At 59.3% G+C, this 56,492-nt stretch carries 51 protein-coding genes, 1 tRNA gene and 1 riboswitch (1 of these 53 running past the window's edge); of the genes, 20 read left to right on the top strand and 32 right to left on the bottom strand.

Annotated elements, in window-relative coordinates:
* Positions 1-412: 412 nt before the first annotated feature.
* The 5 genes from ACZ5D1_RS13750 to ACZ5D1_RS13730 form a co-directional block, all read right to left on the bottom strand.
* Positions 413-862, bottom strand: coding sequence for a cyclophilin-like fold protein (locus tag ACZ5D1_RS13750; RefSeq protein ID WP_234703588.1), 450 nt, complete (start codon positions 860-862; stop codon positions 413-415).
* A gap of 37 nt (positions 863-899) precedes the next feature.
* Positions 900-1,436 carry a flavodoxin family protein gene (locus ACZ5D1_RS13745; protein WP_011368892.1) on the bottom strand — a complete coding sequence of 179 codons (537 nt, stop codon included), beginning with the start codon at positions 1,434-1,436 and terminating at the stop codon, positions 900-902.
* A gap of 117 nt (positions 1,437-1,553) precedes the next feature.
* Entirely contained in the window at positions 1,554-2,201 is a 648-nt protein-coding gene (locus ACZ5D1_RS13740; RefSeq protein ID WP_234702972.1) for a carboxymuconolactone decarboxylase family protein, read from the bottom strand.
* 111 nt (positions 2,202-2,312) lie between these two features.
* Positions 2,313-2,720 (bottom strand): cupin domain-containing protein, encoded by a 408-nt coding sequence (locus tag ACZ5D1_RS13735; RefSeq protein WP_011368890.1) that lies wholly within the window; start codon positions 2,718-2,720, stop codon positions 2,313-2,315.
* Between the two features lie 120 nt (positions 2,721-2,840).
* Positions 2,841-3,797, bottom strand: a complete 957-nt coding sequence (locus tag ACZ5D1_RS13730; RefSeq protein ID WP_464555175.1) for an alpha/beta hydrolase — start codon at positions 3,795-3,797, stop codon at positions 2,841-2,843.
* A gap of 299 nt (positions 3,798-4,096) precedes the next feature.
* On the opposite strand from ACZ5D1_RS13730, the gene ACZ5D1_RS13725 reads away from it, so the two are divergent.
* Entirely contained in the window at positions 4,097-4,981 is an 885-nt protein-coding gene (locus ACZ5D1_RS13725; RefSeq protein ID WP_464555174.1) for an AraC family transcriptional regulator, read from the top strand.
* Between the two features lie 139 nt (positions 4,982-5,120).
* On the opposite strand, the gene ACZ5D1_RS13720 is transcribed toward ACZ5D1_RS13725, so the two are convergent.
* Positions 5,121-5,198, bottom strand: a tRNA-Glu gene (locus tag ACZ5D1_RS13720).
* A 225-nt stretch (positions 5,199-5,423) separates the two neighbouring features.
* Positions 5,424-5,885 (bottom strand): DciA family protein, encoded by a 462-nt coding sequence (locus ACZ5D1_RS13715; RefSeq protein WP_011368887.1) that lies wholly within the window; start codon positions 5,883-5,885, stop codon positions 5,424-5,426.
* A 287-nt stretch (positions 5,886-6,172) separates the two neighbouring features.
* Between ACZ5D1_RS13715 and ACZ5D1_RS13710 the strand changes: the two genes are divergently transcribed.
* Both ACZ5D1_RS13710 and ahcY read left to right on the top strand, forming a co-directional pair.
* Positions 6,173-7,093, top strand: a complete 921-nt coding sequence (locus tag ACZ5D1_RS13710) for an ArsR/SmtB family transcription factor (protein ID WP_011368886.1) — start codon at positions 6,173-6,175, stop codon at positions 7,091-7,093.
* Positions 7,094-7,116: 23 nt separating this feature from the next.
* On the top strand, positions 7,117-8,556 hold the full coding sequence (gene ahcY / locus ACZ5D1_RS13705) for an adenosylhomocysteinase (RefSeq protein ID WP_464555172.1): 1,440 nt from the start codon (positions 7,117-7,119) through the stop codon (positions 8,554-8,556).
* 73 nt (positions 8,557-8,629) lie between these two features.
* Here ahcY and ACZ5D1_RS13700 read toward each other — a convergent pair whose 3' ends face one another.
* On the bottom strand, positions 8,630-9,088 hold the full coding sequence (locus ACZ5D1_RS13700; protein ID WP_464555171.1) for a rhodanese-like domain-containing protein: 459 nt from the start codon (positions 9,086-9,088) through the stop codon (positions 8,630-8,632).
* Between the two features lie 125 nt (positions 9,089-9,213).
* On the opposite strand from ACZ5D1_RS13700, the gene ACZ5D1_RS13695 reads away from it, so the two are divergent.
* The 5 genes from ACZ5D1_RS13695 (at position 9,214) to ACZ5D1_RS13675 (ending at position 12,918) form a co-directional block, all read left to right on the top strand.
* Positions 9,214-9,513 carry a hypothetical protein gene (locus tag ACZ5D1_RS13695; protein WP_011368883.1) on the top strand — a complete coding sequence of 100 codons (300 nt, stop codon included), beginning with the start codon at positions 9,214-9,216 and terminating at the stop codon, positions 9,511-9,513.
* 181 nt (positions 9,514-9,694) lie between these two features.
* Positions 9,695-10,177 carry an acetolactate synthase small subunit gene (gene ilvN / locus ACZ5D1_RS13690; RefSeq protein ID WP_011368882.1) on the top strand — a complete coding sequence of 161 codons (483 nt, stop codon included), beginning with the start codon at positions 9,695-9,697 and terminating at the stop codon, positions 10,175-10,177.
* 13 nt (positions 10,178-10,190) lie between these two features.
* A complete protein-coding gene (locus tag ACZ5D1_RS13685) occupies positions 10,191-11,114 on the top strand; it encodes a phosphate acyltransferase (protein ID WP_464555169.1) in 924 nt (307 codons plus the stop codon).
* Positions 11,111-12,229: a butyrate kinase gene (buk, locus tag ACZ5D1_RS13680; RefSeq protein ID WP_011368880.1), complete on the top strand. Its 1,119-nt coding sequence runs from the start codon at positions 11,111-11,113 to the stop codon at positions 12,227-12,229. The genes ACZ5D1_RS13685 and buk overlap by 4 nt, the downstream gene beginning before the upstream one ends.
* Before the next feature lie 125 nt (positions 12,230-12,354).
* Complete coding sequence (locus ACZ5D1_RS13675) at positions 12,355-12,918, top strand: TetR/AcrR family transcriptional regulator (RefSeq protein ID WP_464555168.1); 564 nt, start codon at positions 12,355-12,357, stop codon at positions 12,916-12,918.
* Between the two features lie 90 nt (positions 12,919-13,008).
* Here ACZ5D1_RS13675 and ACZ5D1_RS13670 read toward each other — a convergent pair whose 3' ends face one another.
* The 6 genes from ACZ5D1_RS13670 to ACZ5D1_RS13645 form a co-directional block, all read right to left on the bottom strand.
* Positions 13,009-14,178 (bottom strand): iron-containing alcohol dehydrogenase, encoded by a 1,170-nt coding sequence (locus ACZ5D1_RS13670; RefSeq protein ID WP_027182369.1) that lies wholly within the window; start codon positions 14,176-14,178, stop codon positions 13,009-13,011.
* On the bottom strand, positions 14,178-15,731 hold the full coding sequence (locus ACZ5D1_RS13665) for a DUF4139 domain-containing protein (RefSeq protein ID WP_464555167.1): 1,554 nt from the start codon (positions 15,729-15,731) through the stop codon (positions 14,178-14,180). Before ACZ5D1_RS13665 ends, ACZ5D1_RS13670 begins: the two co-directional genes overlap by 1 nt.
* Positions 15,732-15,873: 142 nt before the next feature.
* Positions 15,874-18,297, bottom strand: coding sequence for a penicillin-binding protein 1A (locus tag ACZ5D1_RS13660; RefSeq protein WP_011368876.1), 2,424 nt, complete (start codon positions 18,295-18,297; stop codon positions 15,874-15,876).
* Between the two features lie 7 nt (positions 18,298-18,304).
* Complete coding sequence (locus ACZ5D1_RS13655) at positions 18,305-18,880, bottom strand: hypothetical protein (protein WP_011368875.1); 576 nt, start codon at positions 18,878-18,880, stop codon at positions 18,305-18,307.
* Positions 18,880-20,475 carry an ArnT family glycosyltransferase gene (locus ACZ5D1_RS13650; protein ID WP_273192485.1) on the bottom strand — a complete coding sequence of 532 codons (1,596 nt, stop codon included), beginning with the start codon at positions 20,473-20,475 and terminating at the stop codon, positions 18,880-18,882. The genes ACZ5D1_RS13655 and ACZ5D1_RS13650 overlap by 1 nt, the downstream gene beginning before the upstream one ends.
* A gap of 171 nt (positions 20,476-20,646) precedes the next feature.
* A complete protein-coding gene (locus tag ACZ5D1_RS13645) occupies positions 20,647-22,029 on the bottom strand; it encodes an aldehyde dehydrogenase family protein (RefSeq protein WP_011368873.1) in 1,383 nt (460 codons plus the stop codon).
* Positions 22,030-22,332: 303 nt separating this feature from the next.
* Here ACZ5D1_RS13645 and ACZ5D1_RS13640 point away from each other — a divergent pair, with 303 nt between their 5' ends.
* Positions 22,333-23,724, top strand: a complete 1,392-nt coding sequence (locus ACZ5D1_RS13640; RefSeq protein ID WP_011368872.1) for an NAD(P)/FAD-dependent oxidoreductase — start codon at positions 22,333-22,335, stop codon at positions 23,722-23,724.
* A 174-nt stretch (positions 23,725-23,898) separates the two neighbouring features.
* Positions 23,899-24,126, top strand: coding sequence for a hypothetical protein (locus tag ACZ5D1_RS13635; RefSeq protein ID WP_011368871.1), 228 nt, complete (start codon positions 23,899-23,901; stop codon positions 24,124-24,126).
* A 109-nt stretch (positions 24,127-24,235) separates the two neighbouring features.
* Here the strand turns inward: ACZ5D1_RS13635 and ACZ5D1_RS13630 are convergent, their stop codons facing one another.
* The 7 genes from ACZ5D1_RS13630 to ACZ5D1_RS13600 form a co-directional block, all read right to left on the bottom strand.
* Positions 24,236-25,150, bottom strand: coding sequence for a hypothetical protein (locus ACZ5D1_RS13630; RefSeq protein ID WP_273192495.1), 915 nt, complete (start codon positions 25,148-25,150; stop codon positions 24,236-24,238).
* A 134-nt stretch (positions 25,151-25,284) separates the two neighbouring features.
* The gene (locus tag ACZ5D1_RS13625) at positions 25,285-25,986 is read right to left on the bottom strand and encodes a molybdenum cofactor guanylyltransferase (RefSeq protein WP_464555165.1); all 702 of its coding nucleotides are present in this window, start codon (positions 25,984-25,986) and stop codon (positions 25,285-25,287) included.
* A gap of 4 nt (positions 25,987-25,990) precedes the next feature.
* Positions 25,991-26,308 carry a carboxymuconolactone decarboxylase family protein gene (locus ACZ5D1_RS13620; protein WP_273192501.1) on the bottom strand — a complete coding sequence of 106 codons (318 nt, stop codon included), beginning with the start codon at positions 26,306-26,308 and terminating at the stop codon, positions 25,991-25,993.
* A gap of 11 nt (positions 26,309-26,319) precedes the next feature.
* Entirely contained in the window at positions 26,320-27,891 is a 1,572-nt protein-coding gene (locus ACZ5D1_RS13615; protein ID WP_464555164.1) for a DUF3369 domain-containing protein, read from the bottom strand.
* An 84-nt stretch (positions 27,892-27,975) separates the two neighbouring features.
* On the bottom strand, positions 27,976-30,864 hold the full coding sequence (locus ACZ5D1_RS13610; protein ID WP_464555162.1) for an ABC transporter substrate binding protein: 2,889 nt from the start codon (positions 30,862-30,864) through the stop codon (positions 27,976-27,978).
* A 95-nt stretch (positions 30,865-30,959) separates the two neighbouring features.
* On the bottom strand, positions 30,960-31,400 hold the full coding sequence (locus tag ACZ5D1_RS13605) for an RrF2 family transcriptional regulator (RefSeq protein ID WP_011368865.1): 441 nt from the start codon (positions 31,398-31,400) through the stop codon (positions 30,960-30,962).
* A gap of 181 nt (positions 31,401-31,581) precedes the next feature.
* Complete coding sequence (locus ACZ5D1_RS13600; protein WP_464555161.1) at positions 31,582-32,796, bottom strand: L-serine ammonia-lyase; 1,215 nt, start codon at positions 32,794-32,796, stop codon at positions 31,582-31,584.
* A 273-nt stretch (positions 32,797-33,069) separates the two neighbouring features.
* Here ACZ5D1_RS13600 and ACZ5D1_RS13595 point away from each other — a divergent pair, with 273 nt between their 5' ends.
* Together ACZ5D1_RS13595 and ACZ5D1_RS13590 are read left to right on the top strand one after the other, a co-directional pair.
* Complete coding sequence (locus ACZ5D1_RS13595) at positions 33,070-33,798, top strand: TIGR00266 family protein (protein WP_273192516.1); 729 nt, start codon at positions 33,070-33,072, stop codon at positions 33,796-33,798.
* A 27-nt stretch (positions 33,799-33,825) separates the two neighbouring features.
* A complete protein-coding gene (locus tag ACZ5D1_RS13590; RefSeq protein ID WP_464555160.1) occupies positions 33,826-34,788 on the top strand; it encodes a PhzF family isomerase in 963 nt (320 codons plus the stop codon).
* 142 nt (positions 34,789-34,930) lie between these two features.
* On the opposite strand, the gene cobI is transcribed toward ACZ5D1_RS13590, so the two are convergent.
* The 6 genes from cobI to ACZ5D1_RS13560 all read right to left on the bottom strand — a co-directional run bounded on the left by cobI (position 34,931) and on the right by ACZ5D1_RS13560 (position 40,744).
* Positions 34,931-35,650, bottom strand: coding sequence for a precorrin-2 C(20)-methyltransferase (gene cobI, locus ACZ5D1_RS13585; protein WP_011368861.1), 720 nt, complete (start codon positions 35,648-35,650; stop codon positions 34,931-34,933).
* Positions 35,650-36,588, bottom strand: coding sequence for an ABC transporter substrate-binding protein (locus ACZ5D1_RS13580; RefSeq protein WP_464555157.1), 939 nt, complete (start codon positions 36,586-36,588; stop codon positions 35,650-35,652). Before ACZ5D1_RS13580 ends, cobI begins: the two co-directional genes overlap by 1 nt.
* Positions 36,585-37,412 carry an ABC transporter ATP-binding protein gene (locus tag ACZ5D1_RS13575; protein WP_027182379.1) on the bottom strand — a complete coding sequence of 276 codons (828 nt, stop codon included), beginning with the start codon at positions 37,410-37,412 and terminating at the stop codon, positions 36,585-36,587. The genes ACZ5D1_RS13580 and ACZ5D1_RS13575 overlap by 4 nt, the downstream gene beginning before the upstream one ends.
* Positions 37,409-38,488, bottom strand: a complete 1,080-nt coding sequence (locus tag ACZ5D1_RS13570; protein ID WP_011368858.1) for a FecCD family ABC transporter permease — start codon at positions 38,486-38,488, stop codon at positions 37,409-37,411. Before ACZ5D1_RS13570 ends, ACZ5D1_RS13575 begins: the two co-directional genes overlap by 4 nt.
* A complete protein-coding gene (locus tag ACZ5D1_RS13565) occupies positions 38,488-39,378 on the bottom strand; it encodes a sirohydrochlorin cobaltochelatase (RefSeq protein WP_027182381.1) in 891 nt (296 codons plus the stop codon). The genes ACZ5D1_RS13570 and ACZ5D1_RS13565 overlap by 1 nt, the downstream gene beginning before the upstream one ends.
* A 135-nt stretch (positions 39,379-39,513) precedes the next feature.
* A riboswitch (cobalamin riboswitch) is annotated at positions 39,514-39,695 on the bottom strand.
* A gap of 41 nt (positions 39,696-39,736) precedes the next feature.
* The gene (locus ACZ5D1_RS13560; protein ID WP_011368856.1) at positions 39,737-40,744 is read right to left on the bottom strand and encodes a nucleoside recognition domain-containing protein; all 1,008 of its coding nucleotides are present in this window, start codon (positions 40,742-40,744) and stop codon (positions 39,737-39,739) included.
* A gap of 241 nt (positions 40,745-40,985) precedes the next feature.
* On the opposite strand from ACZ5D1_RS13560, the gene ACZ5D1_RS13555 reads away from it, so the two are divergent.
* Positions 40,986-43,259, top strand: a complete 2,274-nt coding sequence (locus ACZ5D1_RS13555) for a serine/threonine protein kinase (RefSeq protein WP_011368855.1) — start codon at positions 40,986-40,988, stop codon at positions 43,257-43,259.
* A 42-nt stretch (positions 43,260-43,301) separates the two neighbouring features.
* Entirely contained in the window at positions 43,302-44,240 is a 939-nt protein-coding gene (locus ACZ5D1_RS13550; protein WP_011368854.1) for a chemotaxis protein, read from the top strand.
* 91 nt (positions 44,241-44,331) lie between these two features.
* Here ACZ5D1_RS13550 and ACZ5D1_RS13545 read toward each other — a convergent pair whose 3' ends face one another.
* The 5 genes from ACZ5D1_RS13545 to ACZ5D1_RS13525 all read right to left on the bottom strand — a co-directional run bounded on the left by ACZ5D1_RS13545 (position 44,332) and on the right by ACZ5D1_RS13525 (position 50,752).
* The gene (locus ACZ5D1_RS13545; RefSeq protein WP_027182384.1) at positions 44,332-44,649 is read right to left on the bottom strand and encodes an MGMT family protein; all 318 of its coding nucleotides are present in this window, start codon (positions 44,647-44,649) and stop codon (positions 44,332-44,334) included.
* A gap of 564 nt (positions 44,650-45,213) precedes the next feature.
* Positions 45,214-46,821, bottom strand: a complete 1,608-nt coding sequence (locus tag ACZ5D1_RS13540; RefSeq protein WP_464555154.1) for a sigma-54-dependent transcriptional regulator — start codon at positions 46,819-46,821, stop codon at positions 45,214-45,216.
* Positions 46,800-48,476, bottom strand: a complete 1,677-nt coding sequence (locus tag ACZ5D1_RS13535) for a response regulator (RefSeq protein WP_464555153.1) — start codon at positions 48,474-48,476, stop codon at positions 46,800-46,802. Before ACZ5D1_RS13535 ends, ACZ5D1_RS13540 begins: the two co-directional genes overlap by 22 nt.
* A 48-nt stretch (positions 48,477-48,524) precedes the next feature.
* The gene (locus tag ACZ5D1_RS13530) at positions 48,525-49,874 is read right to left on the bottom strand and encodes a peptidase U32 family protein (RefSeq protein WP_011368850.1); all 1,350 of its coding nucleotides are present in this window, start codon (positions 49,872-49,874) and stop codon (positions 48,525-48,527) included.
* Between the two features lie 8 nt (positions 49,875-49,882).
* Positions 49,883-50,752: a PHP domain-containing protein gene (locus tag ACZ5D1_RS13525; RefSeq protein WP_011368849.1), complete on the bottom strand. Its 870-nt coding sequence runs from the start codon at positions 50,750-50,752 to the stop codon at positions 49,883-49,885.
* 244 nt (positions 50,753-50,996) lie between these two features.
* Here ACZ5D1_RS13525 and ACZ5D1_RS13520 point away from each other — a divergent pair, with 244 nt between their 5' ends.
* From ACZ5D1_RS13520 to ACZ5D1_RS13495, 6 genes are all read left to right on the top strand, one after another.
* Entirely contained in the window at positions 50,997-51,209 is a 213-nt protein-coding gene (locus ACZ5D1_RS13520) for a Trm112 family protein (protein ID WP_011368848.1), read from the top strand.
* Between the two features lie 51 nt (positions 51,210-51,260).
* On the top strand, positions 51,261-51,677 hold the full coding sequence (locus ACZ5D1_RS13515) for an Hsp20/alpha crystallin family protein (RefSeq protein WP_011368847.1): 417 nt from the start codon (positions 51,261-51,263) through the stop codon (positions 51,675-51,677).
* 24 nt (positions 51,678-51,701) lie between these two features.
* Positions 51,702-52,070: an Hsp20/alpha crystallin family protein gene (locus ACZ5D1_RS13510; protein ID WP_011368846.1), complete on the top strand. Its 369-nt coding sequence runs from the start codon at positions 51,702-51,704 to the stop codon at positions 52,068-52,070.
* Positions 52,071-52,156: 86 nt separating this feature from the next.
* A complete protein-coding gene (gene yfcE / locus ACZ5D1_RS13505) occupies positions 52,157-52,717 on the top strand; it encodes a phosphodiesterase (RefSeq protein ID WP_464555151.1) in 561 nt (186 codons plus the stop codon).
* Positions 52,718-52,744: 27 nt separating this feature from the next.
* Positions 52,745-53,875 (top strand): tRNA dihydrouridine synthase, encoded by a 1,131-nt coding sequence (locus ACZ5D1_RS13500; RefSeq protein WP_155891403.1) that lies wholly within the window; start codon positions 52,745-52,747, stop codon positions 53,873-53,875.
* A 190-nt stretch (positions 53,876-54,065) separates the two neighbouring features.
* Positions 54,066-56,492, top strand: partial view of a glycogen/starch/alpha-glucan phosphorylase gene (locus ACZ5D1_RS13495; protein ID WP_011368843.1) — the 5' portion only. The gene runs 45 nt beyond the window's last position; the window shows 2,427 of its 2,472 coding nt (coding positions 1-2,427); the start codon lies at positions 54,066-54,068; its stop codon lies beyond the right edge, outside the window.

Here is a 56,492-nt window from a genome sequence, read left to right as displayed (position 1 = left end):
GAGCATTTGTCTTATCAGGACCGGCAGAAACAGACGGCGTCGCCTCTCCGCTACTATCCGTTTTTTTATGGCTCTTTAGCACAGGAAGATGAGGCAAAAGAAAAAGCACTCATGCGCGGGCATGAGTGCTTATCTTCATTTTGGCGTCCCCAAGGGGATTTGAACCCCTGTCGCCTGCGTGAAAGGCAGGAATGCCAGCCAAGCAAAGCTGGTTGCAGCAATAAAAACAACAATGTCTTGGCTGCACTTGTCAGCCGTAGGCACGTTTGACACGGATTCTGACACGTCATGGACACGCTGCAAACAAAGCGGCGATCAGCGTCAGTACGTTGTCTTAGTCATTTTAACAGCCATTATATTATTTCATAATTGATAAACTAGTTAAGGAATTAGCTCTGAATTTTTCTTAGCCTTATTGCGAAACGTCAGCAGCAACCATAATCATGCCGGACAACTCCCGGATATATTCACCGCCCTGAACGGCGTGGCCGAGTTCATACAGGCCCGGCGCGGAATGGAAGCTGCCATAGAACATCACCACGTCACCCCAGGGTGCGTAGTAAGCCAGAGTGCCGGAGCGCACATCGCCAGCCAACGGCGTGTCGGACGTATTCAGTTTTTTCGGGGGGTAAAAAATTTTCTCATTGTTCCCATAGTTTTCAACGGCAATTTCCATGGGTAACTGAACAAGCAATGACTTGGACGCCGGGCTCTCATTCAATGCGAAGACGATATCCTGACCATTTGCGTGTACGACCATCTGCATGGGATGTTCTCCGGTTTCATTGGCAAAAGAGACTGTTACGGAAAAAAGCATAACGACACAGAGTGACACCAGAAACCATACACCATTCTTCATCATGACCTCCCATGGTAATCCACCAGACCGGGAACGATGATCAGGCCTTCGATCCAGCCGCATGTGCCTGTTGCAGCGCGCGGGTTCCCTTAACCGAATCTTCATCCCACACGCCAGTAATGGAAATCGTTCCCTTTTCCCTGATATTGCGCAGACACCCGGTAAACGTCCTAAAACTCTGCTCCGTGCTTTCCACCGGCAGGGCACCGCCAGCTGCGGAGATGATAAAATACACGTCCTTGTCACTGACGTGCGTGTAAACGGGACACACCCGATCGATGAACGTCTTCATGGGGCCGTTGAAGGACCGGAAATACACCGGCGTGGCAAAAACAATCACATCGGCAGCGATCAGCTTGCCCAGAATGTCTGCCATATCATCCTGCTGCGCACAGACGCCAGAGCCGCCGATACAGCTGCAGCACCCTGTGCAGTAGTTGATATTCTTCTCCGCAAGGCGGACCTTTTCCACCGTATGTCCGGCTTCAGTCGCTCCATGCATGAAGGCATCGCACAGAAGGTCAGAGTTGCCCTTTGCTCTGGGGCTCGACGAGATACAAAGAATTGTTTTGCTCATGAGATAGTACCGCTACAGCACGTTTTGCTGCTTTTTTCTGGTGTTGCCGCCCCTTCTCCGGTACCTGAGAGCACCGGAGAAGGAACGTACAACCTGATGCGTCATTTTCCGATTGGGCTATTTGCGTTTGGCCAGAACGCCCTCGAGCACCTCTCCGGCAATTGCGGCCTCGTCTTCACCCACCTTGGCCGCGAGTACCGTCACAAAGCTCTGCATCTGCGCCTCGGTCAGTCCCGTGTTCATGGCTGCCCCCAAATGGTAAGAGAGCTGCCCCGCCGTGCCGGTCATATTTGCAAGCGCAGCGACTGTCGCCAACTCGCGTTCCTGACGGGTCAGTACGTCGCGGGCGAAGATGTCGGCAAAAAGATGTTGCTTGAGAAAGTCATCGATAACAGGTGAAAACTCCTGCCATGCAGCAGGAGGTGGAACGTCCTTCAGACCGGACAAATCCGCCCGGACACGGGCACCATAGGCATCCTTGTCCAGGTCGGCTGGAATGGGGCTGGCGTCCCTGCCTATCTCGTCCAGAATCCCTTTGGCCTTGCGTTCGTCCACAACCTTCATGAAGGCAGCCATGCCGTTCAGGCTCCGCGGGAATCCGGTGTAGGCGTACATCTGCACGAGGATTTCCTTCACCTCATTGACCGTCAGGCCGGAATTCAGCCCTTCATGCAGCGCAGGAGTAAGGCGCCCCATGTCACCGCTAGCCGTAAAGGCGGCGATGGCCACAATGGCCTGTTGCCGCGCATCCAGTGCATTGTTCATGGCCTGTACCTCCGATGCGGCAACGGTTCCCAAAATTATGGCAGCAACCGCAATAGCCGTTAATTGTTTGATATTCATATCAGTGTCCTTGCGGTGCTACGGCGCAGCTCATTAGCTGAGCGCGTTGTATTCCTCGTCGGAAACAGGTTCCAGCCATTCGTTGGATCTCCCCTCCGCAGGCACTTCCACGGCGAGATGGGCAAACCAGCTATCTCTGGCGGCACCGTGCCAGTGCTTGGTATCCGGGGGAATATTCACAACGTCTCCGGCACGCAGCTCCTGCGCGGGTTTCCCTTCTTCCTGATACCAGCCGCGGCCGCCGGTCACGAGCAGAACCTGACCACCCTTGCGGTGGATATGCCAGAAGTTGCGGCAGCCCGGTTCAAAGGTGACGTTACCGATGACAACGCCTTCAGCAGACAGTATTTCCAGATAGCTAGTCCCGGTAAAATACTGTGCATAAGATTTGTTTTCCGGCCCCTTGGGAAAAATTCCATCTCCCTGAAATGTGGTGTTCATTTATATTTGCCTCCAAAGTTGTTTCGCTCAGGATGGTTATTGAGTCTGAGTGTTATAATCCGCGGTAGAGAATGCTATGCGTAAATGGCCTGTCAGTCTGCTATCGCGGCTCATGCCTTTTTACCCAAGGGCTTTTTTGAAAAAGTCATCCAGTTTGCCAAAAGGAATTATGTCCATGCGGTCGTACAGGTCGATATGTCTTGCTTCGGGAACGATAAAGAGCTCTTTCGGTTCTTCAGCCATTTTGTAAGCGTCTTCTGTAAAGTAACGCGAGTGTGCCTTTTCGCCGATAATGAACAGAATAGGGCGGGGCGATATTGTTTCGATGAAATCCAGCAGAGGGAAGTTTATGAAAGCCATGTTGCTTGTTACTGTAAACGGTCCGTGTGAACGGGGATGATGCCCCCGCTTCATGGCGTAGTATTCCCAGAACTCACTGCTTATGGGGTCCAGTCCCTGCGGGATCGAATCGCTTGGGGTGTCCGGAAAGCCTGCCGGCAGTAGCGGTGCTTTGCTCTCAAAATCTTTCCAGCGTTGCATTCCGAGTTCATCCAGCATTGTATTGCGTTCTTCGTCCGACAAAGAATCAAGCCAACCGTACCTGATTACCCGACTCATGTCATACATGCTGGCGGTCGCGACGGCTTTAATCCGGCGGTCAGCCTGTGCGGCTTTAAGGGCAAATGCTCCGCTTCCGCAGATTCCTATGACGCCGATTTTTTCTCTGTCCACAAAAGGTGTTGTGCCCAAAAAATCAACGCCCGCACTGAAGTCCTCCGTAAAAATTTCAGGAGAGGATATGTGTCTGGGGTTGCCGCCGCTTTCGCCGTTAAAGGATTCGTCAAACGCAATGGCTACAAAGCCGCGTTCCGCCATGGTCTGTGCGTAGATACCTGCGCCTTGTTCCTTCACTCCGCCGTAGGGTGTGCCGACAATGAGCGCCGGAAGCTGCCGGTTTGGGTCCATAGTACGCGGCATGTACATGTCGGCAGAGATGAGAATCCCGTATCTGTTGGGATAGTTGACTTTTTTATGAAGTACTTGTGCACTTGGCTTGAACGTTTTGTCCCAGGTCATTGTTTCCTCCGTATGAGCTGCGTTTGTTTGTAAAACAGTGCCGGCGGCAGCGTTGTCTTAAAGGTTCTGATTCCGGAACCATATGTTATCAGATGAACCGTGCGGAATTGCGAGATTTGCAGTTCATAAGGGTTCACTTGTCTGATTTTGTCTGCATGAAATATGTAAAGGCATTGCTCCTTGTGTGGAACGCACGTTTCTCTTTAAAACTTGCCTAATCCTCTAACTGCGGCAGGGCGGGGTTGAAATTACATAGGATATGGTGTTTACACTGCATTGCTGCGTATGGAGGAATATCTATGTCCGGTATGGTGAAACTGCTTGATGAGATTGCCGGTGTCGACGGCGGCGCTGTTGAGTCCAGGCTTCCAGGTGTCCGTTTTTTTAAGAAGACAAGGCATGTAGCACGCAGACCGATGCTGTATAATCCTGGAATATGTATAGTCGTATCAGGACATAAAGTGGCGTATGTCGGCGGTCAGACTTTCAGATACGATGTGGATAACTATCTTGTGACTTCGGTCGCCATGCCGTTTGAGTGCGAATCCTTTCCCAGTCAGGAAAACCCGTTACTGGGGATGTTTATCGACATTGACATCGGGCAGCTGAATAATCTGATAAGTATGATGGAAAGGCAGGATAATCCGTCTGTGGCAGTTTCTAACGGGCGGCAGCTTGCCATTGGCCCTTCGGCTATGGACGCGGATATGAAAGACGCTGCTGTGAAGTTGGCTAAAGCACTGCAGAGTGAACAGGAAGCCAGAATACTGGGGCCGGGGCTGGTACGCGAGGTGTATTACAGAGCATTATGCGGAAATCAGGCTCCCGTGTTGTATTCTCTTGTGCGGGGAAGCGGTTCTTTTTCGCAGGTGGCCAGAATTATACACATGATGGAAGGCAGCTACTCTGAAAAATTTGATATTCAGCAGCTTGCAGATTCCGTGCATATGAGTGTTTCTGCTTTTCATAAGGCGTTCAAGGATATTACGGCAGATTCGCCGTTGCAGTATTTAAAGAAAATACGACTTTCGCGCGCCAGAGACCTTATCGTCCAGCAGGGAATGAAAGCTTATCTGGCAGCAGATGAGGTCGGATACGAAAGTCCGTCTCAGTTCAGCCGCGAATTCAAACGTTATTTCGGGCGCAGTCCCGCAGAGCTAATGCGTGATGTCCGTTCATCGTAGGGGCTTCGGGCTTTGCTACCGCAAGCCTGCAGGGTCAGGTGGGCGCCGTGCCAGCCGGGTCCGGCGCAGGGGGAAAATGATGCTTGTTCAGGCAAAAGAAAAAGCACTCATGCGCGGGCATGAGTGCTTATCTTCATTTTGGCGTCCCCAAGGGGATTTGAACCCCTGTCGCCTGCGTGAAAGGCAGGTGTCCTAGGCCAGGCTAGACGATGGGGACGCTTGACGCGTGTGTACTGGTGCACAGCGCGGAAAAGCTTTCTGACAGAATAGCATGTGCCCGTCAAGAAAAAAGTGTGCAAAAAAGCGGGAAGGTTTTTCGACGGTGTGCCGGATGCATGGCGCGACCCCTTCATGCAGCGCACAGAAGGCCTGAGATGTGCCGCGGCGGTGCGGGGGGCTGCTGGCATGTGGCGGAGAGCAAGGGCTGCCGTGCGGGGGGCAGTTATTCTCTGCCTTTGAAAAAACGGACGTACTTTTTGTAGCAGCGGGTGACCGGTGATTCGGGATCAAGGATTTCTGTCAGGCCGCCCAGATTTTCCGGTTCAGGCGGTTGCCAGCGGCGCACTTCATAGGTGGGGGCCTTCAGTCTGGCAAGGTCCGTCTTGCCCATAAGCAGGTCCACCTGCACGCGGTTGAAGTGTTCTTCCCCCACAAATGCGTTCACGCGTTCAAGAATTTCCTGACTGTAGTAGGTAAGGTCCTGTTGCGCCATGTTGTCTTCGGCGCCGATGACAAGCGTGTTTTTACGGTGTCCCAGCGGAATGGCCAGTGCGGCTATGTCGGGGCCCAGCACTTCGTCCCACTGGCGCCACAGGGCGATAAGCCGCACGGCAAGGCCTCCCCCCCGTTCTTCGAGGAAGCGGCGCATGGAATTTCGCAGGTCGCGGGCGTAAATATCTTGCATCGGTGATTCTCCGGTGTGGCGCGCCGCAATGTGCTGGCACATGCCGCGGCAGCCTGAGTGCGGCATACGATGGCGCTGTCCTGCTGTCAATGAGATGCAAGCAAGCCTCGGGCGGCAGGTGGCGCGGCATCCTGTTTCTGTCCGGCGGGCGGGGCGAAGCGGTGTACAAAAATTGGCTCCGCAGCAGAACCGTGTTGACTGTATTCTGCTTTTTCGATAGAGCTACATCAACTTTTCTTGATTCAGATTCATCAAGTAAACTAAAAATAACAGCCGGACCAGAAACCATGTCATCCGCACTCGCACTTTTCAAGGCGTTGTCAGACGAAACCCGTCTGCGGCTCATCAATGTGCTCAACAGGTTTGAGCTCAGCGTCAATGAGCTGGTCGCCATTTTGGAAATGGGACAGTCGCGTGTTTCGCGCCATCTCAAAATAATGACCGGAGCAGGGCTGCTCAGTTCACGCCGTGACGGGTTGTGGGTTTTTTATTCCGCACCGGCGGAAGGGCCGGGGCGTGACTTTATCAATGCGGTTATGCCGTTTGTGACTAAAGATATCACGCTGCATGCAGATCTTGATATGGCCCGCAAGATAATCGAAGAACGGTCGCGCAAAACCCGGCAGTTCTTTAATTCCATTGCGGAAGACTGGGATCAGCTGAATCGCGAGGTCATAGGCGATTTTGATCTGCCTGCGGCCATTGTGTCGCATATGCCCCGCTGCAGAGTGGCGGTGGATTTCGGCTGCGGCACGGGAACCATGCTCAAGGCCATGATGCAGAAAGCGCAGGAGGTCATCGGCGTGGATGGCTCGCCCCGCATGCTTGAACTGGCGCGGCGCAGGTTCGAGGAAGATGCCGGGCGGGTTTCTCTGCGCATAGGCGACCTTGAACATCTGCCGCTGGCCGATGGTGAAGCGGATTTTGCCGTAGTAAGCATGGTGCTGCATCACCTGTCGCATCCGGGTGCCGCCCTGCGGGAGATACGGCGTGTGCTCAGCCCCGGCGGAGTGCTGGTGCTGGCCGATTTTGACAAGCACGAAGATGAACGGATGCGCACGGAATACGGCGACCGCTGGCTCGGGTTTGATCTGCCCGCGCTGACAGAAAAGTTGACCGGAGCCGGATTTGCGGTGCGCCACAGCGAGTTGCAGAACGTGGAAAGAAATCTTTCCATCCATCTGATCGTCGCACAGAACAACAGTTAACCCATATTTTTTCGGAGAACGTCATGACAGATGCCAGCAAAGCCCTTCCTCTGGACTTGAGCCTTGAAAACAAGGTCAAAGATCTTTCCCAGGCCGATTTCGGCTACAAGGAAATGCAGCTTTCCGAACGTGAAATGCCCGGCCTGATGGAACTGATAGCCAAGCACGGTGCCGAAAAGCCGCTCAAGGGGCTCAAGGTCACAGGCTCGCTGCATATGACCATTCAGACCGCCATGCTTATCAAAACTCTGTACGAGCTGGGCGCTGATATCCGCTGGGCTTCGTGCAACATATTCTCCACGCAGGACCATGCCGCAGCCGCCATTGCCGATTCGGGCATGGCAAAGGTTTTTGCATGGAAAGGTGAAACGCTGGAAGAATACTGGTGGTGCACCGAAATGGCGCTTACCTGGCCCGACGGGTCCGGTCCCGATCTTATCGTGGACGACGGCGGCGACGCCACCATGCTTATCCATAAAGGGGTGGAAGCAGAAAAGAATCCCGCCCTGCTGGAAAAGTCCTACGATAACAAAGAATTTCAGATTGTGATGAACCGCATTGCCCTGAGCATGAAAAACGATCCCGGCAAATGGACGCGTGTTGCCGCCAAAGTGCGCGGTGTTTCAGAAGAAACAACCACCGGCGTACACCGTCTGTACCATATGGAAAAAGACGGGTTGCTGCTGTTCCCGGCCATCAACGTCAACGACTCCGTTACCAAGTCCAAATTCGACAACCTGTACGGTTGCCGTGAATCGCTGGCAGACGGTATCAAACGCGCCACCGATGTGATGATTGCCGGAAAGACCGTTGTGGTGCTGGGCTACGGCGATGTGGGCAAAGGCTGCGCCCATTCCATGCGCGGATTCGGCGCACGGGTGCTTGTAACCGAAATCGACCCCATCTGCGCGCTGCAGGCCGCCATGGAAGGCTTTGAAGTGGTCACCATGGATGAAGCCGCTCCCGAAGGTGATATCTTTGTGACGGCCACCGGCAACTTCAAGGTAATTACCGGCGAGCACATGGAACGGATGAAAGATGAAGCCATTGTCTGCAACATCGGCCATTTTGATAACGAAATCGATATGGCTTACCTTGAAGACAGCACCGAATGCTCCTGCCTGAACATCAAACCGCAGGTGGACAAATGGACGCTGAAGTCCGGCCGTTCCATCATCGTTCTGGCAGAAGGCCGTCTGGTCAACCTCGGCTGCGCCACCGGGCACCCCAGCTTTGTCATGTCCAACAGCTTTACCAATCAGGTGCTGGCACAGCTTGAGCTGGCTTCCAACCCCGATCTGGAGCGCAAGGTCTACATCCTGCCCAAAAAGCTGGATGAAGAAGTGGCCCGTCTGCACCTTGCCCGTCTGGGGGCAAAGCTGACCACCCTGACCGACGAACAGGCAGAATACATCGGAGTGGACAAAACCGGTCCCTTCAAGCCCGACCACTACCGTTACTAACGGCAGGCGCTGCTGTGCAGCGCACCGTCATATGGTATCATACCGGCCGCCCCGCTTTTGCGGGGCGGCTTTTTTAGTGCGCGGTCCCATTTTTTGTCAGGGGCAGCTTGTGCTGTTCCCATTCCAGCAGACCGTGCTGCAGATGGTACACGGGACCTTTGAACCCCAGTTTTTCCAGTGTGCGCAGCGTGCGTGCGCTGCGTGCTCCGGACCGGCAGTACAGCAGGTACGCTGTGCGGGAATCCAGCCGGGCAAGTTGTCCGGCAAAGTCCGGTGCATGAAAGTCGGCATTGACCGCGCCCTTGATATGTCCGCGGGCAAATTCTGCCGGAGTGCGGACATCAAGAGGAATGACGCTTTTCTCATTCAGCAGTCCGGCAGCCTGTGTGGCGGATACCGGTACCAGCTGCATGCCTGTATCCGCGGTGTGCCCGTAGCGGTACCACTGCATAAAGGCCATGCCGGAAGCCAGCATGAGAAAAACAAGCACTCCCGCAGTCAGAGCCTTGCGGTGCGTAAAGTCCGGTATCATAACGCTCTCCTGTGATTTGTCCGCCGGGGTGTCTGTACAGCTTTTCTTTATCATTGAGGACCCGCAGCGCATAGCCCACTATGCTTATGAGGGCTTCCCCCCTCCAAGCCTGCGGGAGGCGTTTCATGTGCCAGATTATCCGGACTTTTGAGCTGGTGAGACAGGGCGATATGGTCATCGAGGACATAGTGACTGCCGTAAAGGTGAGCGGTGTGCCCCGCTGGTATCCCTTTGAAGAGCGCTGGCGGTGGATGCGGCTCATGTACATGCAGGGCAAGGCGACTCCGCAGCTGCTCCGGACATTTCTTTCGCGGCTTTCGGCGCATACGCCCTATACGCTGTGTACGCTGCAGGATCTCAACGTGCGCTCCGGCGTCGAGATTGTCTGCCCTGTGCTGCGTGATACGGGCGTGTTTGATCTGTGAAATCCCTGTAAAGGCAGCCGGCCTGCACGGGCCGCGGTGCGCGGGTGCGCGTCGCGGCCCGTCAGTTTTTCACAGCTCTGCGCCGCGGCGCAGTGCACCTGAAAAGCTATATGGGACTTCATGCTTGCGCAGCGGCTGTGCTGCGGTATAGTGATGCTCTGCATACAAAAGGAGTACCGCAGTGAAGCATACCATCTCTGCACTTGTGCAAAACCGTGTCGGTGTAGTGGCAGAGGCTACGGACGTGTTCCGCAAATACAATGTGAACATCAAGTCTGTCTCCTGTGGCGAGACCGAAGACTTTGACGTGTCGCGGCTTGTGATCACAGTGGAAGGCCAGTCTGCGGAAGTCGAGCGCATCTGCGCGGAACTGTCCGGACTGGATTTTATCCGCGAGGTGGAAGATCTGGCCCGTAAAGATTTTGTTGACCGCGAACTGGCTTTGCTGCGGGTTTCCATCACGCGCGACACCATGTCACAGGTCATGCAGATTTTTGAGGTATTCCGGGCAAATGTTGTGGGTATGGGACAGGAAACCATCACTGTAGAACTGACCGGTGATCAGGAAAAGGTGGACGGTTTCATCAAGATGCTGCGGCCTCACGGCATCCGCAGCCTGTGCCGTACCGGTGTCATTGCGTTGCGTCGCGGCGATGAAGACTGATGCCGGAGGACCCATGAAGATGACTTCCATGGAAGATCTGCTGGCCGCGGCGGCGCGGACAGGAACCATGCCGCGTGTGGCCGTGGCCGCCAGTGCGCAGGATGTTGCGTTGCTGGCCGCGCTGGATGCACATGCCCGCGGCATAGCGGAGCCTGTGCTTGTGGGCGATCTGGAAGAGACACGCCGCATAGCCGGACGGGCCGGAGTGGATATTTCTGCGCTGGAATCGCACCATGTGCCGGATAAGGCCGGAGCCGTGCAGCATGCACTGGCCTTGTTCCGCGCGGGTGACGTTTCCATGCTGATGAAGGGGAACGTCAATACGGACGTGTTGCTTAAAGGCGTGCTGAATAAAGAAACGGGTGTGCCGCCTGCCGGTATTCTTTCGCATGTGGCGGTGTTTTGCCTGCCCGGCGAGCCTCGTCTGCGTCTGCTGACAGATGCGGGGGTTAACATTGCGCCCAACCTGCAGCGTAAGGCGGAAATAGTGCGTAACGCGCTGCACGTGGCCCGCTCGCTGGGGCTTGAGCGACCGCGTGCGGCCATGCTGGCCGCCACGGAAAAGGTTATGTATCCGGCCATGCCTGCCACGCTGGATGCGCAGATGGTGGCCCGTATGAGTGCCGAGGGGGCATTCGGTGATGCCGTGGTTTCCGGCCCCATGGCGCTTGACCTTGCGGTATCGCCCGCGGCAGTGGCGCGCAAAGGGTTTGAAGACCCGGTGGCCGGTAATGCCGACGTGCTGGTGGCGCCGGATATCGAAAGCGGCAATGTACTGTACAAGACCCTCACCACACTGCTGGACCTGCCCGTGGCGGGCATTGTGGCCGGCAGCAGGATTCCTCTTATCGTCCCTTCCCGCGGCGACAGCGACCGCAGCAAACTGTATGCACTGGCTCTGGCAGCCTACATGACCCGTAAGGAATGCACCGGATGAGTCTGATCCTGACCATTAATCCCGGATCGACAAGCACCAAGATAGCGGTGTTTGCAGCGGAAGAGGAACTTTTTGAACGTACGGTGGAGCATCCCCATGATGCCTTTTCCGGTCTGGCCGGTGTATACGGGCAGCTGGAAGCGCGGCGGCATGCCGTTCAGACCATGCTGTCCCGGGCCGGTTATGCCGATGCCCGTTTTGATATTGTGGTGGGGCGCGGCGGTTTGCTGGCCCCCATGCACGGTGGTGCATGGCGTGTGAATCAGACCATGCTTGATATTCTGGAATCCGCCGCGCACGGCGAGCATCCTTGTAATCTCGGCGCACCGCTGGCTCTGGCGTTTGCCCGCAGCCACGGGGCGCACCGGAATGTACAGGCCATCATAGTGGATCCTGTGGTTACGGATGAACTGGACCCCGTGGCCCGTATAGGCGGATTGCCTGAACTGCCGCGCCGCAGCGTGTTTCACGCGCTTTCACAGCGCGCGGCGGCACGCAGGGCAGCGGCACAGCTGGGCATACGCTATGAGGATGGCCGTTTTCTGGTCGGGCATTTCGGGGGTGGCATTTCTGTAGGGGCGCACCGCCACGGCAGAGTGGTGGACGTGAACAACGCGCTGGAAGGAGAAGGGCCTTTTTCACCGGAGCGGACGGGCGGCCTGCCTGTCATGCCCGCTCTGGAGCTGGTACGCAGAGGTGTGTACTCGTTTGAGCGCATGCGCAGTATTGTGCAGCGCGAAGGAGGCATGTGGGCGCATCTGGGCACCAACGACCTGCGCGAGGTACAGCGCAGGATGGACGCCGGTGATACCGCAGCGGCGCAGATTTTCGACGCGCTGGCTTACAACAGCGCCAAGGCTCTGTGCGCGCTGTTACCGGCACTGACCGGCGCGGGGCAGGACGTCCCGTCGGCCCCGCCGGTGGATGCGGTGGTGCTTACGGGCGGTATGGCCCGTTCCGGGCGGTTCATGCAGGCTGTTTCGGACAGGCTGCGCTATCTCGGACCGGTCATAGTGCTGCCCCGTCTGGAAGAGATGCAGGCACTGGCCATGGGCGGTCTGCGGGTGCTGCGGGGTGAGGAGACCCCCGCGGAATACGGCGGCGGCATGTCCTGAGACTGCGCGGCTTTTTTCAGGGTACAGCAGGCGGGGGCCGCAAGGCTGCCCGCCTGTATACTTGACGTGCGCGGCGTATAGTAGTTTAGTGCTGGCCTTCAAATGATACAGAAAAGCGGGGCATCATGGCATCATCGAAACACCTGATACTGGAAAACGCCCGGCGGTTGTTTTCCGAAAACGGCTTCAAGGGCACAACCATCGCCCAGATAGCCAAGACGTCCAATGTGACGGACGCCGCGATATACAGACACTACCGGTCCAAGCAGCAGATTTTCGACAGCATCATCAACGATTTTTTTGATGAGTTCAGCGGGCTGATGGACAGCATCCACGAGCGCCAGAAAAGCGGCTACTGCCTTATCGAGACTCTGATTCTCGATCTGGATGCCTTTCTGGACGAGCGCGTGGTCGAGCTGAAGGTCATCATGAACACATATACCATCATGCCCAGCGCGCGGCAGATAATGGAACGCATGTACGCCCTGCTGGGGCTTACTCTTGAACGCTGCCTTGAAAAAGGCATGCGCGACGGGACAGTGCGCGATGATCTGGATATTACGCCCACGGCGTCGCTTATTGCCGTCATGCTGATGGGCATGAGCCGTCGCCAGCTGTACTGGCCGGAAACGCCCGATCTGGCGCAGGAGGCGGTGACTTTCTGCCAGCGGAGTATCCGCAGCCTTTAAAGGGTATCTGCACGGCGGCCGTGCCGCTGTACGGAAAAAAGGGCTTTCCGCTTTTGCGGAAAGCCCTTTTTTATATATGCGGCAGCGGAGTCAGAGCACCCGCGTGTATATGCTGGTCACATCTTCTGCCGAAAGAGGCACTATTCTGCCCAGCGCGCGGTAGCTCAGGGCATTCTGTACCATACGGGGAATGTCGGATGCGGGAATGCTCCAGCGGGACAGACGGTCGGGAGCCCCCCAGCGCGAGAATGCCTGACGGGTTGCGGCCACTCCTTCTTCCGCTGTGGAAACACCCCATATGGTGCGGGCAAAACGCGTGAAAATGTCCGGCACGCTGTGGCAGACCTGCTCCATCCACGAGGGGAAAATCACCGCCAGTCCTTCACCGTGGGGAACCTGCGGGTGCAGTCCGCTCAGGGCGTGTTCCAGAGCGTGCGAAGTCCAGTCGCCGCCGGAAAGCCCCGAGCCTGAAAGGCCGTTAAGCCCCCAGCTGGCCGCCCATGCCAGATTGGCCCGCGCGGTATAGTCCGAGCCGTCGCGCTGCAGTTCATCCAGTGACATGATGATGGCGCGCAGGATTCCCTCGCATAGCTGCAGAGTTGTCTCTTCCTGAAAATAACCGGTGGCTGCGCGGGCCGTTCTGCCGCGGAAGTAGTTTTCCATCACATGGGTCATGGCGTCGATGCCGCCCGCGGCGGTCAGATGCCACGGAACGGAGGACTGGAGCTGCGGGTCGATGATGGATACTCTGGGGCACAGGCACAGGCCGCTCAGCGACCATTTTCTGGCCAGCGGTTCGTTGGTGATGACGGCTTTTTCGTTCATTTCCGAACCGGTGCCCGAAAGAGTGAGCACCGTGAATACAGGCAGAGCCTGTGTGACGGGACGCCGTGTTTCCACCTGTGCCCAGTAATCTTCCAGAAAAACACCGGCGGCAATGGCTTTGGCGCAGTCTATGACACTGCCGCCGCCGATGGCCAGCACGCTGTCCGCCGCAAACGCGTGTGCGGCGGCTATGCCTTTTTCCACAAGATCAAGGGAAGGATTGGGCGTGACACCGCTGAAAAGCGTATGCATCACACCGGCCCCGTCCAGTGAAGCCGTGACCTGTGCGTATGCTCCGGTACGCATGGCGGCGCTGCCGCCGGTGACCAGCAGCGTGCGGCGCACATTGTGTGCCGCCAGTTCCGCACCGGTTTGCGATACGGTATTTCTGCCGAAGACGATGCGCGTGGGCGCGTGGTATATGAAGTTGTCCATTACTGTTTTCTTCCGGCGTCCACAGGGGTGTCTTCGGGGGCGGTGACCGTTACGGCGTGGCTTATGACCCGTTCGGAGCCGGCTGGTACTGCAAGCTTCCAGACATACTGCTGTGTTTTTTCATCCAGTTCCGCCTCGGGCGAAGAACGTAGTTTCAGTTCCATGCCGGCAAGCCGCAGCTGCGGGGCGGCGTCCTGAACTTCCAGATTGACGGGGTGCTGGCGGGCGTTTGTCAGGGTGATTTCCCATGCCCATTCAAACACCTGCTTTTTGCCTATGAATCCCTGTGTTCCTTCCTGCCGTTTCTGCAGATTCATCTGCGCGGTGACCAGCGGGTCGCTGCCGAAGTGAAAGGTTTCTTCCGTACCGGCAAATTCCAGACGTTGCCTGCCCGCTGTGGCTCCGTCCACCAGCATGGTGGCCTGGCCTGCGGGCAGCAGGCGGGTTTCGGGCATGGTGACCCGCGCTGTAAGAAACGCGCGGGGAGAACGGGCGGGGCGCACGGTATAGACGTATGCTGCCTGCCATGTCTCGTTAAGTACGGGTACCTGTCTGCTGCCGCCCGCGGCAAGCGAAACGGTGCCCAGATTCCACACCGCATAGGTTGATGCCAGAGACCTTTCTGCGGCCTCGGGCGCAGCGGCCAGCATGTTTTCAGGTGCGGCATCTGCTGCCATCATGACGGCTTTTCTTAACTGGACGGTCTGCTGCTGCACGGGGCCGATGTTCCAGCGGGGCAGGGGCGGCGGCGCAAGACCTGCACGGGGAGGCAGCGTGGCCACGGCCAGACGGACGTTGTTCCAGTCTGTGCCCAGTCCCTGCCGCAGTGCGGCCGCGTAGCTGAATTCAACCACATTTTTGCCGGGCACGGCGTGCAGGGTGTACAGCGGCTGCCAGCCGCAGCCGGTTGCGGTGTAGGCGTACTGCGCTGTCACCTGACCGGAGGCGGGGGTGTGCAGCTGCGCCGTGACGGCCCACACTTTTTCCGAGCCGCCTGTGGCATTGTTCAGCCGTGCTTCCAGTTCGTGCACGGCGGCCTGTTGTTTTTCAAGCAGCCTGTCTGTTTCTTCCGCCTCGGGCAGCAGGGCGGAAAGGTGTTCCGTCATGGCTTTATCCAGCCGTTCAAGTTCTGCCGTGCCGCCCTCGGCCGGACGCGGCTGCGACCACATGGCAATGCGGGCTTCTATTGCCGTTTTGCGTCCCTGTGTGCGTGCCAGTGCCGCGCGGGCCTGCAGCAGCTGTTCTTTGACGGCTGCCGCGGCGGGACCGGCCTGTCCGTCGGTCAGCACCCATTCCATGGCGGTGACGGTATTGCCGGATATGTTGAGAGTAAGGCTTTCCGGGTCTGCCTGATGCGGCAGAAAAAGAGTGAGCGAGTTTTCCGCAGGCAGGGTCTGCAGGACTTCGATGCGGGCGCTTTGCGGAAACAGCGTCACTTTGAAAGGCTCTGCGGGGTGCGGCAGAGTCTGTCCGGCCATGAGCATGTCTGCGCCTGTCAGCGACAGTACAAGCGTGACCAGCAGGGCTGCTGCGGATAAGCGGTAGCGTATCATGATGATTCTCCGGTGTGTTCGGGTCGTGCCGGTGGTTCCGGCGTCATGACCGGTGTACCACAGCCTGACCGGCTGAGCCAGAACTGCCGCCATGAAAAACGCCCCGCGGGAAATTCCGCGGGGCGTTGCCGGTGCCGGCAGATCAGAACATCTGCTTCATAAGGTCTTCGCCGCTGCGGGCGTCGTCGGCGCCGTGGCGGGGGGCGGAACCTTCCACCACGGTGGGCTGGGTTCCTTCCTTGAAAGGCATGAAGTAACTTGTTTCAGAGCCGGGCCCCGCAAGATTTCCTGTTTTACCGTCAATGCGCACCTGCACGATGCCGGGAGGCATGGGAAAATCCTGTACGGGGTAGTCTTCTTCCACACCCTGACGGTAGCCGACCACAATGGGCGATGCCGCCCGCGAGCCGGTTTCCCATTTGCCCATGGGGGTCAGGTCGTCAAAGCCCACATAGGACACCGAGACAAGGTACGGAGAGATAAGAACAAACCATGCGTCACGCTCGTCGTTGGATGTGCCGGTCTTGCCGCCCAGAGGACGTTTGAGCACCCGTGCGCGGAAGCCGGTGCCGTCGCGCACGACCTCTTTCATCAGCGACGCCATGATATAGGCGTTCTGCGGTGTCAGCGCTTCTGTCTGCTGCGGCTCAAAGGTGGCTATGGGTTCGTCCCATGCCGATTTGATGCCGGTGATCATGCGGTGTTGTGCGCGCAGACCTTCATGGGCGAACGCCGTGTATGCTTCTGTAAGGTTCAGAGGCGAAACGGCCACAGACCCGAGACTTACCGAAAGGTCGAAGGGGAAGGGCCCTTCAAGTCCCAGTGCTTTGGCCCGTTCGACAATGGCCGGTATGCCGATGTCCTGTGCAATGCGGATGGTACACAGGTTACGCGATTTGACCAGCGCGGTGCGCAGCAGCGTGGGGCCGTAGAATTCTCCCGAAAAGTTTTCGGGGCGCCATGTTTTGGCCGTGGCGTCGTCGGTATAGACAAACGGGGCGTCCAGTACCGTGGATGCCGGTGTGTAGCCGTTGTCCAGCGCGGTGGAATAGACAATGGGCTTGAAAGCGGAACCGGGCTGGCGTTTGGCCTGCACGGCGCGGTTGTACTGGCTGTCGGCAAAGGAATAGCCGCCGACCAGTGCCACCACATCACCCGTCTGCGGTTCTATGGAAACCAGTGCCCCCTGCACTTCGGGGTACTGCGCGATGGCCAGTGAAAAGTCCGTATCAGGCGTGACGGAGGCGGCATCAAAGCTTTTGCCCGCATCGGGCAGCATAAGCTGCGCCCATACCACATCGCCCGCTTTGACCACCGTACGGGCATCTTTCACGGCGGGCACATAGTCCGTCACCACGGTGGGGTCGGGCGTACGGCACCAGTGCATGGTTTCCACGTCCATCCGGCCCTTGTAGCTGCCAAAGCGCACATCGGCCCCTGCGGCCGTCACGCGGGTGACCAGCACTTTTATCCAGCCTTCGTGCTGCATTGCCGCCGCATCCACGGGGTTGTCACGCAGAAAAGCTTCGCGTGCTTCCTTGCTTTCCAGATGCTCCACAGGGCCGCGCCAGCCGCGCCGTTTTGTAGAGGCCACCAGTCCGTCGCGCAGTGACTGTTCGGCGTACTTCTGGTGCTTGGGGTCCATGGCGGTGTAAACATGCAGGCCGGATTCATATACGGCGTCCTCGCCGTAGCGTTCCAGCTTGATGCCCAGTTTTTCCATGTTGTCTTCGCTCAGATAGTCGATGAGCCTGCGGCGCACTTCTTCCAGATACCATGCGCCGGTGCCCCACGAAGGATCGGCCATGGAGGTGAACACAAGCTTTTCATTGATGGCCGCGTCGTACTGCGAGGGTGTTATCCACCCGAGCTGAAGCATGCGGTGCAGCACATACAACTGACGGGTGTATGCGTCCTGCGGGTTGTTGAGCGGGTTGTATTTGGAAGGAGCCTGCGGCAGACCGGCCAGCAGCGCAGATTCGGCTATGGACAGTTCGCCCACATGTTTGCCGAAGTAGCTGCGCGCGGCGGCTTCCACGCCATATGCCCCCGCGCCGAGATATATCTGGTTCAGGTATATGGTCAGAATTTCATCTTTGCTCAGATAGCGTTCCAGCCGGTAGGCCAGAATGGCTTCTTTTATCTTGCGCTCGTAGCTGCGTTCGGAAGTAAGCAACAGGCGTTTGATGACCTGCTGTGTGATGGTGGAACCGCCCTGCCGGATGGTGCCTGCCTGCATGTTTTTCATGAAGGCGCGCAGAATGGCGCGGAAGTCTATGCCTTCATGCCGGTAAAAGGAGTCGTCCTCTGCGGCGAGAAAGGCCAGAGGCAGATGCTGCGGCATTTCATCAAGGCGCGCCAGAAAGCGTTTTTCGCGGTAGAAATACCCCAGAATGCTGTTATCGCGCGCGTACACCGTGGTGACCAGCGGCGGGCGGTAATCGGTGATACGGGTAAAGCCGGGCAGGTCTTTGGTGGCCCATATATAGATGCCGCCCAGCCCGAGCATGCCCAGCAGGGCAAGACCTGTGACGCTGACAAGAAAGTATGTGAGAAAACGTTTCATGATATTTTTATCGGGTATGGTCGCAAAGCGGATAGCGGTTGCCGTCTTCGTCATGCTCCGGATCAAGCCCCCACGCAAGTCGCAGGCGGCCGAACATCAGGCGCAGTTCGTTTTCTGTAACGCCCAGTTCCTGCATGGCGTCTCTGACGGAGCGTGACTCCAGATAGACGAGACACTCGTCCGGAGTGAACATGGTCAGCATGCCGTTGGGCATAAACCAGAAAGGGAACAGGCGGCAATACCACGGACGTGTCTCGCGGGGAAGAGTGCAGCCGGCAGCGGAAAGGAAAAGGCAGCGGCCTTCATTGTCCGAGGCAAGGCGCAGATGCTCCCCGTGAGGGGGAAAAATGGCCTCCAGCCGTTTTTCATCGGCGGGAAAAAGGCGTTTCATACACTGCAGGAACGGTTTTGTATTGGGCTGGCTGGCAAACCCGCCCTTGTCATTGCAATGCTCCACAATGCGTTGCCATTCGCTGCGCGAAAGCGGAAAGCACAGCTCTTCATTGCCGGGCTGCATCCGGCAGCAGGTGCCGGAATGTGCGGCACAGCGGGCGCATATATGTGCATCACGGCTTCTGGCCATCAGTAACGCTCCTGTTGTTCGCGCGGCCATGTGCCTTTGAAGCCGCGCAGCACCACAATGGTGAATTCGCGCCCGGGGGCGCCTTTGTGCGTGGTGCGGTAGCGCAGCACCCTGTATGACTCAAACATGCTTTTCAGCTGTGGTTTTATGCCGTTGTCTTTCTGCACATAAATGGCGTCCCACCCTTTTTTGTCTTCAGGAGTGGGCCACAGGTCGTACTGACTCATGCGCCTGCCGAAGTCTGCACAATACGTGAACGGCTGTCCGGGTGCGTAAAAGGCAAGGGCCGCCGTGATGTCATATGATTTGGAAAAATAGAACACTTTGTCCGGGCGGGGCAGACTGTTCTGCAGTTCCTCCAGTTTGCCGCTCAGGTCGCTCCAGCCTTTCAGCCGTACCGCCGGGTTGTACGCAGGCGGCAGAGGCAGCCAGTTCTGCCCGTACAGCAGCACAAAAACAAGTACACCCATGGCAACCCAGATGCGCCGCATGCGCAGCCGCGAAAGATGCCTGCCTGTTTCGCGCACAGCCTGTCCGCTGCGCTCAAGCGCGGAAGCACACAGCATGATGCCGGCCACATAGCTCATGGCCGACCAGTTGGGATAGATGCGGGTGTGAAAGCTCCAGATTATGAAGAAAAGCCACAGCGGCCAGAACGCGGCGGACAGCAGCAGTGACTGACGGACTTCGTTCATGTCATTGCGCAGTCCGCTGTACATGTCGCGTCCGGCGCGCGGCGTACGCCACACACGCAGGGCGCGCCATGCGCCCACCAGCATGAACACAAACCACCACGGACTGATGATGCCGACCTGCGAGGCGATATATTCTGGAAAGCGGTCAAAGCGGATGAGCGGTTCGGGGCTGGCCGAAGCCACACCGGCCAGACCGGCCACATGGCGGAATCCCACAAAGTCGTTCTGGAAATTCCATATGAGGATGGGCAGCATACCCACGGCCGTACCGGCACAGACGGCAGCCAGCAGCCGCGGCACCATGCCTTCTGGCAGCAGCCGCTGGCGTCTGAGTCCCAGCGCGTACAGCAGGGCCACGGCGGGCATGGCCAGCATCATATATTTGGCCAGCACACCGGCGGCCATGGAAAGGGCCAGCAGCACATAAGGCCATGGCGAGCGTGATGATACGGACATCCAGTACAGGCACATGAGCGCACCCGTCCAGCAGACCAGCAGCGGGCTGTCAGTGGTCATCAGAATGCCGGAGGCGATGAACAGCGGGGTGGTATTGGCCACAACCAGTGTCCACAGACCCAGTGCCGGACGGCGCATGAGCCGTGCGGTTCCGGCGTACAGCAGTATCTGTGCAAGGCACGAATTGAGCACGGCGGCAAAGCGCACGCCCAGTTCCGTATCGCCGAAAACACCGGTCCAGATGCTGATGAGCCACGCGATGAGCGGCCCTTTGGAATAGTAGGAAAGCTGGAGTCTGCGGGTCCAGTCCCAGTACTGGGCCTCGTCCTGCACGAGGTCAAGCTGGCCGGAGGCGATGAACCAGAAGCGTACCAGCGTTGTGAAAGATATGATGGCGGCAGCGCACAGCCACGGGCGGCGCTCCCATACGGGGCTTTTCTGCAAGAGTTTCACCTTTGGGGAGTCGTTTGGCGCGGAGTCTAGCGGCTAGCCCTGTTCCTGTCCAGTAAGCGGGGCAGAGCCTGTCTGTCCGGTACTGCACAGAGACGACGCGGCGGATAAAATCCTTGCGGAACAACGACGCCGCCTGCCGGTCTGCGGCAGGCGGCGCGGCTGTTATCTGATGATGTACCGCAGGATTTTCTGCTTCCAGCCGGCATCGGGGCTGAACCGGAACGGCAGGTCGATGAAGTTTGTGCCGCGTGTGACACTGCGCAGTCTGGAAAAGGCAAAAAATCCCGCCTCGCCGCGGTGGCTGCCCATGCCGCCGCCTGCCGCATCGCCGAAGGGCAGGGCGGGGTACACGGTCTGCACCAGCACGTCGTTGACCGCCGCTGTGCCCGATGTTGTGGCATCCAGCACTTTGCGTGCGGTAAACACATCGGTGCTGAACACATACAGAGCCAGCGGTGCGGGACGGCTGTTCACCAGTTCAACGGCCTGTTCCGCAGACTGCACCTCAAAAAGCGGCAGCACCGGACTGCGGGTGACGGAACGCATGACCGGTGCGTCCGGCTGTACGTTTTCCAGTACGGTAAAGTTGATGAACCTGCCTGCGGGGTCGGTGTCGCCGCCTATGACCGGCGTGCCGTCAGTCAGAAACGCCGCAGCTTCTTCATAGGCTGCGTTGTCTGTCATGCGGCCGAATGCGGAACTTGCGGAGGGTATGGCGCCGTGCTGCGCTTCCAGTTCTTTGCGCAGGGCTGCCAGCAGGCGTTCGCGGACTGCGCCGTGCACCACCAGATAGTCCGGCGCGGCGGCGGTCTGACCGGCGGCAAGAGTTTTGGCCCATACTATGCGCCGCGCTGCCAGCCGGATATCGGCATCTTCAAGCACTATGGCCGGATTACGGTGTTCGGCTGTTTCAATGACGGCGGGCACAAGGTGTTCCGCAGCGGCGCGGGCAAACCGGACGGCGGTTTCGCGCGGTGCGGAGCACAGGCAGGCATCGAAACGCTGTCCGAGAATGGCCTCTGTGGTTTCATTGTCCGCAGTGGTCACGGTTATCTGTTCCGGCTTGAAAAACTGCTGCACAAGGCGCTCCACAATGCCGTTGACAGCCGGAGTGCGGGGAGAAAGTGCCAGCAGCAGCGGGGTGCCCGCGGCAAGGGCAGATACCACCGGCATAAGGGCGCGCTGTACGGGCATATCCGCGGCGGTTACGGCCACGGCAATGCCTGCGGGGCGGGGCACGCTGCGCGACCAGCCCCACATATGCAGCCGCGAACGACGCACCAGCCGTCCCTTTGCCAGCGCGGGCAGACGTTTGATCATGTGGTCGATGTCGTTGATGACGGGGGCTATTTCAGCCGCAAGCACCATGTGCTCGGAAAGTCCGGCATCCTGTGCCGCAGCTACAATAAAGCGACGGGTGTAATCATGCACGGCGCCGCGCAGGGTGCGCAGCGATGCAATGCGTCCGTCCACGTCAAGGGTGGCTCCGGACTGGAAAAAAGCTCTCTGGGCTTCCGTCACTTCGTATATGCGTTCAGGTGTCATGGTCAGGCTCCTTGGTGTGCGTGTGAAAGTGATACCCGTGCAAGATAACACGCATACTTGGAGCTGGCTAGACCGCACTGCGCTTTTTTTGCACAGGAGCATAATGCAACATGCTGTAACAGAATGAAAAAACATCTGCAGCAAGACGCAGGCAGGGGGCTTGCGCCACCGCCGGCAAGGCCCGGCTGCGGCTATTGACAAATCCGCGGACCCGTGTGCAAGGTACACTAAGCCATTGTGCGCGCAGGGCAGAACATACAGGCGTGTGCGATGGTAATATGTCGTATTTACGGGAGATTATGCATGTCCAAGGCTGCAGACAATTTTGACGTGATCATTGTCGGCGGGGGGCCCGCCGGTCTTTTTGCCGCGTATTATCTGGCGGAACATTCCGGTCTGTCCGTGTGTCTTATCGAGCGCGGCAACGCGGCGCGCAAGCGCAACTGTCCCATCAACAAGACGCAGAAGTGCATCAAGTGCAAACCGTGCCATATTCTTTCCGGCATGGGGGGCGGCGGACTTTTTTCCGACGGCAAGCTGAACTTTATCCACAAACTGGGCAAGACCGATCTGACCCAGTTTCTGCCGCGCAGCAAGGCAGAGGAGCTTATTGACGAGACCGAACTGATTTTCAACCGCTTCGGCATGGACGGCCCTGTGTATCCTTCCAATCTGGAAGCTGCGCGTCTGCTGCGCAAGCAGTCGAAAAAACATGGTATCGACCTCTTGCTTATCAAGCAGAAGCACCTTGGCAGCGATTGTCTGCCTGAGCATATCGCCCGTATGTGCGACTATCTGACCGAAAGCGGCGTGACCATACGCACCGGCGAAGAAGTGAAAAACGTGGTGGCCGAAAACGGGCAGATACAGGGGCTGGTGACGGATAAAGGGCAGTACACCTGCCGCGCCGTCATTCTGGCACCGGGCCGCGTCGGGGCCGACTGGGTGGGCGAAGTCTGCCGTTCGTTCGGACTGCAGGTAAGCCAGCGCGGCATCGAAGTGGGCGTGCGGGTGGAAGTGCATAATGACATCATGAGCGATACCACCGATATCATTTACGACCCCACGTTCTTTGTGCAGACAAAGACCTACGATGACCAGACGCGCACATTCTGCACCAATCCGGCAGGCTTCATCGCGCTGGAAAACTATCAGGACTTTGTCTGTGTTAACGGACACGCCTACCGCAACAAAAAGTCGGAAAATACCAACTTTGCTTTTCTTTCCAAAGTGGTGCTTACCGATCCTGTTTCCGACAATACCGGTTACGGCACCGCCATTGGCAAGCTGGCCACCATTATCGGCGGCGGCAAGCCCATCCTGCAGCGGTTCGGCGATCTCAAGCGGAGCCGCCGGTCCACATGGAACCGTATCAGCAAGGGCTACATTGAGCCGACGCTGACCAATGTGGTGCCGGGCGATATCGCCATGGCACTGCCCGAGCGCATAGTGACAAACCTTGTGGAAGGTCTGGAGCAGCTCAACCATGTGCTGCCCGGCATATCCAACGAAGAAACACTGCTGTATGCTCCGGAAATCAAGTTTTTCGCCACGCAGGTAGAGACGGACAACTGTCTGGAAACCGGCATCCGCGGTCTTTTTGTGGCCGGCGACGGGCCGGGTGTGGCGGGCAATATCGTATCTGCCGCAGCCACGGGACTTATTCCCGCAAAGGCGCTTATCGACCGTCTGTAAGGACCGGCAGAAAACGTGTGCCGCCGGGCGGCGTTTCAAATGTGCGGCGGGGGCTTCCCCGCCGTTTTTTGTTGCGCGGCGTCCGGTCTTGCCTCTGTGTGCGGCCGTCTTATCTGTGTACTGCGGGCACATGTGTGCGCCGCATATTCACAACCGCAACGCGGGAGGTGTGACATGTCCTTCACCGCAGTGGCAAAGGTAGGGCGCAGCCGGTACGATACCGATCCGGCGGTGCAGATGTGGCTGGCAGGGGTGAAACGGCACATGGAGGAGCTGGCTCAGGATGTGGGGCTGGCACCTGAACTCAATGTGCGTCTTTCCGTCGATGACAGAGAAGTGCTGCTGGGTGTCAGCGAGCAGATGGATATGTATCTGCGCGAAGAACCGGGCAGCTGGCGATGAAGCCGCCGCATAGGACACAATGAAAGCCGCGCCGACTGAGGCCGCGGCTTTTTTTTGTGCCGGTGTCGTCAGCCGCGGCTGCCCGTGGCTGACTGTGCAGTGCGGGGTGCTATGGTTCCTGACAGTTTTTGCACGGCGGCTTGTATTCTGTGTCGGCCCCGCGGTTGAAATTGACCGTGGAAAATGTGCCGTGCGAAAATACGCTGGTGGCATAGGCCACCGCAAGGGCAAATAGCGCTGCACCCACGCCTATGCCCGCGGCATAGAACGGCGGTGCTGAAAGGGCCACGCGCATGAACAGCGTGGCAATGACAAAGCCGGAATTACGGAACACCGCGTGAAAGTTGGGCATGAACCGCTGCGTGATAAGCACCAGCAGAATGTCGGCAAATATCAGCACGGTGTAGAAGGTGATGAAAAAATCGTGGTGCGTGCCGTAGATGAGAAAATCCAGCGCGTCATACAGCCCTATGCTTACAAAGGCCACAAACAGCACCAGTGCGAGAATTTTTTTGCTGAGCACATAACGCATACGTTCCGTGGGATCTTTGAGATAGCCCTGAAAACGCTGTACTCTGTAATAAACACCCAGAATAACGAAGATGCTGAGTGCTGCCGTACCCGATGCGGCAACATGCAGCAGTGCCTCGGTGTCCTGCAGGACGGATATGGGTTCGTGCATCTGCGAAAGCGATTTGAAAGCATTGCGCAGCAATATAAGTGTCAGTATTTCAAGCTGCTTGCCAAGGGATTTGGTGACAGAGGTGGACAGGACGAAAATAAGGCTCATGACCTCGAGCACCAGCAGCATGGTGAACGCCAGATTGACCGCATGAAAGTGGTTTGTGGGGGTCAGCGCAGCCATCCGGGGCGGCAGCAGGCCGTGCCTGTTCATTTCTATGGTGGCGATGCTGAGCAGAAAAATAATGATGAGCGTATGCGCCACATACCGTTCCGTACGCGGGTGCTCCCAGAAGTGGTGCAGGATATCAAACAGATTGGCAGCGGGTTCAAGACGACTCATGACGTACTCCGTGGCAATGGAAACATATTATAATAGTACGCGAAAAATCATTCAGGGCAAGGGGAATATGCTGCGGGGCCGGTCTCCGGCGGTTTGCGGGCAGCAAAGCGGCCCGGGCGCGGCGGAAAAAGACTTCAGGAGCGTTGCCAGCGCTGCGGGCGTGCTGCCAGAGAAGGAACGGGGCGGGGGCTGCCGTGCTGCAGGGCTTGCAGATCGTCGGGCGTGTTTATGTTGACGAATGTGTTCAGACCGGCATCGTACCGGCGCAGGCTTTCCATCGGGGGGGCCACGGGTGGGGTGCCGTTTTTTTCCAGCAGTTCGAACAGCCTGAATACATGCGGTATGCCCTGCTGTGCCAGCGTTTCCATAAAAGGCACACAGCTGCGCCGGTAAACGGCCACAAGCGGCATCCAGAATCCGTCGGCCTGTCTGGGCACCACTGCGGGGGCGTCGGGCCATTGCGCCGCAAGGCAAAGCAGATGTCGCAGCAGGGCCTGCACGGGGTGGGGGGCATCGCAGGGCAGCACCAGCACGGTATCGGCCGCGGCATGAAAAAGCGCGCTGTGCAGCCCCGCCAGCGGGCCGCCGACAGGCAGCATGTCGGATACGCAGCGCACCTGCGGAGGAATGTCGGCCGTGCGGGCGCAGTCGCCGCCGGCAAACAGCAGTTCTCCGGTAAGAGAATACAGCAGCTCAAGCTGGCGGTCGCGTATGGTGCGGCCATGCACACGCAGCAGCCACTTGGAGGCACCGCCAAGGTGTGCGGCAAGCCGTGTGCCCTTGCCGCCGCCTATGACGGCGGCGGCAAACGATGAGGGCAGTCTGTCTTTCTGCACGGGGTCATGCCTCGTCGATGATATCAAAAGCCCAGCTGAGCGCTGCCGCCACCGTGGGGTAGCCGATGGTGGGAACAAGCAGAATAAGCGCGTGGCTTATCTGCTCCGGCGTGCAGCCTGCCTTGAGTGCCCGCCGTACATGGCTGTGTACCGCTCCTTCCGAACGTTGGGCCGCGGCCGCTGCCAGCTGCACCAGATGCGCCTGTGCCCCGTCCAGCGGGCCCGCCTGTGCCGTTGCTGCTCCCAGCTGCTGCAGGGCGTCCATGACGTCTGCATACTGCTGCCGCATTCTTTGAAAATGTCGTGGAGTCCGGTCGCTCATGGGGTACCCTCCTAGTGTGCGTCCTGATATTTGTCGCGTATGCGGTCTATTTCTTCCATATTGGCAAACAGCGCATCCACCAGCGCAGGGTCGAATATCCGCCCTTTTTCGGCCTGTATGTAATCAAGCACTTTTTCCTGCGGCCATGCTTCCTTGTATACACGTTTGCTGGACAGCGCGTCAAAGATGTCGGCCAGGCAGGTGATGCGTCCCGCAATGTGTATGCCGTCACCTTTGAGCCCCTGAGGATATCCCGTACCGTCCCAGCGCTCGTGGTGTTCGTGCGCTATGATGGCCGCCGCCTGCATGATGGGGCGTTCCGAAGTATTCAGAATATGGTAGCCGATGGTGGTGTGGGTTTTCATCACCTCGCGTTCCTCATCGGTAAGCCTGCCGGGTTTGAGCAGTATGGCGTCGGGAATGCCTATCTTGCCCACATCATGCATGGGCGAAGCATGCAGATACAGTTCCGCGGTTTCTTCTCCCAGTCCGGCGGCACGGGCCAGCAGTCTGGTGAACTCCGCAACGCGGCGCACATGGTGTGCCGTTTCCTTGGAGCGGCTTTCCACCACATCGCCCAGCCGCAGAATGACTTCCTTCTGCGTGTTGATGATTTCTTTATTCAGATAGACGTTGTCGAATGCCACTGCCACGTTGTTGGTAAACACCTGCAGCAGATTTTCATCCGGCGGGGTGACACCGCTCAGCCCTTCCAGATAGATAAGATGCTCTCTGCCGTTGCGTGCCGGAAAATAGCCCACATAGTCGCGTCCGTTGAATATGCTGCGTTTTTCCTCCACGGCCTGCTGCACTGCGGCACGCACGTCCGATGAAAGCTGCGGGCAGCCCTCGTCCGTCTGCAGGGCGTCGTATTTGCCCGTGGCCGCAATAAACTGCAGCGATTCATGATTTTCGCTTGTGGCGGTGAACCCCAATGTCTGCACATACACTGAGCCGGAGAACAGTCCGTACAATGAAGAAAGCTGTGTGAGCACCCCCTGCGCAAGCTGGCGGATGGAGCGGATGCGGAAAAGATCGGCCGATGCGTCGATGATATGGCGCAGTCCCTGTCTGTTCTGTTCAATGACCCGCAGGTCACGGTACGAACGCAGCGCAGTATATACGGTGGTAAAGAGCCGCTGCGAGGTAAGCTCCGCCTTGTGCTTGTAGTCGTTTATGTCATAGCTGATGATCACCTTGCGTTCCGGCGCCTGTCCGGGCTGTCCCGTGCGCAGGATGATGCGCACCAGTCTGTTGTCCAGTTCTTCGCGTATGGCTCTTGCCACATGCAGACCGGCATGGTTGCTTTCCATCACCACATCCAGCAGCACCACGGCTATGTCTTTTTCCGTGCGCAGAATTTCCATGGCCTGCGCGCCCGTGTAGGCACTGATGCAGCGCAGGGGAATGCCGTCGAATGTGAAATCCTCCAGCACCAGCCGGGTGGTGGTGTGCACGTCCTCCTCATCGTCTACGATAAGCAGGGTCCAGTGTGCGTCCGCCGCCGCGGATTCCTGTACAGGTTCTTCTTCGGCGAATATCAGTTCGTCGTCAGCAGGCGTTGCGATATGGGCTGGTGACATGGGAACTCCTTTGTAGCCGGCCGGTGCCGGAATGTATGGCATCATGCTTTGCCGCCGCGCATCTGTTCCGGTGGTCCGCACGGGTTATGTCTGTACTGCAGAGGGGGAATCCTGCATGGGCACGGTTATGGTGAATGTGGTGCCGTCGCCCGGAGTGCTGCGGCACTGCACGGTACCTTTGAGTCTGCGTGTTACAAGGTTGTATACGATGTGCATGCCCAGTCCGGTGCCGCCGTTGCCTCTGCGTGTGGAAAAAAACGGTTCGAACACGCGTGAAAGAATTTCCGGCGTCATGCCTTTGCCGTTGTCGGCAAGGGTGAGTGTCAGGTCATTTCCCTGACGGACGGCGTGTATGCTCAGCACGCCGTTTTCCATGCCGTCAAAGGCATGCAGCAGGGCGTTTGTCAGAATATTGGTGACTATCTGCATGAACACGCCGGGATAGCTGGTGATAACAAGGTCCTTGTCGCCGGACAGTTCGACGCGGTGCGAAGTGCGTTTGTAGCGCGGACGCAGACTGACAAGCACTTCTTCAAGATAGTCCAGCACGTTGAAGCGGCGGGTATCTTCATCGGACTGATCAACGGCAACCTGCTTGAAGCTGCGTACCAGATCCGCCGCGCGGGAAAGATTCATGCGGGTGGCGGTCAGGGACTCGTTGCCCACGCGCAGAAAGTTTTCAATATCCGAACGTTTCATGCCGCCGGATCTGTACAGCTCTTCAAGCTGCTGCATTTTTTCCTGCAGATAGGATGTGCTGGTCACTCCGATGCCGATGGGAGTGTTGATTTCGTGCGCCACACCGGCCACCAGCCCGCCCAGCGCTGCCATTTTTTCTGTTTCCACAAGCTGGTGCTGAGCCTGACGCAGATGCTCCAGCGATGTCTGCAGTTCGGCGGTGCGTGCAGCAACCCGCTCTTCAAGTTCTTCATTCAGGCGTTCCAGCTCGGTGCGCGCGGTCACCCGTGCCGTGATATCGGTCATGAATCCTTCGATAACGCAGATGCTGTCGCCGGACGACCGGCAGGGTGACGTGCCGCTGCCGGATATCATCATGCCGCCTTCCCATACCCAGCGCGTTTCACCGTCGGAACGGATTATGCGGTATTCGACAGCGTAGCGGTGCGGCGATGCGTCTATGGCGCCGGTAATGCGGGGCAGGTCTTCGGGGTGGGCCAGCCCCCGCAGATTTCTGCCGTGCTGCACAAAATCATCGGGGGCAAACCCTGTCAGCGGCAGACAGCCTTCGCTGGCAAAAAGAAACGTGCCGTCGCCGCCGGTCTGCCTGCGGAAAGCCATGCCCGGCAGGTTTGAAAGCAATACCGAATAGCTGCGTTCACGTTCTGCCAGAGCGTCCTGTGCTTTTTTGCGTTCGGTGGCATCCTGCCCGGCGGAAAGCAATCCGGTCACGTTGCCGGAAGCATCGCGCAGCGGCCTGTTGAGCCATGAAATCCAGACCCGTTCGCCGTTTTTGCGTATGTTTTCATTTTCATGGCAGGCATAGGTTTCCGGATTTTCCAGAATACGCCGCAGCAGTTCGGAATACGGGGTGCCGTCCGCGTTTTGCGGCAGAATTGTTGCCGCAACGCTTTTTCCTGTCAGCTCATGTTCCTCGTATCCGAAAAAGGACAGTCCGTACTCGTTGATGAATTCTATCTGCCCGTTGCGGTCGATATGCATGATGACCGAACGCGCGTTGTCCACCAGTTCGCGATAGCGGGTTTTGGCTTCGCGCAGGCTCTGCTCCACGGCTCTTTGTCTGACAAGGTGGTGCGATTCAAGAGCCAGTGCCAGCACCAGCAAAGCCACCAGCACACCGGCGGGCAGCAGCACCTGCCGGTACCGTGTGAAGAAAGAGGGAGGCCTGTTCAGCACGGTGCTTTCTGCGGGAATGCTGTCAGAGGAAATACCGTACCGGGCCAGCAGCTCGTGGTTGAATACAAACCGGTTGATATTTTCGGTGATGACGGGGATGCGCGATGGCGGGGTGCCCTGTGCTATGCGCAGCGCCATGCGGGCGGCTTCACGTCCCTGCATGACTCCGTCCGTCAGTTTTCCGCCCACAATGCCTTTGTCGGCATAAAAGCCGAAAACGGCAAAAACCGGCCTGTCTGTCGCCGCAAGGATATGGCGCAGACTCTGCCTGTACGATTGCACATTGCCCGCTGTGTCCTGCAGGGCCGAAAGCAGCACAATGGCTTCGGTACCCTGCAGCGCGGCAAGCTGTCTGCCCAGATCCGCAAAGGTATAGGCGTCCCACAGTTCCATGCGCCCGTGTTCCGGTATACCGGCAGTCTGCAGCGCCAGTTCGTGCGTCATGGCACGGCCGGTTTCCGAACGGTCGCTGATGACAACAATCCGCGATGTCTGCGGCAGCATGACTGCCGCAGCCTGTATGGTCTCGCGTATGCTGACTTTTTCGGCGATGCCCGTGACGTCGTCATGCCCGCGCAGTGCGTCGGGGGTATAGTTGTTGTACCCGCAGAAGACCACACGGCTGCCGGGGGCGATGGCTTCGTGTTCGTCCAGCAGGGTGTTCAGGGCGATGTTGTCGGCGGTAATGATGACGTCGGGCGGGTCCTGCGCGTATTTGTCGCGCAGCAGGGCCAGTATGTCGGCGCGGTATGCTGCATCGGGATGCCGCTTGGTGTCCATGAATTCGACTGAAAGCCGCATGGTGCCGTTGGAAGCGTCTATGGCCGGCCCCAGAACTTCCTGAACGCCGCTGTTGATATCCTGCACCCACAGCATGTTGGGGTGATAGGAATGTACCAGCAGAAAGTGCGTGCGCCCTGTGCCGGGAGGGGGCTGCGCCGACGCGTTCCGGGGCGGTGCCCAGCACAGGAAGAAAACTGCAGCCGCAAGCAGGAACAGGGCCGGCAGAACCGCACGCGGGTGCATGGCGTTATCCGGCGCGCAGGGGGGGCACTGTACGGTGCGCGTTGTCTGCGGAGCAGATAACGGTAAAGGCATGACCATATGTCCTGACCTGTTGATTTGAAGTGAACGGCAGGGCCTATGGTAGCATAACGGAATATGCTTACAAGGATATTATAGAAACGGCGATGTCAGCCGCGGCGGTCGGCCGGTGATGATGCGATGATGGAAGCATCCTGCATGAGGTCCGAAAGTGTGATTGCTTCCAGTTCCTGTTCCATGGCTCTGGATATCCTGATCCACACCTGCCGTGTTCTGCACTGGTGCGCGCGTTCACAGGCTGTTTCGTCCCGGCTGCACTCGGTCATGTGGATACCTCCTTCCATCACGCGCACAATGTGCCCCAGTGTCAGTTCCTGAGGGTCTGCGGCCAGCAGGTGTCCGCCGGCGGCACCCCGCACGCTGGTTACCAGCCCTTCTTTTTTCAGGGGTTTCAGTATCTGCTCGATAAACTGGACGGTCACACCGGTGCTTTGCGAAAGCATGGACGCCCTGCGGGGGGTATTGTCGTCGTGCAGGGCAAGGTCAAGCAGCAGGCGTGTGGCGTATCTGGTGCGGGCAGAAAGCTTCATTATGCTTGCAATCCTGTATAATGTTCAGGCGGCAGTGCTGGCGGGGTGTCTGTTTTTCTTTAGTACGCAGCTTTTGCAACGTCAAGAAATCGTTATTTTTTACGGGCTGTTGTCGTTATAATATGCCGATTTTTATCTTTTTTTAATATCAATGGCATTTTGAATACCCGTGGGGGGCATTTCACTGCTTCTGCGGCCGTGCGGCATAGACTTTTGCCAGCCCGCCGCGGGCTGTTTCGCGATACAGGCTGGGCAGGTCGTGACCTGTCTGGGCCATGACGGCCACCACTTCGTCAAAGGGAATGCGGTGCATGCCGTCGGACAGGATGGCCATCTGCGCACGGGAAAGGGCACGGGTGGCCGCGCAGGCGTTACGTTCTATACAGGGAATCTGCACCAGCCCGTCCACAGGGTCGCATGTCAGCCCCAGATGGTGCTCCAGACCCATTTCGGCAGCGTATTCTATCTGCCGCACCGTACCGCCCATCATCTGGGTGGCGGCGGCCGCCGCCATGGCGCAGGCAGAGCCCACCTCGCCCTGACAGCCAACCTCCGCGCCCGAAATGGACGCATTGTGCTTGATTATGTTGCCGAAAAGTCCTGCCGTGGCCAGAGCCCGCAGAATATCCTGCTCGGTGGCTTTCAGCGTTTCGCGCAGGTAATAGAGCACGGCGGGCACGATGCCGCATGAACCGCATGTGGGGGCTGTGACTATGATGCCGCCTGCCGCGTTTTCTTCAGCCACGGCCAGCGCATAGGCCGTCACCTTGCCGGTCTGGTGCATGCTTTTGTGCGCCAGCTTTGTGCGCGACATATAGTTCCATGCCTGCCTGCGCAGCCCTATGGAACCGGGCAGAACTCCCTGCGCAGTCAGACCGCGTTCCAGCGCCTGCTGCATGGCCTGCCATATGGTTTTCAAAAAGGGCCATACGGTTTCGCCTTCATAACGGGCCACATATTCCCAGTAGGTTATGCCCTTATCTTCGCACAGGGCCATTACCGAAGCCAGATCAGGGTGCGGGTAGACGCCCTGCTGCTGTCTGCGGGGTTCGTCTTCGCCCATGATGGCGCCGCCGCCCACGCTGTACACTTTCCAGCTGCCGGTTACGTTGCCGTTGCTGTCATGCGCTTCAAACAGCATGCCGTTGGGATGCCGGGGCATGCGTTCTTCGGGTTTCCAGACTATTTCACAGCGCTCTTCGCCCAGTGCGGCTGTAACGGCCCGGTCGGTCAGGTGGCCTTTGCCTGTGGATGCCAGACTTTCATACAGGGTCACGCGGAACCGTGCGGCTTCGGGGTGCTGCTCCGCAAAAAGACGTGCGGCGTTCTGCGGTCCCATGGTGTGGCTGGAAGAAGGGCCGGAGCCGATGCGGTAAAGCTCTGTTATGCTGTCCATATGCCCTCGCGGCTGTAGGCGGTGCGCAGGCAATGCGGCGGACGTGAAAAGCACAGAAAACAAAGGCGTCACATGCTTGCCTGTCAGTGGTACTGTTCAGGTAGCGTTACTCACGGCAATCGTCAATGGCCTGTCGCCGCGGCGGGGTGGCCGGTGGTATTTGTGCTGGTGCAGACGGCGCCGGCAGGTGTATAGCAGCGGGAGCATGCGCAAATGGGGCGCGGCATCCAGTAAAGGCAGCATACGCCGGAAAACGAGATACGGGAGTGCGTGATGAAAAGCCATGAAGTGGAATACAGGATAACGGGGGGCGACCTGCAGGTGGTGGAAGTGGAACTGGACCCCGGTGAGACAGTCATAGCCGAAGCCGGAGCCATGTGCTGGATGGACGGGGACATTGAGTTTGCCGCCCGCATGGGCGACGGTTCCGCGGCGGACGGCGGTTTTTTCGGCAAGCTGCTGGGAGCGGGCAAGCGGCTGGTCACGGGTGAGTCGCTGTTTATGACGCACTTTACCAATCAGGGCCAGGCAAAGGCCGCCGTGGCTTTTGCCGGTCAGGTGCCGGGGCATGTGGTACCTGTTGATCTGGCGGAAATCGGCGGCGAGCTTATCTGCCAGCGCGATGCTTTTTTGTGCGCGGCGCGCGGCACCCGCATCGATGTCGCTTTCAGCAAGCGTCTGGGAGCGGGATTTTTCGGTGGTGAAGGATTTGTACTGCAGCGGCTGCGCGGTGACGGTCTGGCCTTTGTGCATGCGGGCGGCGCCGTGGTGCGCAAGGAACTGCACGGTGGTACGCTGCGGGTGGACACAGGCTGCCTCGTGGCTTTCACACCGGGGGTCAGCTACGATATCGGACTTTCCGGCGGGCTGAAGTCCATGATGTTCGGCGGCGAAGGGGCGTTTCTGGCGGCATTGTCCGGACACGGTACGGTGTTTTTGCAGAGCATGCCCTTCAACCGTCTTGCCGACCGTATCACGGCACTGATTCCTGAAAAGAAATAACGCGCGCGATATTGCCGCGCATGGTGCATGGGGGATCATGCCATGGAAGAATTCCGGCTGACCGTACTGCTTGTGGATGCATTCACCCGCACGCCCGGCAGGGGAAACCGCGCGGGTGTGGTGCTGGATGCCGCGGGGTTGTCCGCCGCTGCCATGCAGGCAGTGGCAGCGCTGGTCAATGTGTCGGAGACGGCTTTTATTCTGCCGGCACCTGCACAGGCCGGGTATGCCGTGCATGTGCGCTATTTCACCCCGCGGGCCGAGGTGCCGGTGTGCGGGCATGCCACCGTGGGGGCGCATTATGCGCGGGCACGGGCGCTGGGAATTTCGGACACAACGGTGTCCGCCCTGACCGGCGCGGGGGTTCTGCCCGTGGATATCCGCGGATCCGGCAGCGGTATGAAGATTGTCATGACGCAGGGCAGGGTGGTGTTTTCTCCGCCGTGCATACCTGCTGTCAGGCAGGCGGTTCTTAACGCTCTTGGGCTTGATGAAGACGACCTGCTGTCCGGTTTGCCGGTACAGGAGGTTTCCACGGGACATTCCAAAATAATGGTGCCGCTGCGCAGAACGGCATTGCTGGACGCCCTGAAGCCGGACATGACCGCTCTGACGGAATGCAGCCGTGTCACGGGGTGTAACGGCTTTTTTGTTTTCGGGTTCAACGGCGGGGATGACGAAGCGCTTATAAACGGGCGCATGTTCGCTCCTGCCATCGGCATTGACGAGGACCCCGTGACGGGGAATGCCAACGGTCCCTGTGGTGCGTATCTGTCGCATTACGGCAGACTGCCCGCACAGGCGTCGGTTACCTTTTGCGGCAGGCAGGGTGTGGCCATGGGCAAGGAAGGCATGGTGGAGGTGACTGTCCACCGTGATGAAGACGGTCCGTGCCGTGTGCAGGTAGGCGGGCACGCGGCGGAAGCCGGCCGGATGGAGGTTGCGCTGCACGTTGAGGACGACGGCCGCATTACGGCCCGCAGCGTCTGACGGCAGTGCGGCGCAGCCGCGCAGGGCTTTTGCCATGCGGGGCTGAGCCAACTGTACATGTTACCCCCCTGCGCTTTGCTATGCGGCGGCGCAGGGGGGCTTTGCATGTAGTTGTCTGCGCATGGTGCGCGGCAGGCTCCGGTCAGGAGTCCGCGTTTTTTCTCTTTTTATCGCCGGTCACCAGCATCAGCGAAAAGTAATGCGGCTTTTCGGGGGCGTCCTGCAGTGATTCGGCCACAATCTCGCCGTCCATTCCCAGACGAGAGACAAACGTGCTCTGGTTTTCTTTGCCTGCTGCGGTCACAGCCTTTCTGATGGCGGCAAAGTTTTTATACGTTTTCAGAATAACGGCGTTGTCCGCGTAACTCAGGGCTTGTTCCAGCCCGTCACCCACGCCGGAAAGCAGCAGCAGGTTTTCACCTGATTCACACAGGATGGTGGCCGTGCGTGCGGCCGACGCCTGATATGAGGTGATGCCCGGCACGATTTCCACGGGAGCCTGCGGACATACGGTGCGCAGAGTGCGCAGCAGGTAGCCGAAAGTGGAATAGATGAGCGGGTCCCCCAGCGTGAGAAACGCGCACTGCCGTCCGGCAGCCAGATGGCCGGCAACTGTGCGTGCGTTTTCGTCCCACGCAGCACGCAGCACGCTGCCGTCGCGCGACATGGGAAAGCCCAGCCGGATAATCTGCACATCGTCCCGCAGGTGCGGGGCGGCTATGGAAAGCGATACCGAATAATCGTTTTTTGTGGAACTGGCGGCAAAGACCACGTCCGTGCGGGCCAGAGCCTTGACCGCCTTTATGGTAAGCAGGTCGGGGTCGCCGGGGCCGACGCCGATACCGTACAACGTACCGTACACTAGGGTTCTCCTTGACCGGCAGCCGGGGGCTGCAGGGTGAAGCGCGAGGGATGCAGAAAGCGCGCAAGCTCTTCCACCGCATCCACCGCTCTGGGGCCGGGGCGTGAATAACACGCCTCTTCCACAACAAGCCAGCGCGCATGACGCACCGCCCGCAGTGTGCGGAAGTGCGGCCGCGCGTCCGGCGGCACCGGTGTTTTATTCATGGGGCCGTGCTGCACAATGTAGACTTCGGGGTCGAGGCGCAGCAGTTCCTCTTCCGAGGGGCGCTCCAGTTTTTTGTCGGACACAAGGCAGTTTGCACCGCCTGCGCGGCCGATAATGTCATTGACGATGGAACCTGTGCCCGCCCCCAGCAGGTTGGGGTAACGGACTTCAAAAAAGACCGAGGGGCGGTGTTCTCCGGCTACGGCTGCGCGCACCGTTTCCAGACGGTTGCGCAACTGTGCGGTAAGTGCCGCTGCCTTGCCCTGTTCTCCGGTCAGCACTCCCAGACGGGCGATGACGGAAAACAGCTGCTCAAAGTCGGCAACGTGAAATTCCGCCACGGGAATGCCCAGCGCGCGCAGGTCGTCCACGGCCTGCCCGGCTTCTTTGCGTCCGCTCATCTGCAGCACAAGGTCGGGAGCCATGCCGGCCACCAGTTCAAGGTTGGGCCGCATGTGCGTGCCGATGGCGGGCAGACTGCGGATGGATTCCGGCCAGTGGTCGGCATTGGTGCGTGCTATGAGCCTGTCCTGCAGACCCATGGCGGCCAGTGTCTCGTTAAAGGCACCGTACAGGGCGATGATGCGTCGGGCAGGAGCATCCAGCTGCACGGTGCGGCCTGTATCGTCGGTTATGCTTACTGCGTGCTGCTGCGCGGCAACGGACAAAGGTGCCAGCAGCAGGATAAAGGCGCACCACAGCGCGGCGCTGAGATGTCGGAAGGTTCTCATGGCGTTTTTCTCTGCGTGTGGGCGGGCATGAAAAGAGCCTGCGGCAGCCCGCAGTCCGGATGCCGGAATACGCGGACAGAGGTTTCATATATCCGGCAGAGGTTGGCTTCTGTAAATACGTCGCGGGTGGGGCCGTCCAGCGCCACGGCTCCGTCTTTCAGAAATATCAGCCGGTCACAGTAGAGTGCCGCCAGATTAAGGTCATGAATGGCGGCGACCACCGTGAGTCCCTGCGCATGTCTGCGGCGCAGCATGTCGTAGATTTCCACTTTGCGGGCTATGTCCAGACCGGATGTGGCCTCGTCCAGCAGCAGGCAGGGGGCCGCCTGTGCCAGCGCCCGTGCTATGAGCACCCGCTGGAATTCTCCGCCGGAAAGCCTGCATGCCGGCCGTGAGGCAAACTGCGATGTGGCTGTCTGGCGCATGGCGTTTTCCGCGGCCTCGTTGTCTGCGGCGCTGTATCCGCCCAGAAAGGATATATAGGGATACCGTCCCATGAGTACCACGGAGCGCACCGGTATGTCAGGGACGATGTCAGGCCGTTGCGGTACCGAAGCCATTTTTTTTGCGCGGGTGCGGGCACAAAGCCCCGCGGCCGGAGTGAACTGCACTGCATCCTTTTCAGATGCAGCGGAGGCGGTGCGCAGCAGCACTTCGCCGCTGACCGGCGGCAGCACTCCGGAAAGGGTGAGCAGCAGGGTTGTTTTGCCGCTGCCGTTGGGGCCGAGCAGACCTGTCATTTCACCCTGTCTGATATGCAGGGAGATGTTGTGCAGTACAGGCGTTGTACCGTGGCCCAATGTGGCATTGCGCAGGCGTATCATAGGGCTGTTCCTGTATTGCGCCGTAGCAGCAGGCAGAAAAAAGGGCCCCCCAGCAGCGCGGTGACCACTCCCACGGGCAGTTCGGCCCCGCCGGAAAGCAGGGTGCGGGCCAGCACGTCGGACCAGAGCAGCAAAAGACCGCCTGTCAGCGCGCTGACCGCCAGCAGCGGCCGGTGCTCGGCGCCTATGACCATACGTACCAGATGCGGCACAACCAGCCCCACAAATCCTATCACCCCGCTGACCGCCACGGAGACGCCCGTAAGCGCTCCTGCTCCCAGCAGCAGCCACAACCGTACGCGTGAAGCATCCATGCCCAGCTGACGTGCCTGCACGTCGCCCAGCGACAGAATATCAAGCTCGCGCGAAAAACGGATGACGGGCAGCATACCCAGCACAAACCACGGCGTGAAAAGCATGACCTCATGCCAGCCGCGGCCCTGCAGACTGCCCATTATCCAGAATACGATGCTTGCCACCGATTCTTCGTCCAGTGATTTGACCAGCGATATGAGAGCGGAAAGGAACGTGGACACCACAATACCCGCAAGTACCAGCGTTTCGCGGCGCATGATGCCGCCCACGCGACCCAGTACAAGCACGGCCGCCAGCGCCGCGGTGGCACCGGTCAGGGCCGCGGCGGGCAGTATTCCCGCAGCGGGAAAAAACGGCAGGGCCATGGTGCCCAGCCCCCAGAAAAGTGCCACGGATGCGCCGAAAGCGGCTCCGGACGAAACGCCCAGCGTGAAAGGATCGGCCAGAGGGTTGCGCAGCAGCCCCTGATACACCGTGCCTGCCACCGCCAGCGAAGCGCCCACCAGCAGCGAGAGCACCACGCGGCCCAGACGCAGCTCAAGCACCACAACGGTCAGGGCGGGATTATCCTGCGCGGCTGCGGGCAGGGGGCCCAGACCGGCGGCATGCAGCAGCACGGCCGTCACGTCGGCAAACGCCACGGGAAACGCCCCCGCGTAACAGGCCAGAAACACCGAAACCGCACAGGCGGCCGACGCGGCGGCACAGCACAGCACCGGGCGGAGCGTGCGGCGTGTTACGGTGTTTCCGGCCCTGTTCATCAGTCATCCAGCCGGTTGTAGGCTTCTTTAAGGTGCTCAACCCATATGGCGCGGATGGCGGGCACAGCTGCCATGCCTTTCACCACGGGTACGGGGGTGATGCCGTGAGCGGCAAAAACACTTTTCCACGAATCGGGCTCGTCGCCTGCCATGTCGTTTACGGTATGGTCACCCGCCACCGACATGAGCGGAAGCAGGTAGGCTTTTTTGATACCTTTCTTTTTCAGCATGGCCAGCACGTCGTCAATTTCGGGGCTGCCTTCAACGGTGCCCACAAAGGCATTGGCATCTTTCTGCCACAGATAATACTGCAGGGCGGGGTAGAATGCATTGGCAGAATGACCGGTACCGTGGCCCATGAACACCACCGCCTCGTCTGCGGTACGTTCTGCGGGTACGGCGGTCATGACTGCATCGGCCACATTTTTCATGTCCTCTGCAGTGTACATGAGCGGCTTGCCGACTTCCACCTGCTTGATATTTTTGGGCATGCCCTCAAAACGTTCTGCGGTGTGCAGCAGGCCGAGGTATTCAAAGCCCGGAATCATGTGCAGCGACTGCACGGCCACGCGGTTGAACCCTGCATCGCCCAGACGGCCCAGTGCCACGGCGGGCGAATCCACCTGCAGGTTCTGCTCACTCGCCACAATGTCGCGCACCATGCGTGCCGTGTAAGCCCAGCGCACTTCAACACCGGGTATGGCGGCACGTACTTCGCGTTCCAGCGCTTCGTAGGGGGCGCGTGCTTCGGGCACGGTGCTGCCGAAGGTGGCAAGCAGGATGGCTTTTTTGTCGGGATGTGCGGCGCCGTGGCCGGCAAAAGCAGGCGCGGCAACGCACAGCAGGCAGCACGCGGTGACGAGCAGTCTGCACCATGAGCGCAGTTTCATGAAGGAAACCTCCAGAGAATCTGGGGCATTGATATAGTCACGGTAAAAATAAAGAGCGCTGCCTCCTGCATGGGCAGGAAGGGGCGCTCCGGTCACCGTGACGGACTTTTTGCGGCAAAGCCCCGTGCCCAAAAAGTCATCCTGTACACTCAGGCAGGTCTTCCGGCTTGTCCCGCGGCATCCGGCCTTCCCGGGAATTTTTCCCAGTGGCACGGTGTGGATGCGGCGTATCGTGGACTTACGGCGGCGGGTCCGCTCCCGACTTTAACGGGATTCCCTATCAAGCCCCGCAGGGCACCTGAATCGATTCGGGTTATATATGGCTGCGGCAGCATGTCAAGGCCGCAGCATGCAGGGGTTATGCCGCGAACAGCAGGTAGCAGCCTGTCACGGCCAGCAGGCTGGTGATGCGCAGAAACTGGCTTTGCAGCAGCAGCACAAGACCCAGACGCGGGGTGAATATGCCCGCGTGCGAAGGCAGCTGGTGCCGCAGAGCGCGGACGGGGGTTGCTGCAATGGTTCCCAGTATCAGCGCGGTGACTGTCTGGGCGGTGGTCAGCGACCCGGCATCCAGCAGGGCGCCCGCGGCCGCAATTCCTGATGTGAATTCCGCGGCCACGGCAAAAATAACCACGCTGGCCGCTTCTACAGGCAGAAAGCTCCATGACAGCCCCTGAGCGGCGGCCTGGCGCATGGCTTCGAATACGCCTGCCTGTGTAAGCGCATAAATGAGAAAATAGACCGGTGCCGTGAACAGGATGATGCGCGAAAAGCGTCTGCGGAACAGGGCTGCCACGCGGTTGAGGTCAAGCCTTCCGCTGTGTTCTGGTGCCGCAGACTGTCCGGACTGCCTGCGGTGCGCCGTTGCGCGGGCCCACGCAAGCAGTCCCAGAGTGCGGCACAGGGCGGCTGTGCCGTTAAGTGCAAGGTATATGGCCCCTGCCGTGCGTGTCATGGGCACCACTATAAAAAAAGTGGTGGGCAGATGCAGCAGAAAAACAGGCAGACCGGTGTTGATGAGATAGGCAATGCGCAGTTCGCGCAGAGAAATGCGCCCGTCACGCATGGCTTCCATAAGCATGGTGTTGGCCGCTGTGCCGGAAACGAACGCCGTGGCGAAAGCCGCGCCCGATGTCTGCCCCAGCCCGCCCCACCGTGTCAGCGGCCGGGCCAGCCGCGCCAGAAAGGGGGCCCAGCCGGCGCCTTCCACCACCAGCCCCACGGCCAGTCCCATGGCCAGATATATGAGCATGCGTATGAGCGGCCTGACAAGTTCGGGCCATGCATACTGCCAGTGCAGCAGCGCAGGGTCGGCGTGCAGAATGATGCCCAGTGCGGAGATTCCGCACAGCAGCGGAACAAACATAAGCGTTTTTCTGCCTCTGCCTGTCCGGCGTGAAGATATTTTTGCGGTAGAGCTTTGCTTTTGCATGGAGTCGGACATAGAGTGAAAGTAAGGATTAAGGGAGCATGGCCGGTTTCTGCCGGTCTGCATGCCTGCCGTCGGCCGTTGCGGGGCTGCCGGATGAAGCCTGTTTGACAGAAAACAGCACCCGTGGTGTAGTTTCAGCTTATTTGCAGGTATTGCAAAAGGATCGTCTGACAGCATGAAGACCAGATTCATACCTTCTGACAGGCCGGCGGGCAACCGGCTTTGCGTCATTTTTGCTCTGGCCGCTCTTTTTCTTGTGCTGCTGCCCGCGGCCGCTGCCGCAGAGAACGGGCGGGTGCTTGTGCTCAACTCCTACCACAGGGGCTTCCAGTGGTCCGATGCTGAAATGTCGGGCATCGAATCATGGTTCGTTGATTCTGACATCAAGCCGCAGCTGCATTTTGAATATATGGATTCCAAACGGATGGCGCCCGATGTGGCCACCCGTCATATGTTTGTCCTGCTGCGCGAAAAATATTCCAGAGACTATTTCGACGTGCTCATGGCGGCCGATGACAACGCCTTTGAATTGCTGCGGGCGCACCGTCAGACGCTTTTTCCGGGGGTGCCGCTTGTTTTTTGCGGGGTAAACCTGCAGCACATGCCGCGCGGCAGCATGCCGGAACGCACCACGGGAGTGCTGGAAAGGGTGGATGTGGAGGGTACGCTTTCGCTGGCGCTTTCCATGCATCCGGCCACCCGCAGCGTGGTGTTTGTGGCCGACGGCACCACGACGGGGCAGCGCATGCTGCATGCCGCACGCGAGGCACGCAGAGGCTTTGCGGGACGGGTGGATTTTACCGAGCTGAACAACCTGCCTGCCCCCAAGCTGCAGGAAGCTTTGCGCCTGCTGCCTTCATCGTCTGTCGTGGTGCTGCTCAGTTTTCTGCGCGACCGCAACGGCAGAGTGCTTACGGTGGAAGAATGCGTCCGGCTGCTTACGCAGGCTTCTCCTGTTCCCGTGTACGGAGTGGGAGCGCAGTTCATCGCCGCAGGGCTTGCGGGCGGCACGCAGCTTTCGGGTACCGAGCACGGGAGGCAGGCGGCACGGCTGGCGGAGCAGATTCTGCGCGGGGCCGACCCCTCAGAGTTGTCCATAATTGCGGAAACCCCTGTGACGGCGGTGCTTGACTACCGGCAGCTTTCGCGTTTCGGGGTGTCTCTGCCCGACCTGCCCGATGGTGTGATAGTGCGTAACCTGCCGCAGGGCAGTCCTTCTGTGTGGTGGTACGGCGCGGGGCTGGCAGCTGCTGCCGCCATGGCGCTGTTGTTCAGGCACTGGCGCAACCGGCGGTGCATGCCCGCCTGCGAAGATTCGGCAACGGCCCTTGGCGGGGTGCTGGCAGCCATGCAGCATATGAACGATATCTGTCTGCTGCTTGATACCGCCGGCCGCATAGCGGCCATGAACCGTCCGGCGGAACAGGCATCGGGCATTGATTCGCATGCGGCGGAGGGAATGCTGCCCGAGGCCGTGCTGCCCATGCTTGCCGGTGCGCTTGAAAAGCTCAGGCGCGGGCTGCAGCACAATGACGAATTTTGCCTGCTGCAGGCCGAAGCCCGCATGGATAACGGGCTGCGCCGGTTTGATCTGGAAGCGTCGAGCCTGCTGCCTGTTGCCGCCGGCGCGTTGCTGGTGCTGCGCGATGTGACAGACAGAGCCGTTCTGGAGGCTGCAGCCGTGGGGGTGCACCGTCTTTCGCTGGTTACCAGAATGGTGTCGGGCATGTGTCACGGAGCAAAGGAACCGCTTTCTGCCGTGGTGCAGAATGCCGAAGAGCTGCACGAGGTGCTGTTTGAAGACACCGAGGGTAATGCCAGAGCTGCAGCGCGCTGCGGGTGCAGCCTGAGTGCGCTGCGCGGTTATCTGGGTGAGCGGGATGTGCCCCGGCGTGTCGGTCTGCTGCGGGCCGCCGGTGCGGAGCTTACGGGCATAGTGTCCAGACTGCCCAATGCGGAACGGCGCAGTCCTGAACGGCCCATGCCGCTTAAGGATGTGGTGGACAACGCCCTGCGTCTGGGCAGGGACGACCCGCGCCTGCGTGAGTACGGTATGGGGCGCGTGGGCTGGCGCATCGAGGCGGACGGCGCGGACTCTGTGCAGATAATCAGGGCGGCGGATGCGGAACTTGTGGTATATGAGATGATAACCCTCGGGCTGTATGCCCTGATGTCGGGAGAGGCTTCTCCCGGGGGGGTGCTGGTGCAGTACGGGGCAACCCCCCGCGGAGGGCGGGTGGTGCTGACCGCTTCGGGCTGCAGCCGCCCCGTGGATATCGCCAAACTGCTGCGCAGCGAGCGTATGTTCGGCGGCAGCGGTGGTGAGATGAGCGGATACGAGGGGTTTGCTCTTGCCACGCGCATTGCGGAGCACAGATTTGGCGCCCCGCTGAAAGTTGAATCGCCGGAAAACGATGTGCGCATCGAATTCATGCTGAATCAGGAGTAGCGCACACGCGCCGCGTCAATGTCCGGCCGGGCCGGGGGAGCTATGGCACAGACCAAAATACTGCTGGAGTCGGGAACAAACGAGCTGGAGGTCATCGAGTTTTATCTTGATGAACCGGAATATCGCGGGTCCTACGGCGTCAATGTGGCCAAGGTGCTTGAGATACTGCGCCAGCAACCGGTGACGTCCATGCCGGGGCAGCGTCATGCTTCGGTTATGGGGGCTTTTCGTCACCGGGACGGCAAAGTTGTGCCGCTGGTCAATCTGGGGCGCTATCTTGATAAGGATCTGGTAGAAAACGAACCGCCGAAAGTCATTGTGACCGAATTCAACGGTGTCATCACTGCTTTTCAGGTGTCGGCGGTCAACCGCATTCACCGCATCAGCTGGGAAGATGTGGAGCCGCCTTCCGACATGCTGCAGAATTTTTCGCAGAATGCCTTTACCGGTGTGGTCCGGCTGGAAGGCCGTGTGGTTTTTCTGCTGGATCTTGAAAGCATAGTGGCCGACCTGAATCCCGACCTTGCCGTGCGCCAGAGCGCGCGGGTGGATGTGCGGCAGGGTGACCGGACCTATGAGCTGCTGCACGCCGATGATTCGGGCAGCATCCGCAAGATGGTGAAAAAACTGCTGGAAGAAGGCGGCCGTTTTGTGCTGCGGCAGGCTTCCAACGGGGAAGAGGCGTGGGAGATGCTGCTGGCGTTGAAAGAAGAGGCGCAGAACAGCGGGGTGCCGGTTTCTTCACTGGTGCAGGCGGTGATCACCGATGTGGAGATGCCGCGCATGGACGGCCTGAACCTGTGCAAACGTATCAAGGACGACCCGGTGCTGCGCGCCCTGCCGGTGGCGTTGTTTTCTTCTCTTATCACCGAACAGCTGAAGCACCGCGGCGATGCCGTGGGGGCGGATGCGCAGTTTGCCAAGCCGGAACTTTCGGAACTGGGGCGCAAACTGCTTGAACTGCTGGAAGGCGACAGCTGAGCTGTTCCGTGTATGTCTGTTGCGGCCCGTACCGTTCCGGTGCGGGGTTTTTTGTGCCTGCATGCTGCCGCGCGCAAAGGGCCGGTCCGTGTCATGCCGGCATTGTCCACATAAAACGCTGCAGGTCCACGCGGTCTGTTTCGTCAAAGACAATGCCCTCCCGCTGCAGCAGGGCTTTCTGACGTTCGTACCCGCCGCCGCGGGGCAGCGATATGTTCCCGCCGGCGTTGATGACGCGGTACCACGGCAGAGCGTCACGGGCGGAACAGCTGTGCAGCACTCTGGCCACCTGCCGTGCTGCCCGCGGGTTTCCCGCCATGGCGGCAATCATTCCGTACGTGCTCACGTATCCTGCCGGAATGCTTTTTATCTGGCGTATTACCTCAGCGGTGAACTGTGTTCTTTCCAACGGTGCAATCCTGTATGCTGTGCAGAGTGCGTCGGGGCCGCCTCTGTCTGCGTGTGTACTGTAGCAGGGCAAAAGAAAACGCGCCACACTGCCTGCGTGACGCGGTTTCTCTCGTGTCCGCACTGGGCGGACTGCTCGGGCGCAACCCGAATGCTGCCCTCTGCCGGCGACTTTGTCCGGTACAACGCAGGCAAGGAGCAGTGAGTGTGGACCAGACACCCGCCCTTCTACTACCAAGTATCGTGCCAACGGAATCTGTTTTGTGCTGATTTGTATTTTTATTATGTAATATCAGAGCGTTATTGTATTTTTAATATTGTTTTGCGCGGGGCGCTGCATGGCATGGAGGCAGAGAAGATACTTTTTTGTCTGCGATCGCGGACGCAGTGCGGAATCTTTAGTCCGTGATTGCGGATAACAGGCAGTCCGTTGTGTCCGAGATAGCGGACATCGTGCGCAGGCACCGGCATGTGGCGGCGGTATGCGGCGATTCCATTTGTGAAGCACGCAGATACATGCCGCGTACCGTGGGCGCCTGCGGGCGGTGTTGCACGGTATGCTTCGCTAGCTGCCGGATGTTGTCCCGCCGTTGCGCAGGCCGTGGCGGCGCAGCAGGTCATACAGGTAAGAACGGGAAAGTCCCGACATGGCGCATGCCGCGGCGATGTCGTTGTCTGTGCGGCGCAGCAGTTCGCGCAGGTAGTCGCGGAACATGTTGTCGCGGAAGGTGAAAAACGGCGGCAGGGGGCTGTGGTCCGGAGAAAGAGGGTGTTTTTCCTGTGGCACGGCGGCATTGTGTCCGGCAGTGTCGTGCAGGTGCGGCAGGTCTTGGTCTGTGGACTCAGGTTGTACGGCGGGCGTGCCGTAAGATTCCGGCAGGGTGCCGCAGGTATGACACGGCCGCGGTGCCTGCGGGCGGCTTTCGGGTGCACCGGATGCGGTGTCTTCGTCACGGGACGGCTGCGCAACGGCGGTGCTGTCTGTTCTGCGTTGCTGCAAAGCCGCCCGCGCGGTGCTTATGCGCACATGGTCAGGCAGATGGCGGGCAAAGAGCCGTGGTTCATCCTGTGCGGCAAGCACGGCACGTTCCAGCGTGTGGATAAGCTCCCGGACGTTGCCCGGCCAGGCATAGGCGCGCAGCGTTTCCTGCAGGTCGGGGGCCATGCTTTTGTGCGGAACGCCATATTTGCCGCACATGCGCTGCAGGTAGTGGTCGGCAAGTTCGGTAATGTCTTCGGTGCGGCTGCGCAGAGGCGGCAGATGCATGACAATGGTGCGCATGCGGTACAAAAGGTCGGAACGGAATGTGCCCTGCGACACCATTTTTTCAAGGTCCCGGTTGGTTGCGGCGATAAGACGGAAATCGCTGGTCACCTCGTTTCTGCCGCCTACCGGCCGGAAGCGGTGTTCCTGAAGCACCCGCAGAAAGAGCTTCTGCATGGAAAGAGGCAGTTCGCCCACCTCATCCAGAAAGAGTGTGCCCCGGTGCGCCTGCAGTACCAGACCGTCCTTGTTTTGTTCCGCACCGGTAAAGGCGCCTTTGCGGTGGCCGAAGAGTATGCTGCCCGCCAGCGTACGGGTGAGTGATGCGCAGTCCACGGCCACAAAGGGACCGCCGGCACGGTGGCTGTTGTCGTGAATGGCGCGTGCAAATACTTCCTTGCCTGCGCCCGTTTCGCCGAAAAGCAACACTGATGCATCGCTGAAGGCAGCTTCCGAGACGGTATCAAGGCATTTTTGCAGGGCACGGCTGCTGCCGATGATGTCATCGCGCTTGAGGCTGGCCGTACTGCGTCGCGAAGGCCGTCTGCCCCTGTAGTCAAGCGCACGCAGCAGAGGCAGAATTATCCTGTCAGCCGGACTGCTTTTTTCCACATATTCCCAGACTCCCATGCGGATTGCTTCTTCCGCGGTGTCGGGGTCGCCGCGGTCTGTCAGCAGCACCACCTCCGGACGGCCGGGGGCCGACCGGAACGATTCCACCGCGGTTGTACCGCTGCCGTCGGGCAGTTGAACATGCAGATACACCACATCGGTTTCGGCCGCAGCGGCAAGGGCGCGTCCCTCCCTGAGCGATGCGGCGTGGTGTACCCTGTGCCCCAGTCCCTCTATGATGGCACCCAGCATGTGGGCAAAACCTGAGTCTGCGTCTACGAGGAGAATCTGGGCCATGAGCGTTGTCCTGCCGTCTTGTCGGTGTTGCGGGAGAGCATGAGCTCGACGAGGCGTGTGCGGGCGGCTCCGTCCAGCGGTTTGCGCGCCAGTCTGCACGCTCCGGCCGCGCAGGCCGAATCGGGTGTTACCGTATCGTGCGCTGACAGGCACAGCGCCACGGGAATATCCGGCCGTATGCCGGTCAGCGTGCGGGCAAATTCCAGTCCGTTCAGCTGGGGCATGGCATATGCCGTGATTACAAGATCAAAAGATTCGGGCGATTCCATGAAAAGGCGCAACCCCTCAACCGGACCGGGGCGGGTTTCCATGCGGTATCCCAGCGGGCCGAGCAGTGCACGCCACTGATTGCGTTCCGAATGGTCTGTGTCCACCACCAGAATACGTTCGCTGCCCAGCCGCGGAGCCGGTCCGGCAGCTGTGCGCGCCGAGTCCGCCACGCCCAGTGCAGGCAGATACAGACATAACGTGGCCACGCCGCCTTCATCCGGTCCCTGGCACAGAATGCCGTTATGCAGCTTTACTATGCCCTGCACCATGGCCAGCGAGGGCTTGCCGTGCGTGCTCCACGGGGGGCAGGCGGTGCAGCCCTGCGGCAAAGCGTGGGCTCCGCTGCCGCTGAATGTCAGGCAGATATGCCGGCCGGCAGGCAGTGTGCACGTGTGCGGCGGGTGAGCAGCTGCCGCGGCTGTTTCCATGTCGATGGTGCGCAGCCGCAGCGTCATGGCCGGTCCGGTCCGGCCGGAGCAGCTGTCCGCCGCATATTTCACCAGAGCGCACACGGCACGGCGCAGCAGGCGTGCATTGCCTTTCACCACATCTTCCCGGGCATCCAGATCGGCGGTTATTTTTACGGGTACGGCTTCGCCGTCTTTTTCATCCTGATTTTTTCCACGCAGTGTGCGCAGGCATTCTTTGACCACTGCGGTAAAGGATACCGGCACCTGAGGCGGTTCCAGTTCGCGGCAGAATTCAAGCATGCGGTACAGCTGCCCGCGCGCTTCGGTGGAAGCCGTGAGCGCCTGATCCAGTGCGGTGTGTGCGGGGCTGTGGGCGGGCAGGGTATTCAGTGCCGACTGGGTCTGCTGTACGATGGGTTCAAGCAGACCTCCTATGTCTTCGGCCAGTGCGCGGGCCAGAACACCGGCGCACTCGAGAGAACGTGCCTGCTCCAGCTGTTCCTGCAGCTGCGCGGCGCGCATGCGGGCGGTCTTGCATCGGGTGATGTCGGTAACAGTACCTTCAAAGTGTCTGATGCTGCCTTTTGATGTGTATACGGCACGCGCGGTGACGGCTATCCATTCTGCGGCGGCGGCAGGGCGGGCGCCTTCGGGCGCGCGCGGAATGATACGCAGTTCCGCGTTGTTGACCACACCGAGGGTCAGCAGCTTGTGCACCATTGCGGCAAAGGCCTGAGGGTCGGCAAACAGGCTGTGTCCCGCTTCTTTGCTTTCGGCCAGAAAAGCATCGGGCGTGGGATAGCCGAACATGCGGGCCAGTGCCGTGTTGACCAGCAGAAAGCCGCCGGAGCGGGATTTGCGGAAGAGACCGGCGGCGGCGTTTTCAAACAGGCTGCGGAATTCGGCTTCTTCCCGCTGGGCGAGCGGCTGTTCGCGGAATGTGCCGCGTTTCAGGCGGCGCTGCTGTGTATTCATGCCGTTATGAACCCTGTGTGCTTGTCCGCGCGCAGGCGGTGCTGCGTGCTATGTGCAGGCCCGCAGAAACAGCCCCGGAGCAAGGTCGGGGTGGTCGCAGTGCAGTATCGCGGAAGTGCCGGGGTGCACCTGCCGCGCGGTTTCGCCTCTGTGGTTTTCCACGCGGCAGTGCTGCGGTTGCAGCAGGGGCCTTTTCAGTCCCGGAACGAGAATCTCGACCGGTCTGTCGCACTGCCACGGTGCCAGTACAGCCATTTCCCAGCTGCCTGCGGAAAGACGGCGGCCTGTTCTGGCCACCAGCGGCAGACGATGGCCGGAAGAGGCCGCCTGCCAGGTGCGCCTGCGTCCGCGGGGCAGGAAAAAACCTGACGAAAGCGGACGGGTGGCCGTGTTGCACAGCTCACGCATGTACAGCGCAGGGCGAAAACGCCCGGCGGCGAGGTCATCTACGGCAGTACGGTAAACATCAACAACCTGCGCGGCATAGCCTGCGGTTTTCATGCGGCCTTCAATTTTCAGTGCAGCCACGCCCTGCACGGCAAACCAGCGCAGATACCGCACCAGACACAGGTCATGCGGACTCCAGATGTGTGACCAGCCACTGTCCTGCGTCACCGTCCATGCCGGTGCGCCGGCGCGGGTGCGTTCTTCGACGTCCAGTTCGATGCCTGCATGGTCCGGTTCCGCATCACTGGCGGCAAGCCCCGCCGTGCGGTAGTCGAACCGGCACGGGTGGGTGCACTGCCCCAGATTGGCGGGGCGGTCGTTCATCCATGCGCTCAGCAGGCAGCGGCCGGAAACGGCAAGACACATGGCCCCGTGGACAAATGTTTCATATTCCACGTCGGGTACGGCCCGCATGATGGCACGTATGTCCGCCGCGCCCAGCTCGCGCGCCAGATTTAGCCTGCTTGCCCCCATATCGCGCCAGAATGCTGCGGATTCGCTGTTGGCCGTATTGGCCTGTGTGCTCATGTGCACGGGGATGTGCGGCGCTATGCGGCGCGCCATGCGCAGCACGCCGGGGTCGGCTATGATCAGCCCGTCAATGCTGTTTTCCGTGGTGTCGGGCAGCGTGTCGTCGCGCCAGTGCGGTTCCAGAGTCTGCTGGTTGCAGCTGAAAGGCTGCGCCAGTCTTTCCAGTGTGGCGCGCACCGTTTCCAGCTGATGCTCGTAGGGCAGGGCGTTGACACAGCAGTATACTCTGGCGCCGCAGCGGCGGGCTTTGGCCAGTGCAGTGCCCAGAGCTTCGGGGGTGAACCCCGCGGCACCGGCGCGCAGATTCATTTCCGTGCCGCCCAGATAGACGGCGTCGGCACCGTAGCGCAGTACGGCGTCCAGTCTGGACATGTCACCGGCAGGGGCCAGCAGTTCCGGAGAAAATGTTGTCAGGGGCATGGTATCCGTCAGACAGGCAGTCCGTTTGCTGTGCGGGCCGCCTTCAGTTTTTCGAGTATAAGATACGGCACGCGCAAGCCACCCTTGCCCGTGCCCAGCGATATGTCGGGCTTGACGCTGCCGTGGTAGTCCGAACCGCCCGTAAGCGCAAGCCCGTAACGGTCCGCCAGTTCCACGCAGCGGCGGATGTCTTTCTGGGAATGTTCGCTGTGATAGGCTTCTATGGCGTCCAGCCCTGCCGCTGTCAGTGATGCCACTGTTTCTTCCAGCCAGTCATCAGGGGCGTTTATGAGCATGGGATGGGCAAAGGATACGGTGGCGCCTTCGGCCTTCAGCGCCTTGACGGCACCTTCGGGCGAAAGCGATTTGCGTGGCACATAGGCCGCTCCCCTGTCGCCCAGATACATGTCAAAGGCCTGCCGGGTGGAACCGGCAACCTGCTTCTGCACCAGCACCTGCGCTATGTGCGGTCTGCCCACGGAACCTTCTCCCGCCACATCGCGCACCTCGTCATAGGTGATGTTCATGCCCAGAGCACGCAGCTTATCAACAATTTTCACATTGCGGTCATGACGTCCCTGACGCAGTTCCGCCAGCGTGCGCAGCAGCGCCTTCGGGGTTTCGGGCAGCCACAGCCCGAGAATATGGACTTCTCCGTAGGGGCACATGGCTCCCAGTTCGCAGCCGCGGACAAGCTCCACACCCAGCCGGCCGGCGGTTTCTGCCGCTTCATCCAGACCGTCCAGCGTGTCGTGGTCTGTCAATGCCACGGCGGCAAGTCCCGCGGCGTGTGCCTTTGTTATTACTGCGGCCGGGGTGTCGCTGCCGTCGGATGCGGTGGAATGGGTGTGCAGGTCTATATAGCGGCAAGCGGTCATGGCAGGCTCCGGTGGATGGCGTGGATGTAAGTATGACGGGGGTTCTGTACGTGTCATGGATGCTACGGCCCGTCGGGTGCGGTGTCAACTGCGCCTGCCGCAGCCGGTGAGCGGAAAAATACTGTCTGACACCCGGCGGCGGGTGCATACTGTGTCCGGCTGTGTGGCGGGCCGTATGCGGCGGCGCTTGCTCCTGCGTGCGCTTCGCTGTATGGTGCGGTAAAATATATCAGGAGTCCTGTCCGTGAACGTGAGTAAAGAACTGCTTGAAATTCTGGCCTGCCCCAAGTGCAAGTCGTCTGTGGAACCCACTTCCGACGGCGAAGGGCTGGCGTGTGCACAGTGCGCGGTGGTTTACCCCGTGCGCGAAGATATTCCCGTGATGCTGGTGGAAGAGGCCATACCCGCAGCCCGCTGGCAGCAGGGCGACCGCGGTGCCGCCGGGAATGAAGCATAAGACCGGTGCGTGCGGTGCCGTTGTGTGGCGCCGTGTGCCGCGGAGTTTTTCATGGCCATAGATTTCAGTTCGTTTTATGAGTTTCCGCATCTGCTCGACCGCATGACCGGAGAGATGGATCACGCCTTTGCCGGTGGTGCGCCGCGGCAGGCTGCTTTTCCGCCGTTGAACATAGGCGAGGATGACAGCGCCGTGTATGTGCGCGCGCTGGTGCCCGGTGCCGGTATGGACGACCTTGAGCTGATAATTACCGACAAGACATTGTCGCTCAAAGGCGAACTGAAACCCGTACAGGGACGCTATTACCGGCAGGAACGGCCCACGGGACCGTTTCAGCGGGTAATCACCGTGGGGGTGCCCATCGACAGAGACGCCGTGCGTGCCACGCTGCGCAACGGTGTGCTGGAAGTGGTGCTGCCCAAACATACCGGTCAGCGTCCCCAGACCATCAGAATAGATATACGTTAACCGCGTGCAGCATCCGGACAGTCCATGACAACATGCCAGCAGAAAGTCCAGAATCCCAGACGTCCCCGTGTGCGTCCCGCAGCTGATCTTGTGGAGCGTGAAGACGGCTTTTACCTGTATCTTGACATGCCCGGCGTGGAAAGACAGGAACTGATCGTGGATATTGACGGCAGCGAGCTGACGGTGCATGCCCTCAGCCGGTTCGGCTGTGCAGCAGGCGAGCGCATCCATGCGTTCGAGTTCGGTGATGTGGAATATTACGCCCAGTTCACTCTTTCGGACATGGTGGACAGGGCGGCCACGGCAGCGCGTCTTGCCGACGGTGTTCTGACGATTTATATGCCCAAACAGCAGAAGGTCACCCCCAGACGCATTCGTATCGAAGTGCTGTAGACCGGTGACCGGCAGGCTTTTTGCCCCTGCGTGCTGCGGGGGCTTTTTTATTTTTTACGCAATGCTTGGATTATGGTGCTGATACTATGAAAATACTATTTGTTTCCGACATACACGGCAGTGCAGGCGCCGCCCGCACCGTGCTGGAAAAAGCGAAGGCCATGCAGCCCGATGCAGTGGTCCTGCTGGGGGATGCGCTTTACCACGGCCCGCGCAACCCGCTGCCCGCGGATTATGATCCCAAAGGCGTGGCGGCACTGCTTAACGGCTGGAAAAACCGGATAGTGGCAGTGCGCGGCAACTGCGACAGCGAAGTGGATCAGATGCTTATCGAGTACCCCATGATGAGCGACTTCGCGTGGGTGCTGGCGGGCGGCCGCAGGCTGTTTCTGACCCACGGCCACAGGTATTCGCCCGATAACCTGCCGCCGCTGGCAGACGGTGACGTATTTGTCTACGGGCATACGCATGTGCCGCAGGCCGGGACAGCCGCACTTGCCGGCGGGGGCGTGGTACACCTGTGGAATCCCGGCTCGTGCTCGCTGCCCAAAAGCGGGTACGCGGCTTCATACGCGGTGCTGGAAGACGGAGTGTTCCGCGTATGCGGTCTGGACGGTTCCGTACTGCTTACCGATACGCTTGGCTAGCGGCGCCGCGGGCGCAGAGGAAATCTTATGATGCAGCCGGAAGAATATACAGCAGCCGATGCCGTTGAATCCTGTCCGCAGCAGAGTCTTTCCGGTGACGGGCCGGATCTGGCCGTGGCCGCTGACGGGGTTTTTGACGCCGCCCTTGCCGCCCGTCTGACTGAACCGCTGCAGATAGGCGGCAGAACGGTGAACGGCCGTCTGTTTCTGGCTCCCATGGCCGGTCTCGGGCATATTGCCTACCGGCAGGTGCTCGAAAGCTTCGGGGGATGCGGGCTGGTGTTTACGGGCATGTGCAGCGCACGCGCGGTGCCTACGGAAAATCCGGCGCGGTCTCCGGTGTTCAGTTGGCGTCCGGAAGAACTGCCCGCGCTGGTCTGCCAGCTTTTCGGTGCCGATCCGCAGGATATGGCTGCGGCTGCCCGCAGGGTTGAGTCCGAAGGCTTTTTCGGTGTGGACATCAACATGGGCTGTTCTGTGGCGCCTATTGTGAAAAAAGGCTGCGGAGCGGATCTGCTGCGTGATCCGGAGCGCGCTGTGCGCATGGTGGATGCCGTGCGCCGCGCTGTGTCTGTGCCTGTCTTTGTCAAAATGCGCACAGGGTGGAGCCCTGATCCGGAACCGGCGGTGAATCTGGCCCGCAGGCTTCAGGACGCCGGTGCCGATGCGCTGGTCTTTCACCCCCGTGTGGCGCCCGACAGGCGCACCCATCGCCCCAGAACGGCGCATATCGGTCTGGTGAAAGACGCGCTGGATATTCCTGTTATCGGCAACGGCGATGTTTTTGATGCAGCGGATTGCGCCGCCATGCTGGAACGCACAGGCTGCGACGGTGTTTCGCTGGGCAGACTGGCCATAGCTCGCCCGTGGATTTTTGCACAGTGGACGCGCGGTTTTGTTCCGGAAAAGCAGACATACCGCGACACGCTTTTTGCGCTGATGGATGCGCTGGAAGCGCATTATGATCCTGCCCGCGCCATCAAACTGTATAAAAAGCTCATCATGTACTACGCGGCCAATTTCACGTTCGGAAACAGGCTGTTCGGCAGGCTTATCCGCGGTGACGACATGCAGGCCATGCGGCGCAATGCACAGGCGGAGTTCTGCCGGGTGCCGCAGGTCGGTGCACGTCCCAACCTGCTGATGTTCTGCATGTGACGCTGCGCACGGCACCGGAGTGCCGTCTGATGTTCTGTTTTGCAAAAGACCCGCCCGCGGCGGGTCTTTTCTGTTTGCGCGCAGTCTGTACTTATAACGTTTCGCGGCTGTACACCGCCGCCCGGGGCAGCTACTATGAAGGTATTACCCGCCGGCAGACCGCTGTGTCGCCGTGCAACAAGGAGGCCTCATGTCCCGAGTCTGCAAGATGAGCAAGAACGTCAGGGAAGTCTTCAGGCTTGATGAACTGAAAGACGATATCAGGCGCAACATGGTGGCGCTGCTGGGCAACGATCCGCGCAGCAAGCGCAAGTTTTCGTATTACAACGCGCTGGCGTACAGCGTGCGCGAGCGTCTGGTCGACCTGTGGATGCGGACCCAGAGCGATTATTACGATTCCATGGCCAAGCGGGTGTATTATCTTTCCATGGAATTTCTGCCCGGCCGCTTTCTGATGAACTACCTTACCAACATGGGCATAGTGGATGAGTGCCGCGAGATTGTGGCCGAGCTGGGTTTTTCGCTGGAAGAGCTGGAAGAGGAGGAATGGGATGCCGGTCTGGGCAACGGCGGGCTGGGGCGTCTTGCCTCGTGTTATCTCGATTCCATGGTCAGCCAGAATATTCCGGGATACGGGTACGGTATTTTGTATGACTACGGCATATTCTATCAGTCCATCGTGAACGGCAATCAGGAAGAGCGCTGCGACAACTGGCGCAGACACGGATGCCCATGGGAGATAACCCGCCTTGACACACTGTACGAGGTGAAGTTCTACGGCCGGTCCGAAACTTACTACGACTCTGACGGCAATGTGCGTTTCCGCTGGGTGGATACGGAAAATGTCATGGCCATGCCGTGCGACATTCTCATTCCCGGATACGGTTGCTCGCATGTTTCCAACATGCGGCTGTGGACTGCGCAGTCCAGCCGCGAATTCAACCTGTCTGATTTTAACCGCGGCGATTATATAGGGGCCATGCACGGCAAGGTGATGAGCGAAAACATCACCAAGGTGCTGTATCCCAACGATCAGTTTCTGCAGGGAATGGAACTGCGGCTCAAACAGCAGTATTTTCTGGTTTCCGCCACGTTTCAGGATATCCTGCGCCGTTATCTGAAGCAGCATACATCGCTTGCCGCACTGCCGGAGGCGGTTGCGGTGCAGCTTAACGACACACACCCCGCCATAGCCATACCCGAACTTATGCGTCTGCTTATGGACGTGTACGGCATGGGCTGGGATGTGGCGTGGGATATCTGCACCCGCACCTTTGCCTATACCAACCACACCGTGCTGCCCGAAGCGCTGGAAACATGGCCTGTGGACCTGCTGGGCAGGCTGCTGCCGCGGCATATGCAGATAATATATGAAATAAACAGACGTTTTCTGGAAGGTGTGGCCGCAACATTTCCCGGTGATACCGAGCGCCTTTCACGCATGTCTGTCATTCAGGAAGAAGGAGGCCAGCGGGTGCGCATGGCCAACCTTGCCATTGTGGGCAGCCATACGGTGAACGGCGTGGCGGCGCTGCACAGCAATATACTGCAGACCGGTCTGTTCCGTGATTTTCATGAATATTATCCGCGCAAGATACGCAACGTGACCAACGGCGTCACGCCGCGGCGGTGGCTTATGCAGTGCAATCCTGCTCTTTCGCGGCTGATAACCCAGAGCATAGGGCCGGAATGGTGCTGCAATCTTGAAAAACTGCGCGAGCTTGTACCTCTGGCGGAAGACAGTGCATTCCGCGATGCATGGGCAAGAGCCAAGCTGGAAAACAAAAGACTGCTGTCGCGTTATGTGCTGCGCAAAGTGCAGATGGGCATCAATCCCAACACGTTGTTTGATATGCAGTTTAAACGCATGCACGAATACAAGCGGCAGCTGCTCAACGTGATGCACGTCATCTCGCTGTTCAACCGCATCAAGGATAACCCCTCGGCGGACATCACACCGCGCACGGTGCTTTTCGGCGGCAAGGCAGCCCCCGGATATTATCAGGCCAAGCTTATCATCAGGCTGATCAACGAAGTTGCCCGCGTGGTCAACGCCGATGCTGATGTCGCCGGCAGGCTGCGCGTGGCTTTTCTGCCTAATTACTGCATATCGCAGGCGGAAAAGGTGGTGCCTGCCGCTGACCTGTCCGAACAGATATCCACCGCAGGCATGGAGGCTTCCGGCACGGGCAATATGAAGTTTGCGCTTAACGGAGCGTTGACCATAGGCACGCTGGACGGTGCCAATGTGGAAATAATGGAGGAAGTGGGAGCCGAAAATATTTTTATATTCGGCCTCAAGGCGCATGAAGTGGCGGAAAAAAGGCGTTCCGGATACAACCCCCGGGAATTTTATGAAAACGATGCAGAGCTGCGCCGGGTGATGGATATGATCGGTTCGGGCTTTTTTTCTCCCGACGAACGCGGGTTGTTCAGCCCTGTGTATGACAGCCTGATGCACCACGGCGACTATTACATGCTTATGGCCGATTACCGTCCCTACATGGAGGCGCAGGCCGCTGTGGACGCGCTGTACCTTGATCAGGACCAGTGGGTACGCAAGTCAATTCTCAATGCCGCCAACATGGGTAAATTTTCCAGCGACCGCTCGGTCATG

This window comes from Oleidesulfovibrio vietnamensis (genome assembly GCF_055388115.1).
This window is presented reverse-complemented; position numbering and strand designations above follow the sequence as displayed.

Bases quoted from the DNA above. Each gene is read 5' to 3' on its own strand.
- ACZ5D1_RS13655 (WP_011368875.1), bottom strand. From the start codon at position 18,880: ATGGCCAGAAGCCGTGATGCACATATATGCGCCCGCTGTGCCGCACAT.
- ACZ5D1_RS13725 (WP_464555174.1), top strand. From the start codon at position 4,097: ATGTCCGGTATGGTGAAACTGCTTGATGAGATTGCCGGTGTCGACGGC.
- ACZ5D1_RS13660 (WP_011368876.1), bottom strand. From the start codon at position 18,297: ATGAAACGTTTTCTCACATACTTTCTTGTCAGCGTCACAGGTCTTGCC.
- ACZ5D1_RS13580 (WP_464555157.1), bottom strand. From the start codon at position 36,588: ATGAGAACCTTCCGACATCTCAGCGCCGCGCTGTGGTGCGCCTTTATC.
- buk (WP_011368880.1), top strand. From the start codon at position 11,111: ATGAGTCTGATCCTGACCATTAATCCCGGATCGACAAGCACCAAGATA.
- ACZ5D1_RS13630 (WP_273192495.1), bottom strand. From the start codon at position 25,150: ATGAGTCGTCTTGAACCCGCTGCCAATCTGTTTGATATCCTGCACCAC.
- ACZ5D1_RS13595 (WP_273192516.1), top strand. From the start codon at position 33,070: ATGAAAAGCCATGAAGTGGAATACAGGATAACGGGGGGCGACCTGCAG.
- ACZ5D1_RS13515 (WP_011368847.1), top strand. From the start codon at position 51,261: ATGGCCATAGATTTCAGTTCGTTTTATGAGTTTCCGCATCTGCTCGAC.
- ACZ5D1_RS13500 (WP_155891403.1), top strand. From the start codon at position 52,745: ATGATGCAGCCGGAAGAATATACAGCAGCCGATGCCGTTGAATCCTGT.
- ACZ5D1_RS13535 (WP_464555153.1), bottom strand. From the start codon at position 48,476: ATGAATACACAGCAGCGCCGCCTGAAACGCGGCACATTCCGCGAACAG.
- ACZ5D1_RS13600 (WP_464555161.1), bottom strand. From the start codon at position 32,796: ATGGACAGCATAACAGAGCTTTACCGCATCGGCTCCGGCCCTTCTTCC.
- ahcY (WP_464555172.1), top strand. From the start codon at position 7,117: ATGACAGATGCCAGCAAAGCCCTTCCTCTGGACTTGAGCCTTGAAAAC.
- ACZ5D1_RS13565 (WP_027182381.1), bottom strand. From the start codon at position 39,378: ATGAAACTGCGCTCATGGTGCAGACTGCTCGTCACCGCGTGCTGCCTG.
- ACZ5D1_RS13555 (WP_011368855.1), top strand. From the start codon at position 40,986: ATGAAGACCAGATTCATACCTTCTGACAGGCCGGCGGGCAACCGGCTT.
- ACZ5D1_RS13745 (WP_011368892.1), bottom strand. From the start codon at position 1,436: ATGAGCAAAACAATTCTTTGTATCTCGTCGAGCCCCAGAGCAAAGGGC.
- ACZ5D1_RS13560 (WP_011368856.1), bottom strand. From the start codon at position 40,744: ATGTTTGTTCCGCTGCTGTGCGGAATCTCCGCACTGGGCATCATTCTG.
- ACZ5D1_RS13665 (WP_464555167.1), bottom strand. From the start codon at position 15,731: ATGATACGCTACCGCTTATCCGCAGCAGCCCTGCTGGTCACGCTTGTA.
- ACZ5D1_RS13570 (WP_011368858.1), bottom strand. From the start codon at position 38,488: ATGAACAGGGCCGGAAACACCGTAACACGCCGCACGCTCCGCCCGGTG.
- ACZ5D1_RS13530 (WP_011368850.1), bottom strand. From the start codon at position 49,874: ATGCCCCTGACAACATTTTCTCCGGAACTGCTGGCCCCTGCCGGTGAC.
- ACZ5D1_RS13635 (WP_011368871.1), top strand. From the start codon at position 23,899: ATGTCCTTCACCGCAGTGGCAAAGGTAGGGCGCAGCCGGTACGATACC.
- ACZ5D1_RS13700 (WP_464555171.1), bottom strand. From the start codon at position 9,088: ATGATACCGGACTTTACGCACCGCAAGGCTCTGACTGCGGGAGTGCTT.
- ACZ5D1_RS13730 (WP_464555175.1), bottom strand. From the start codon at position 3,797: ATGACCTGGGACAAAACGTTCAAGCCAAGTGCACAAGTACTTCATAAA.
- ACZ5D1_RS13750 (WP_234703588.1), bottom strand. From the start codon at position 862: ATGATGAAGAATGGTGTATGGTTTCTGGTGTCACTCTGTGTCGTTATG.
- ACZ5D1_RS13675 (WP_464555168.1), top strand. From the start codon at position 12,355: ATGGCATCATCGAAACACCTGATACTGGAAAACGCCCGGCGGTTGTTT.
- ACZ5D1_RS13740 (WP_234702972.1), bottom strand. From the start codon at position 2,201: ATGAACAATGCACTGGATGCGCGGCAACAGGCCATTGTGGCCATCGCC.
- ACZ5D1_RS13510 (WP_011368846.1), top strand. From the start codon at position 51,702: ATGACAACATGCCAGCAGAAAGTCCAGAATCCCAGACGTCCCCGTGTG.
- yfcE (WP_464555151.1), top strand. From the start codon at position 52,157: ATGAAAATACTATTTGTTTCCGACATACACGGCAGTGCAGGCGCCGCC.
- ACZ5D1_RS13685 (WP_464555169.1), top strand. From the start codon at position 10,191: ATGAAGATGACTTCCATGGAAGATCTGCTGGCCGCGGCGGCGCGGACA.
- ACZ5D1_RS13550 (WP_011368854.1), top strand. From the start codon at position 43,302: ATGGCACAGACCAAAATACTGCTGGAGTCGGGAACAAACGAGCTGGAG.
- ACZ5D1_RS13695 (WP_011368883.1), top strand. From the start codon at position 9,214: ATGTGCCAGATTATCCGGACTTTTGAGCTGGTGAGACAGGGCGATATG.
- ACZ5D1_RS13640 (WP_011368872.1), top strand. From the start codon at position 22,333: ATGTCCAAGGCTGCAGACAATTTTGACGTGATCATTGTCGGCGGGGGG.
- ACZ5D1_RS13715 (WP_011368887.1), bottom strand. From the start codon at position 5,885: ATGCAAGATATTTACGCCCGCGACCTGCGAAATTCCATGCGCCGCTTC.
- ACZ5D1_RS13735 (WP_011368890.1), bottom strand. From the start codon at position 2,720: ATGAACACCACATTTCAGGGAGATGGAATTTTTCCCAAGGGGCCGGAA.
- ACZ5D1_RS13645 (WP_011368873.1), bottom strand. From the start codon at position 22,029: ATGACACCTGAACGCATATACGAAGTGACGGAAGCCCAGAGAGCTTTT.
- ACZ5D1_RS13610 (WP_464555162.1), bottom strand. From the start codon at position 30,864: ATGCCTTTACCGTTATCTGCTCCGCAGACAACGCGCACCGTACAGTGC.
- ACZ5D1_RS13615 (WP_464555164.1), bottom strand. From the start codon at position 27,891: ATGTCACCAGCCCATATCGCAACGCCTGCTGACGACGAACTGATATTC.
- ACZ5D1_RS13590 (WP_464555160.1), top strand. From the start codon at position 33,826: ATGGGGGATCATGCCATGGAAGAATTCCGGCTGACCGTACTGCTTGTG.
- ACZ5D1_RS13620 (WP_273192501.1), bottom strand. From the start codon at position 26,308: ATGAGCGACCGGACTCCACGACATTTTCAAAGAATGCGGCAGCAGTAT.
- ACZ5D1_RS13575 (WP_027182379.1), bottom strand. From the start codon at position 37,412: ATGATACGCCTGCGCAATGCCACATTGGGCCACGGTACAACGCCTGTA.
- ACZ5D1_RS13540 (WP_464555154.1), bottom strand. From the start codon at position 46,821: ATGGCCCAGATTCTCCTCGTAGACGCAGACTCAGGTTTTGCCCACATG.
- ACZ5D1_RS13605 (WP_011368865.1), bottom strand. From the start codon at position 31,400: ATGAAGCTTTCTGCCCGCACCAGATACGCCACACGCCTGCTGCTTGAC.
- ACZ5D1_RS13670 (WP_027182369.1), bottom strand. From the start codon at position 14,178: ATGGACAACTTCATATACCACGCGCCCACGCGCATCGTCTTCGGCAGA.
- ACZ5D1_RS13710 (WP_011368886.1), top strand. From the start codon at position 6,173: ATGTCATCCGCACTCGCACTTTTCAAGGCGTTGTCAGACGAAACCCGT.
- ACZ5D1_RS13525 (WP_011368849.1), bottom strand. From the start codon at position 50,752: ATGACCGCTTGCCGCTATATAGACCTGCACACCCATTCCACCGCATCC.